This is a genomic window from Flavobacterium granuli, from assembly GCF_900129705.1.
Lineage (GTDB): Bacteria > Bacteroidota > Bacteroidia > Flavobacteriales > Flavobacteriaceae > Flavobacterium > Flavobacterium granuli.
On sequence record NZ_FQWO01000001.1, the window covers coordinates 461,372 to 519,042 of the forward strand.

General features: G+C 36.1%; 35 protein-coding genes and 3 tRNA genes (2 of these 38 running past the window's edge). 9 read left to right on the forward strand and 29 right to left on the reverse strand.

Annotation, left to right across the window (positions count from 1 at the left end; translation table 11 throughout):
* From BUB25_RS01995 to BUB25_RS02010, 4 genes are all read right to left on the reverse strand, one after another.
* Nucleotides 1-550, reverse strand: the beginning of a protein-coding gene (locus BUB25_RS01995) for an APC family permease (RefSeq protein WP_072939039.1). It extends 857 nt beyond the left edge of the window; 550 of the gene's 1,407 nt are visible here — the first part of the coding sequence; its start codon is at nt 548-550; the stop codon falls past the left edge of the window.
* Between the two features lie 242 nt (nt 551-792).
* Nucleotides 793-1,020 carry a CDGSH iron-sulfur domain-containing protein gene (locus BUB25_RS02000; RefSeq protein WP_072939042.1) on the reverse strand — a complete coding sequence of 76 codons (228 nt, stop codon included), beginning with the start codon at nt 1,018-1,020 and terminating at the stop codon, nt 793-795.
* A 140-nt stretch (nt 1,021-1,160) separates the two neighbouring features.
* Nucleotides 1,161-1,574, reverse strand: a complete 414-nt coding sequence (locus tag BUB25_RS02005) for a hypothetical protein (RefSeq protein WP_072939044.1) — start codon at nt 1,572-1,574, stop codon at nt 1,161-1,163.
* Nucleotides 1,555-2,145 carry an RNA polymerase sigma factor gene (locus BUB25_RS02010; RefSeq protein ID WP_072939047.1) on the reverse strand — a complete coding sequence of 197 codons (591 nt, stop codon included), beginning with the start codon at nt 2,143-2,145 and terminating at the stop codon, nt 1,555-1,557. Before BUB25_RS02010 ends, BUB25_RS02005 begins: the two co-directional genes overlap by 20 nt.
* Nucleotides 2,146-2,289: 144 nt before the next feature.
* Here BUB25_RS02010 and BUB25_RS02015 point away from each other — a divergent pair, with 144 nt between their 5' ends.
* From BUB25_RS02015 to BUB25_RS02030, 3 genes are all read left to right on the forward strand, one after another.
* The gene (locus tag BUB25_RS02015; RefSeq protein ID WP_072939050.1) at nt 2,290-2,637 is read left to right on the forward strand and encodes a DUF6249 domain-containing protein; all 348 of its coding nucleotides are present in this window, start codon (nt 2,290-2,292) and stop codon (nt 2,635-2,637) included.
* 525 nt (nt 2,638-3,162) lie between these two features.
* Nucleotides 3,163-3,540, forward strand: a complete 378-nt coding sequence (locus BUB25_RS02025) for a GreA/GreB family elongation factor (RefSeq protein ID WP_072939057.1) — start codon at nt 3,163-3,165, stop codon at nt 3,538-3,540.
* A gap of 352 nt (nt 3,541-3,892) precedes the next feature.
* The gene (locus tag BUB25_RS02030; RefSeq protein ID WP_072939771.1) at nt 3,893-4,339 is read left to right on the forward strand and encodes a hypothetical protein; all 447 of its coding nucleotides are present in this window, start codon (nt 3,893-3,895) and stop codon (nt 4,337-4,339) included.
* An 80-nt stretch (nt 4,340-4,419) separates the two neighbouring features.
* Here the strand turns inward: BUB25_RS02030 and BUB25_RS02035 are convergent, their stop codons facing one another.
* From BUB25_RS02035 to BUB25_RS02060, 6 genes are all read right to left on the reverse strand, one after another.
* Entirely contained in the window at nt 4,420-5,922 is a 1,503-nt protein-coding gene (locus tag BUB25_RS02035; RefSeq protein ID WP_072939060.1) for a peptidoglycan endopeptidase, read from the reverse strand.
* 259 nt (nt 5,923-6,181) lie between these two features.
* On the reverse strand, nt 6,182-8,446 hold the full coding sequence (locus BUB25_RS02040) for an aconitate hydratase (protein WP_072939063.1): 2,265 nt from the start codon (nt 8,444-8,446) through the stop codon (nt 6,182-6,184).
* Between the two features lie 123 nt (nt 8,447-8,569).
* The gene (locus BUB25_RS02045; protein ID WP_072939066.1) at nt 8,570-11,341 is read right to left on the reverse strand and encodes a bifunctional aconitate hydratase 2/2-methylisocitrate dehydratase; all 2,772 of its coding nucleotides are present in this window, start codon (nt 11,339-11,341) and stop codon (nt 8,570-8,572) included.
* Between the two features lie 413 nt (nt 11,342-11,754).
* Complete coding sequence (locus BUB25_RS02050; RefSeq protein ID WP_072939068.1) at nt 11,755-12,384, reverse strand: PAS domain-containing protein; 630 nt, start codon at nt 12,382-12,384, stop codon at nt 11,755-11,757.
* Between the two features lie 252 nt (nt 12,385-12,636).
* Nucleotides 12,637-13,590, reverse strand: coding sequence for an AAA family ATPase (locus BUB25_RS02055; protein WP_072939071.1), 954 nt, complete (start codon nt 13,588-13,590; stop codon nt 12,637-12,639).
* An 80-nt stretch (nt 13,591-13,670) separates the two neighbouring features.
* On the reverse strand, nt 13,671-15,101 hold the full coding sequence (locus BUB25_RS02060; protein ID WP_072939074.1) for a peptidylprolyl isomerase: 1,431 nt from the start codon (nt 15,099-15,101) through the stop codon (nt 13,671-13,673).
* Nucleotides 15,102-15,573: 472 nt separating this feature from the next.
* Between BUB25_RS02060 and BUB25_RS02065 the strand changes: the two genes are divergently transcribed.
* Nucleotides 15,574-17,163, forward strand: coding sequence for a peptide chain release factor 3 (locus BUB25_RS02065; protein ID WP_072939077.1), 1,590 nt, complete (start codon nt 15,574-15,576; stop codon nt 17,161-17,163).
* A gap of 105 nt (nt 17,164-17,268) precedes the next feature.
* Here the strand turns inward: BUB25_RS02065 and BUB25_RS02070 are convergent, their stop codons facing one another.
* Nucleotides 17,269-18,267 carry a BamM family beta-barrel-assembly machinery protein gene (locus tag BUB25_RS02070; protein ID WP_072939080.1) on the reverse strand — a complete coding sequence of 333 codons (999 nt, stop codon included), beginning with the start codon at nt 18,265-18,267 and terminating at the stop codon, nt 17,269-17,271.
* 78 nt (nt 18,268-18,345) lie between these two features.
* Between BUB25_RS02070 and BUB25_RS02075 the strand changes: the two genes are divergently transcribed.
* On the forward strand, nt 18,346-18,732 hold the full coding sequence (locus BUB25_RS02075; protein ID WP_072939083.1) for an RNA-binding S4 domain-containing protein: 387 nt from the start codon (nt 18,346-18,348) through the stop codon (nt 18,730-18,732).
* A 36-nt stretch (nt 18,733-18,768) separates the two neighbouring features.
* Nucleotides 18,769-19,269: a phosphoribosyltransferase family protein gene (locus BUB25_RS02080; protein WP_072939087.1), complete on the forward strand. Its 501-nt coding sequence runs from the start codon at nt 18,769-18,771 to the stop codon at nt 19,267-19,269.
* On the opposite strand, the gene BUB25_RS02085 is transcribed toward BUB25_RS02080, so the two are convergent.
* Nucleotides 19,261-19,779, reverse strand: coding sequence for a shikimate kinase (locus tag BUB25_RS02085; protein WP_072939090.1), 519 nt, complete (start codon nt 19,777-19,779; stop codon nt 19,261-19,263). The genes BUB25_RS02080 and BUB25_RS02085 overlap by 9 nt on opposite strands.
* A 128-nt stretch (nt 19,780-19,907) precedes the next feature.
* On the opposite strand from BUB25_RS02085, the gene BUB25_RS02090 reads away from it, so the two are divergent.
* The 3 genes from BUB25_RS02090 (at nt 19,908) to BUB25_RS02100 (ending at nt 20,214) form a co-directional block, all read left to right on the forward strand.
* A tRNA-Lys gene (locus BUB25_RS02090) sits at nt 19,908-19,980 on the forward strand.
* 37 nt (nt 19,981-20,017) lie between these two features.
* Nucleotides 20,018-20,090: transfer RNA gene (locus BUB25_RS02095), tRNA-Lys, on the forward strand.
* A gap of 41 nt (nt 20,091-20,131) precedes the next feature.
* Nucleotides 20,132-20,214: transfer RNA gene (locus tag BUB25_RS02100), tRNA-Leu, on the forward strand.
* Nucleotides 20,215-22,564: 2,350 nt separating this feature from the next.
* On the opposite strand, the gene BUB25_RS02115 is transcribed toward BUB25_RS02100, so the two are convergent.
* The 17 genes from BUB25_RS02115 to BUB25_RS02195 all read right to left on the reverse strand — a co-directional run.
* Nucleotides 22,565-24,538, reverse strand: coding sequence for a glycoside hydrolase family 20 protein (locus tag BUB25_RS02115; RefSeq protein WP_072939100.1), 1,974 nt, complete (start codon nt 24,536-24,538; stop codon nt 22,565-22,567).
* Nucleotides 24,539-24,755: 217 nt separating this feature from the next.
* Complete coding sequence (locus BUB25_RS02120; protein ID WP_244533800.1) at nt 24,756-26,318, reverse strand: sulfatase; 1,563 nt, start codon at nt 26,316-26,318, stop codon at nt 24,756-24,758.
* Nucleotides 26,319-26,784: 466 nt separating this feature from the next.
* Nucleotides 26,785-28,860, reverse strand: coding sequence for a sulfatase-like hydrolase/transferase (locus BUB25_RS02125; protein ID WP_072939106.1), 2,076 nt, complete (start codon nt 28,858-28,860; stop codon nt 26,785-26,787).
* A 311-nt stretch (nt 28,861-29,171) separates the two neighbouring features.
* Nucleotides 29,172-30,593, reverse strand: a complete 1,422-nt coding sequence (locus BUB25_RS02130) for an alpha-L-fucosidase (protein ID WP_072939774.1) — start codon at nt 30,591-30,593, stop codon at nt 29,172-29,174.
* 438 nt (nt 30,594-31,031) lie between these two features.
* The gene (locus BUB25_RS02135) at nt 31,032-32,576 is read right to left on the reverse strand and encodes a sulfatase family protein (RefSeq protein WP_084089379.1); all 1,545 of its coding nucleotides are present in this window, start codon (nt 32,574-32,576) and stop codon (nt 31,032-31,034) included.
* Between the two features lie 4 nt (nt 32,577-32,580).
* The gene (gene galA, locus BUB25_RS02140; RefSeq protein WP_084089381.1) at nt 32,581-35,028 is read right to left on the reverse strand and encodes a beta-galactosidase GalA; all 2,448 of its coding nucleotides are present in this window, start codon (nt 35,026-35,028) and stop codon (nt 32,581-32,583) included.
* A 45-nt stretch (nt 35,029-35,073) separates the two neighbouring features.
* Nucleotides 35,074-36,843, reverse strand: a complete 1,770-nt coding sequence (locus tag BUB25_RS02145; RefSeq protein WP_072939110.1) for a beta-N-acetylhexosaminidase — start codon at nt 36,841-36,843, stop codon at nt 35,074-35,076.
* Nucleotides 36,844-37,257: 414 nt separating this feature from the next.
* Nucleotides 37,258-39,021, reverse strand: a complete 1,764-nt coding sequence (locus BUB25_RS02150) for a RagB/SusD family nutrient uptake outer membrane protein (RefSeq protein WP_072939113.1) — start codon at nt 39,019-39,021, stop codon at nt 37,258-37,260.
* Between the two features lie 30 nt (nt 39,022-39,051).
* The gene (locus tag BUB25_RS02155; RefSeq protein WP_072939116.1) at nt 39,052-42,285 is read right to left on the reverse strand and encodes a SusC/RagA family TonB-linked outer membrane protein; all 3,234 of its coding nucleotides are present in this window, start codon (nt 42,283-42,285) and stop codon (nt 39,052-39,054) included.
* Between the two features lie 756 nt (nt 42,286-43,041).
* Nucleotides 43,042-44,808: a RagB/SusD family nutrient uptake outer membrane protein gene (locus BUB25_RS02160; protein WP_072939118.1), complete on the reverse strand. Its 1,767-nt coding sequence runs from the start codon at nt 44,806-44,808 to the stop codon at nt 43,042-43,044.
* Nucleotides 44,809-44,819: 11 nt separating this feature from the next.
* Nucleotides 44,820-48,341: a TonB-dependent receptor gene (locus BUB25_RS02165; protein ID WP_072939122.1), complete on the reverse strand. Its 3,522-nt coding sequence runs from the start codon at nt 48,339-48,341 to the stop codon at nt 44,820-44,822.
* Nucleotides 48,342-48,523: 182 nt separating this feature from the next.
* On the reverse strand, nt 48,524-49,606 hold the full coding sequence (locus BUB25_RS02170; protein WP_072939125.1) for a FecR family protein: 1,083 nt from the start codon (nt 49,604-49,606) through the stop codon (nt 48,524-48,526).
* Between the two features lie 218 nt (nt 49,607-49,824).
* Nucleotides 49,825-50,400 carry an RNA polymerase sigma factor gene (locus tag BUB25_RS02175; protein WP_211297008.1) on the reverse strand — a complete coding sequence of 192 codons (576 nt, stop codon included), beginning with the start codon at nt 50,398-50,400 and terminating at the stop codon, nt 49,825-49,827.
* Between the two features lie 432 nt (nt 50,401-50,832).
* Nucleotides 50,833-52,905 (reverse strand): protein-disulfide reductase DsbD family protein, encoded by a 2,073-nt coding sequence (locus BUB25_RS02180; RefSeq protein WP_072939128.1) that lies wholly within the window; start codon nt 52,903-52,905, stop codon nt 50,833-50,835.
* Nucleotides 52,906-53,039: 134 nt separating this feature from the next.
* The gene (locus tag BUB25_RS02185; RefSeq protein ID WP_072939131.1) at nt 53,040-55,847 is read right to left on the reverse strand and encodes a M16 family metallopeptidase; all 2,808 of its coding nucleotides are present in this window, start codon (nt 55,845-55,847) and stop codon (nt 53,040-53,042) included.
* A 386-nt stretch (nt 55,848-56,233) separates the two neighbouring features.
* Nucleotides 56,234-57,265 (reverse strand): TlpA family protein disulfide reductase, encoded by a 1,032-nt coding sequence (locus tag BUB25_RS02190; protein WP_072939136.1) that lies wholly within the window; start codon nt 57,263-57,265, stop codon nt 56,234-56,236.
* Between the two features lie 102 nt (nt 57,266-57,367).
* On the reverse strand, nt 57,368-57,671 hold the 3' end of the coding sequence (locus tag BUB25_RS02195; RefSeq protein WP_072939139.1) for a RagB/SusD family nutrient uptake outer membrane protein. It continues 1,115 nt past the right edge of the window; only the last 304 of its 1,419 coding nucleotides appear in the window; the start codon falls outside the window, past its right edge — the gene reads right to left on this strand; it ends in the stop codon at nt 57,368-57,370.

The window sequence follows — 57,671 nt, forward strand, 5'->3', positions numbered from 1 at the left end:
TTAAACCCAATAAAGACAAAATCTTGATAACCGTAAGTACCGTTTGGAGAATTTTAGAATTTTTCACTCCCCTGCTGTTAATATAACTCAAAAAAACAATGGTAACAATCGAAACAATTTGGGCGGCATTGAGTTTAAAACCATTAAATTCATATAAAATATTAGTATCACTAAAAGCAGGAAAAATATAAGCGGTAAACTTGGCAAAAGCAACTCCCACAGCTGCAATTGTTCCGGTTTGTATCACCGCAAAGAAACTCCAGCCGTACAAGAAACCAATGAGTTTGCCGTAAGCTTCTTTGATATATACATATTGCCCGCCGGCTTTGGGAAACATTGAGCTCAACTCGCCATAACTCACAGCAGCAATTACAGTAATGACTCCCGTAAGTACCCACATAGCTATAAGCCAGCCGGCAGAACCAAGCTGACGCACCATATCCGAGCTTACAATAAATATTCCCGAACCGATCATCGAACCCACCACAAGCATGGTAGCATCAAGAAGGCCGAGCTCTCTTTTAAAATTTTCTGGTTTGTTGTCTTGCATATAAAATTTGGTTTGATTTTGGTTTGGCTAAAGATATACTTTTTTTGGAAAAAGAATAAATCTCAATAAAAATTGCTCTTAGTCTGTTTAATTAATCCTTTTGGGAGCATAATTTCAACAACAAGGTTAGGCTAACTAAACACTCCTTACACGCTAAGAAAAAAAGTACTGTTTGCATTAAAAACAAAAAAGCTAAACTTGTCAAAGTCTAGCTTTTTTTATGCGATAAAGAAAGGGTGTTTTTATTTTGCTTTTAAGGGCGGTAAGTCAAATGCCTTAGACTCGTGTTCAAAACCATTGCGGTGCGAACCGTCACAAAAAGGTTTATTGGCTGACAAACCACAACGACAAAGACCTAAAGCCGTTCTTCCTTCTAATCCGTATGTATTCCCTTCGCAGTCTGTTATTTCGAATTCTCCTTCTATTTTTATAGACCCATTGCGATTGATTGTCAATTTAGTTTTACTCATAATACTGTTTACTTTTATTAAAGTTCAAAGATTGCAAAATATATTTTGAAGGATTTGCATCGCCTTGCTTTTTTAACACTCAAAACCCTAATTTACATTAATTCTATTTTAGCCAAAAACCAAGCATTAGTAATATCGCATCAATGCTCATATCTCTTATTAAAATAAGCCTTCAAAAATGATACCTGTACAAGTACCATTACAGATAAGAGAGTCAAAGCATACAATACAATTTTAGAGAAAGTAAATTGAAACAGCGAAGCCGTAATTTTATGCTCTAAAAGAACATTTAAATTTGAAAAATCAAAATAACTAGGCGGTTGCGGCTGTGCCCCAATAATTGCGTAACCCACCAAAATAACAAAACCTATGAAAATAACAAACCAAGCTGTTTTTGAAATCAAAGGTTTATAAATTGTTGCCTCACTCTGTTTCAATTCATTAAGTTGTGTCATTATTTGAGCCGTAAAATCAAATGAAGGCGACTCTAAAGTGGCTTTCTTAATCACTTTTTTGGCAAAGTCATCTATTTGTTTATTTTCGTTCGCGTTCATAATGCTCTATTATTTCAGGTTCCAATTTTTCTTTTAACAACGAAGCTAATTTTTTTCTGCCTCTAAAGAGTTTTACCTTAACATTATTAGCTGTCAAACCTACAATTTTAGAAATATCTTCTAAAGATTGCTCTTCAAAATAATACAATATTAATAAAAAACTATCTTCTTTAGGTAACCTATCCAAACAATCATCTATTGCTTGCCGTTGTTCTTTTTCGACCAAAGCATCAAAAGCATTATCTAATGTTGCTATTTGACGCTCCGTAAATTCGTTTAGGCCAACTGCAGGATATTCCTGTTTGTACTTCTTTAAGACATCCAAGCAACTATTATAAATTATCCTATAAATCCAAGTCGAAAATTTAGAATCTCCTTTAAACTTGTTCAAAGACTTAAAAACTTTAATAAAAGTATCCTGTGCAACTTCCTCTGCTTCTTCTCTATTTTTAAGCATCCGCAAAGCCAAGGTAAAAACCAAATCTTTATAGCGATCGACCAAAACAGCAAATGCTTTGGTATCCCCTGCTACTACTTTTGAAATGTAATATTGATCGTCGGTTTTGGTCATATAACAATAAGACTGCTACAATTGCTTTTTGGTTACACTAAAATTAAAAAAAGTTTTTTTTGATAAAAGTTGTAACCAAAATTAGACTTCCATCGTCCTAAGCTAGGAACACATTAAAAATAATCAATTAAAAAACAATTTATCATGGGACCAGACATTCTCGCCTTACCTGTAATTTTCGGAGCAATCTTCGGAGTATTTTACTTATTTTTTTCCACTCGAAATAAAGAGCGCCTCGCCCTTATTGAAAAAGGAGCCGATGCCAGTATTTTTATGAGCAAAAGACAAGATGCAGCGCCAATCTGGAAAGTATTTATCCTAAATCTTGCGGTGCTGTTAATGGGAATTGGAGCAGGCATCTTACTCGCTTTAATCATTCAGGATCTTTTTGGAGTCACTAGTGAAGCGCTATTTCCTGGAGTTATCTTTTTGACAGCCGGAACAGGTTTACTTGTTGGATTTAAAATGACCAAAGATTTAGAAAAAAAATAATTCGAGTTTCAACAATCAATCAAATCAAACTGCTACTTCATCAATAGCAGTTTTTTTTATGTCAAAACTATTTTGATTTAAAACAACAAGAATAAACTTTTTTCTATCCTATAAAAAAGTTTGTTTGCTATTTTATAGGATCAAAAGAAAGAACAGTCTTAATGTTTAGCCAAATCTTTTTTTAAGCTCATTTAATTTCGTATATTGCACAGTCAGTTTAAAAACAATGAACAAACTACTTTTTTTTCATATAAACGCTTGCGCATTAGGACTTTTATTTTCATTGTCCTATCTGCACGACGACTCTTTTCTAAAAAGTTCCAAGGACTTTATATAATACGCCCTGCCAAAACCCAAGGCAGGGAAATCTTCAGATATCCTTTACATATATAATTTAAAACCGTCAATAGCGTATTGATGGCATTTTTGTCATTAAATCCAATCTCCTCCAAAGGACAATTGGCTTTTAATGTTTGGGTCGTTAACAAAAATGCGTCAAAATATTGATACAAAGAGAATAGAGAAATGTCACAAAACATCATTTTAACCACAGGAATTTACGATTTAATTAAAGACCATATTAGAAGAAAAAAAGTAACCCCTACAGAAGAAGAAGCTTTAAAATTACAGCTTAAAAACGCAACACAGGTAACTCGAAAAAATTTACCCGAAGACATCGTTACAATCGATGCACGTATAACTGTCAAGAATCTTGATTCTGATCAAGAAGAAACCTATACTTTTGTTGCGCCGGATAAAGCAAAAAAAAGAAACAACACCGAGTCCATATTAACTAAAATGGGATTAGCTCTGGTAGGATGCAAAGTAGGCGATGTGATCAATTGGGATTTTGAAGAAGGAGAAAAACAACTCGAAATCATAAAAGTTGAGAGACTGGACTAAAACAAAAAATCAGAAATGCTGATTTTTAAATTAAAATAGAATATCATGATACCGATGCAACAGTCATAAGTTTTTTTGCCGGATCTAAAAAATTCACACCAAAAAACTACAACGCCATTACAAAAGCGTTGTAGTTTTTTTTTGTTCCTCAAACAAAAAATAGAACTGCTGAAAATCAGTATTCTACATTTTTTTTCGTAAATTTAATATCCTTTTTAAAGAAACAAGCTGTGCTTAAAAAAACGAATTTTGAACACATAAAAACATATTAACAACCTAAGACAACTAATAGTATAACCAGCAAAACTACACTTAAAAATTGAAATGAATATTTAACCAATAAATAATGATCATGGAAAATTTAAGACAAAGGCCAAAAGGCGATTTTACTTGGCAAGCACAGTGGCAACAATTATATATACTAACGGAACACTGGCAATCAGACCTGCAATTCTACAAAGACGACATACGCTTTTTAGACCATCTTATTGATAAATATTTCATCTTTTTAACCCAAAAAGACAACTTGGACGAAATGAGAGAATTAACCAAACGATTAACCGACGAAAGCAAAGAATGTGATTCATTAATTGAAAAAACGACAACCCATTTGTCACATCTAGGCCAACTTATTGACGACCCTTATAAATATGATTCCCATCAATTTAGAGGAGAACACGAAAAACTTGAGGATGCGATTGCTGCTTTTATAAAAAAATTTAGAAAAAACAAAAAAGAAACTTTTGCTATTACCGAAAAAGTTATCGGAAAGGAAATTAAAAAAAGACTGATGCCTTAAAATGTAAAAAGTTTAATTTCACAAAAAACGCCCAAGGATGCTTGGGCGTTTTTTTATAAAGTTATTTCAAACCGCTTCGCTTATAAAACGCGATTAACCTGAGTAAATCTTTTGCTATAATACTTTTCTTTTACCGAAGAAATAATCACGCCACCGCCCACTGAAGCATGTATGAATTTAATATCACCATCATTAGCCTCGACAACCATCCCAACATGATTGATTTGCTTTCTTCCGTTTGTTTTAAAGAAAATCAAATCTCCTTTTCTAGCTTCCTCTGTGCTAATTTTGGTTCCAAATCTAGACTGCTCCACAGAAGTTCTAGGCAACTGAATATCAAAAGTACTAAAAGTAGTACACATCAAGCCAGAACAATCAAAACCATCTTTAGAAGTTCCGCCGATACGGTATCTGGTCCCAATATTCTCTGAAGCTTTAGTCACAAGTTGATCCAGGAAATCAGTACTGTGAAATGATTTAATATTATACTCTGAGTTTTGTTCAGCAATCCTATCTTTAAAGGCATTTTCTGCTTTTTCGACTGCTTTCTCAACTGCTTTTAAGCTTTTGATATTTAATTTATAACCCACAGGCAGACTTTTAACAATCTGAGGATTTTGTCTTTCTAATTCTTTAACTGTAATGCCAAATTCTTTAGCAATTCCGTATTTGGTCTCACGAGCTAACACCTCACGTACCACTTCAGTTTCCAAAACATTATTATCAACTATCGCCTCAGAAGAAACCGGTGTTTCCTTTTTTGTTATTTCTTTAGAAACATCAACTGCTTTCACTTCTGCCACAGCCACTTTCTTTTCAATAACTTTCTCTTCTTCTTTGGCAAGTTCTTCCTTTACTACTGATACTGTTACAACATCATCTGCTTTTACAGGAATGTTAATTTTTTGTCCAATTTTCAAGGCTTCAGATTCTAAAATTGGGTTGGCTCTATCCAAGTCAGCTATTGTGATTCCATGTTCTTTAGCTATAGCATATTTAGTTTCTTTAGGCAAAACCTCATGAACAATAGCTTTGGCTGGAGTCGCTGTCTCCGCTAAAGACTGAGCTTTAACAGCCACTTCCGTCTTAGGGAATATCTTCTCCGAAGTCGTTGTTGTTTTAATGCTGTTTTCTGTTTCGGCTTTAGCCAATGCTTGGATTGGATTGGATGCCGTCCCTGGTATTTTTATTAGTTGACCTTTTTTTAATCCTGATTTTTCAAGAGTAGGATTGATCTTATACAAATCATGAACGGTTAGTCCATATTGTTTAGCGATACCGTAAATGGTTTCTTTAGGAAGTACCTGATGTTCTTTTTCAGGATAATTTGAGGAAGTCTCAATTGTAGTAAGCTTAGTATTCTTTTCTGCTTTTGCAGGAATCAATAAAACCGATTTAAATTTTATTCCCTTACGTGCATCTGGATTAAGTTCATAAATCGCACTGGACTTAATATTATATTGTTGGGCAATTTTAGAAATTGTTTCTCCTTTTAAAACAGTGTGATTGGTGTATTTTTCCTGGGAAAAAACACTAAAACCACTAAAAAAAACAAAAATTAAGATCCAACTATACCGCCTCATAAATTAAATTTTACCAAATTATATTATATCGTATTGATTTACAAATAAATAAACTACTATTTTACATTTGAAAAACTAAAAAAAGATGCTTTTTCATGCAAAAACACACAAACAAAGCATTCAATACGGCTAATATAGATTATTAATAGAAATATCGCAATTTTTTAACCACTCTTTATATTGATTTTAACAAATATGCAAAGAAAAAGCGCCCTGTTCCCACAGAGCGCTTTCTATATAAGATACGTATAAATTAAAATTAAGCTTTACCAGCTGCTAATAAATTTAACGCTGATCCAGCAACGAACCAACCAATTTGCCCTTCATTATAAGTATGATTTGCCAAGATAACATCTTTACTTCCATCAGCATGAACAAATTCGATCGTTAATGGTTTTCCTGGAGCAAAATCAACTAAGTCTGTAAAGTTGATCGTATCATCTTCCTGGATTTTATCATAATCTGCTTCGTTAGCAAAAGTCAATGCCAACATACCTTGCTTTTTCAAGTTAGTTTCATGGATACGAGCAAATGATTTTACCAATACCGCTTTCACACCTAAGAAACGAGGCTCCATAGCAGCGTGCTCACGAGAAGAACCTTCGCCATAATTGTGATCTCCTACCACAATAGATGGTACTCCAGCTGCTTTGTATGTACGAGCCACTGCAGGAACTGCATCATAGCTTCCAGTTAGCTGATTTTTAACCGAATTGGTTTTATTTGTAAAAGCATTAACTGCTCCAATTAACATATTGTTTGAAATATTATCCAAGTGACCACGGAAACGCAACCATGGACCGGCCATCGAAATATGATCTGTAGTACATTTTCCGAATGCTTTAATCAATAATTTAGCTCCTGAAATATTTTTACCGTCCCAAGCTGGGAATGGCGCCAATAATTGCAAACGATCTGAAGTATCACTAACTAAGATTTTAACTCCTGATCCATCAGCAGCTGGTGCTTGAAAACCGGCATCTTCTACAGCAAAACCTCTTTTGGGTAATTCATCGCCAAAAGGCGCAGTCAATTTAACTTCCTCTCCATTATCGTTAAGCAAGGTATCTGTCAAAGGATTAAAATCCAAACGACCTGCAATTGCTAATGCAGCAACCATTTCAGGAGATGTTACAAAAGCGTGCGTATTTGGGTTACCATCGGCACGTTTAGAGAAGTTACGGTTAAAAGAGTGAACAATGGTGTTTTTCTCTTCTTTATCAGCTCCTGCTCTGTCCCATTGTCCGATACACGGCCCACAAGCATTGGTAAATACTTTAGTTCCCATTTTTTCAAAATCCGCAATAATTCCATCTCTTTCAATAGTGTAACGAATTTGCTCTGAACCTGGATTAATACCGAATTCCGCTTTAGGAGTAATTCCATGTTTAACCGCTTGTCTGACAATAGAAGCAGCACGAGACATATCTTCGTAAGAAGAATTGGTACAAGAACCAATCAATCCCCACTCCACTTTTATTGGCCAGCCGTTAGCCGCTGCTTCAGCTTTCATTTTAGAAACCGGAGTCCCTCTGTCTGGAGTAAAAGGACCATTAATGTGTGGCTCTAACTCAGATAAATTAATTTCAATTACTTGGTCAAAATAGTGTTCTGGATTAGCATACACTTCAGCATCACCTGTTAGATAATCAGCCACTTTATCGGCAGCATCAACCACATCCTGACGACCTGTAGCTGCTAAATATCTTCTCATAGAATCATCGTATCCAAAAGTAGAAGTGGTAGCACCAATTTCAGCACCCATATTACAAATGGTACCTTTACCAGTACAGGACATATTAGTAGCTCCTTCCCCAAAATATTCAACAATAGCGCCGGTTCCTCCTTTTACAGTAAGGATATCAGCCACTTTTAAGATAACATCTTTTGGTGCTGTCCAACCCGATAATTTTCCGGTCAATTTTACACCAATTAATTTAGGAAATTTCAATTCCCATCCCATTCCAGACATTACATCGACAGCATCAGCTCCACCAACACCAATTGCCAGCATCCCTAATCCGCCCGCATTTACAGTATGTGAATCGGTACCAATCATCATTCCTCCAGGAAAAGCATAGTTCTCCAAAACGATTTGGTGAATAATTCCTGAACCCGGTTTCCAGAAACCAATTCCATATTTATTAGAAACGGAAGAAAGAAAATCAAAAACTTCTTTTGATTGTTTATTTGCAGCAGCTAAATCAAATTCAGCTCCATTTTTAGCCAAAATCAAGTGATCACAATGAACCGTTGTTGGAACGGCAACTGTTTTCTTTCCAGCATGCATAAATTGCAGCAAAGCCATTTGCGCCGTTGCATCTTGACAAGCAACTCTATCCGGAGCAAAATCTACATAATCAACTCCTCTTCCAAAAGCAGTTGACGGCATTCCATCCCAAAGGTGATTGTACAAAATTTTCTCCGTTAAAGTAAGTGGACGGCCAACTATTTCACGTGCCTTGTCAACACGAGCTGTCATATTTGCGTACACTTTTTTAATCATTTCAATATCAAAAGCCATAAGATTTTATATTTGTTTTATTATTCAATTTTAATCCCACAAGATACAAAAAAATGGGTAACAATAAAAAAAGCCTGAGTTAATAACTCAGGCTTTTTGATATATTTAACAGATAATTTATAATTATCTAACTAACAACTTATGTGAAGGCGCAAACTTAGTTAGGTTAATACCATCAACCGCCGTTTTATATTCTTCAATTGTCGGAGTTCTACCAAGGATTGTTGACAAAACCACAACTGGTGTAGAAGAAAGTAAAGACTCTCCTTTTTTACCTTCAGCATCCTCAACAACTCTTCCTTGGAAAAGACGCGTAGATGTTGCCATTACCGTATCTCCTTTAGCCGCTTTCTCTTGATTACCCATACAAAGGTTACAACCTGGACGCTCTAAGTATAACATGTTTTCGTATGATGTACGTGCTGCTGCTTTAGGAGCATTGTCATCAAATTCGAAACCAGAGTATTTTTGTAAAATTTCCCAATCCCCCTCTGCTTTTAATTCATCAACAATATTATAAGTAGGAGGAGCTACAACTAGTGGTGCTTTGAACTCTACTTTACCTTCTTGCTCATCAATATTCTTAAGCATATGGGCTAGAATTTTCATATCTCCCTTGTGAACCATACAAGAACCGATAAACCCAAGATCTACTTTTTTAACTCCACCATAGAAAGATAATGGTCTGATGGTATCATGCGTGTATCTTTTAGAAACATCAGCATTATTAACATCCGGATCCGCAATCATTGGCTCAGCAATCTGATCCAAATCTACCACAACTTCAGCATAATACTTAGCGTTTGCATCTGGTCTTAAAGCTGGTTTCTCACCTGAAATAATCTCGGCTATTCTCTTATCAGCAATAGCAATCAATCCTTTCAGCACTTGATTTTTATTATCCATCCCTTTGTCGATCATGATCTGGATTCTACCCTTCGCCATCTCCAGCGATTCAATCAAAGTATAATCTTCAGAAATACAGATAGACGCTTTCGCTTTCATTTCTGCAGTCCAGTCCGTAAACGTAAAGGCTTGATCTGCATTAAGAGTTCCTAAATGAACCTCAATAATTCTTCCTTGGAATACATTTTCTCCACCAAATGTTTTAAGCATTTGAGCTTGTGTAGCGTGAACCACATCACGGAAATCCATATACCCTTTCATATCTCCTTTGAAAGTCACTTTCACAGATTCCGGAATTGGCATCGAAGCCTCACCAGTAGCCAAAGCAAGTGCAACAGTTCCTGAGTCAGCACCAAAAGCAACCCCTTTAGACATTCTGGTATGAGAATCACCACCAATGATGATAGCCCATTCGTTTACAGTAATATCGTTAAGTACTTTGTGAATTACATCCGTCATTGCATGATAAACGCCTTTTGGGTCACGAGCCGTGATCAAACCGAAATCGTTCATAAATTTCATCAATCTAGGAATATTTGCCTTAGATTTATTATCCCAAACTGAAGCCGTGTGACAACCTGATTGGTAAGCACCGTCAACGATTGGAGAAATCACGGTAGCAGCCATAGACTCTAATTCCTGAGAAGTCATCAAACCAGTTGTATCTTGCGAACCAACAATATTTACGGTAACACGAACATCTGAACCAGCGTGCAACACTTTACCCGGAGTTGTTCCAACCGCATTAGCATTGAATATTTTTTCTACAGCAGTAAGACCTTGTCCTTCAATAGAAACCTCTTTTGAAGGTGCATATACAAGTGGAGCAGTAATCCCTAATGTCTTAGCTGCAAATGTTTGCAATTTCTTTCCAAATACAATTGCATATGAACCACCCGCTTTAATGAATTCCATTTTCTGCGGTGTGAATGCTTTAGAGATATCTATTAATTCTTTATCTCCGTTGTAAAGTTTTTTTGTTTTAGTATTAATCGTAAGAACCGTTCCTGTTGCCACAGAATATACTTCTTCTAAAACTGGATCACCACTTTCATTGCGAACTACTTCACCATTAGCGTCAGTCTTTTTTACCCAGTTTTTAAGATCTAAACCAATACCACCAGTTACATCAACTGTTGTAAGGAAAATTGGAGAAATACCGTTTGTTCCTGCAACAATTGGCGCAAAGTTTACAAACGGAACATAAGGACTTGCTTGTTTACCTGTCCAAAGTGCCACGTTATTTACACCTGACATTCTTGAAGAACCAACTCCCATTGTCCCTTTTTCAGCAATTAACATTACCGATTTGTCTGGATGTTGTGCCTGTAATGCTTTAATTTCGGCTTGTGCTTCAGGTGTAATCATACATTTACCGTGCAATTCACGATCTGAACGCGAGTGTGCTTGGTTTCCTGGAGAAAGTAAATCTGTAGAAATATCTCCTTCACCTGCAATAAAAGTAACAACTTTAATTTCTTCTTTTACCTCTGGAAGTTTCGTGAAGAACTCTGCTTTAGCATAACTCTCTAAAATTTCTTTTGCTATTTCGTTACCACTTTTGAAGGCATTAACTAAACGATCTGTATCTGCCTCATAAAGATACACTTGTGTTTTAAGAACTTTTGCTGCTTCTTTTGCAATTGCAACATCATTTCCTAATGCCAAATCAAGAAGTACTTCAATTGAAGATCCCCCTTTCATGTGAGATAATAATTCTAAAGCAAAAGCAGGCGTGATTTCAGCAACTACTGATTGGCCCAGAACGATTTCTTTTAAAAATTTAGCCTTAACATTAGCCGCAGGAGTAGTTCCGGGAACAACATTATAAATAAAGAAGTTAAGGAAATCTGCTCTGTACTCGTTATTCAAATCTTTAATTTGCGTAATGATTTCGCTTAATAATTCAGCGCCATCAATCGGTTTCGGGTGAAGTCCCTGGCCTTTTCGTTCTTCGATCTCCTTAATGTAGTCGTTATAAGTGTTCATATTATCTTTTCAGTGTTAATGGCATATTTCCTTGATTATCTCAAAACAAAATGCCATAATAAATTAGTTTATTTTTTTTGCCCAGCAAATTTAAGTATTAAAGATGAGAATTAAAAAAAATTTAATCGAAGTCCCTTTTTGAAAAATTATTATTGTAAAATAACAAAATCTATTGCGTAAAAATGAGAAAACATTAATTTTAGAACTTTAAATTACATAATCGGCAATCTTTTAATCAAACTCCTTTTTAATTACTTATTATGACATACCAGTTTGTCTATTCTCTTTTACTACAACGAATCCCATAGATCCCCTTCACCGACAAAAACCTCAACTCGAAGAAAAACCCTGAATTCAAAAGACTATAACTTACAACTTAAGCCCAACAACCTATAAACTCTAAACAAACAAGGTTATCTTCCGAAAAATCGAGAAAAGAACCCTCGACTCTCCTCTTCTTCCTCTTCTTTTAATTCCATTCTTTTTTGCGCATTCTGAGACTGTTCATAATCTAAAATACATTCTTTAACAAACTCAACATAGGTCCTGTTTTTTTCTTCCAAAAAGCCTATCAAATACTTTTCGCTCGCTTCCATTCCGCTTACTGATTCAATTTGAAGCAATCTTTTATACAATGGTTCGATATGTTTTGTAATCACATCTTGAGGCACAGCCTTTCTTCTGCCAAAATAATGGGTAGTTTCACCATTTTTATCTTTTGAAATTTCAAAATCAGTAACAACCCAATAGTACCTTCCTGATTTCGCAAGATTTTTAACCACCGCATAGAAATTATTTCCGCTTTTTAGATTCTCCCAAAGTACTTTAAAAATAACCTTAGGCATATCAGGATGCCTGATAATACTGTGAGGTTGAGACATAAGCTCATAATCTTCATACCCGCAAACATCAATAAAAACCTCATTGGCATATTCAATAATACCTTTTGAATTGGTTTTACTCATAATTACTTGGGTTTTATCCCAGGAAACTTCCTTATCAATTGGAGTTGGTCTTTTAAAAACCTCATTATTCTCGCTCATACTGCTTCTTTTTTGTAAAATAAATAATCCGCCAAAAATAAAATTTGAAGCCTAAATCCTATATGATTTTTGTCATGTTTTTCCCAAATAAAAAATCGTTATGGAGAAAATATCTCATCCATAACGATTTTTGAGTTTGATTTGCAAAAAGCAATTAATTTTAAAATTAACCCTTCAAAACAACATATTTTTTTTTGTCTTACAAAGAATAGCAACTAAGAGTATAAAACAAAAACATTCCTAATTTCACCATTAAATCAACTTGGCAATTATCATTTCTTCTGTGATTCCTTCGGCATCTGCTTTATAATTTTTAATAATCCTATGACGCAATATTCCCACCGCAACCGCTTTTACATCTTCAATATCCGGTGAAAATTTCCCATTAAAAGCAGCATGAGCTTTAGCGCCCAAAATCAAATTCTGTGAAGCTCTTGGCCCCGCTCCCCAATCCAGATAATTCTTCACAAACTCGTTAGCCAAGTGGTTGTCAGGACGTGTTTTACTGACCAAAGTCACGGCATACTCCACCACATTATCTGCCACAGGAATTCTACGGATCAAATGTTGAAAATCGACAATCTCCTGAGCGGTAAATAACGGCTCAACAATCGCTTTTATATCAGAAGTGGTGCGTTTTACCACTTCGACTTCCTCCTCAAAAGAAGGATATTCTAATTTTATAGCAAACATAAAACGATCTAATTGCGCTTCAGGCAACGGATATGTTCCTTCTTGCTCAATTGGATTTTGGGTTGCCAGAACAAAATAAGGCAATGCTAATTTGTAATTTTCTCCTGCAATAGTAACCGAACGCTCCTGCATAGCTTCAAGCAAAGCGGCCTGAGTTTTTGGAGGTGTTCTATTGATTTCATCAGCCAGAACGATATTCGAAAAAACAGGCCCTTTTATAAACTTAAATTGGCGGTTTTCATCTAATATTTCGCTTCCCAAAATATCCGAAGGCATTAAATCCGGTGTAAACTGAATTCTTTTGAAATCCAACCCTAAAGCTTTCGCCAATGTATTCACCATTAAAGTTTTGGCCAAACCAGGAACTCCTACTAACAATGCATGACCTCCTGAAAAAATACAAAGCAAAATTTGATCTACCACTGCATCCTGTCCAACGATTATTTTTGCGATTTCGCTTTTTAGCTCGTTTCGCTTTTGAACCAAATTATGTATTGCTGCTACGTCAGACATTTTTTGAAAGTATTTTAAATTAAAAAAGAGTTAGCTTTATGAACTCATAAAACTAACTCTTTTTATTTATTTTATAAAAATTATTTTTTCAACCAATTGTTTGTAAAGTCACAATCTCTATATTCTCCAAGAATCTTAACATAAGTATCTTTGATTGTCGTGTCAAACCATTTTCCAATAGCTTTAATTTGTTTTTCTTTTAAAGCCAATTCCTTAATTTTAATATAATCAGTAGCATAATCAGCCGTGTGCTCATTTATTCTATTGGTCACCGTGATGATCTTATAATACTTTCTTCCGTTTTCATCCGTATCCAATATCGGTTGAGAAACTTCATCGTCTTTTAAATTAGAAACCTGACTGTAAAGAGACGGATCCATTTTAGTCAATTCAAAACGAGTATCGCGAGTATTTGGATTAATCAAGGCTCCACCATTTGCTCTTGTCTCTTTTTGATCTGATTCCGTTCTCGCCGCATCAGCAAAAGTTAATTTTTTATCAATAATTTTCTCTCTGATCAATGTGATTTTTTCCTTAGCCGCCTTAATTTCATCTTCCGATACCGAAGGAGTCAATAAAATATGACGCAATTCTATTTCCTGTCCTTTAACTTTTTCTACATAAATAATATGAAAACCAAAAGTAGTTTCAAAAGGAGCCGAAATTTCTCCTTGCTGAAGACTAAAAGCAACATCTTTAAATTCTTTAACAAATGGAGTTTTTCTATTCATTTTATAGTAACCGCCATTTGAACTGGAGCCCGGATCTTTAGAATACAAAACCGCTTTGGTAGCAAAACTAGCCCCTTCTTCAACTTCTTTTTTGAAACTATTCAGTTTATCAATTACTTTTTGCTTTTCTGCATCAGACACTTTAGGAGTCACAACGATTTGTGCCACTTCCATTTCTGCACCAAAAAGAGGCAATTCATTTTTAGGTATTTTTTTGAAAAAATTTCGAACCTCTTCTGGGGTAATCTCCACTCCATCAACAATTTTATTGGTCATTTCAGAAGCTAATTTTTGTTCTTTCAAAATGTCAAAAAAACTGGTTCTTAGTTCTTCCTCAGAACTCTTCTTATACATACTCAAAACCTTGTCCATAGAACCCACCTTATCCAATATATAAGTCAATCGCTCTTCCATCATGCCTTTAATTTCAGAATCAGTCACTTTAATACTATCCTGAATAGCTTGATGCGCATACAATTTATCTTCGAGTAATTTTCCCAGCATTTGACATCTCGTAATGTCTTTTACAGATCCGCCTTGGGACGAAATCTCAAGAAATGACTTATCGATATCTGAATCCAAAACGATATAATCTCCCACAGTTGCAATAACACCATCAATTTTTTGTCTTTGCCCCGTTTGAATCTTCTTCACAGAAGGTACAACACTGTCTTTAATAATTTCTTGGGCGCTAATAAGTGTGCTTGAAAATAGTAACAGAAAAAAAAGAAAAGCACTTTTATTATTTATGGAATTCATTTGCATTGTTTTTAATGGCATTATTTTGAAATTTATAGTATGATAAATATTGTTATTTCTTGTCTTTTACTTAATCCGCATAAAAGGATCTTTAATTTTGTCCAAATATACACTTTAAGAGTCAAAAAAACGAACTGATTTTTCAATACAATTACTTACAATTCTCTCAACTTAAGGCAAACAAAAATAACAATTCAATTACATAATCCAACTTTACACTCTACTATTAACAAAAAATTATACACAGCTACCATCATCATCACAATTCCGCCACAGGATGACTGTCAATCAATCGCAGTTTTAATTCAATTCAATAGCTGGATCCAAGCTTCATTTCTAAAGTCGCTTTTCAGTATTCAAAGTCTTTCATTATACAAGTAGGAGTTCAACTTTTGACAAAAAAGCCAATGAATTTGAAGATCTCCAAAAAGACATCCGCTTTTTTTTTATTCGCATTTATAAATAGTACTTTTGCAAACTATTTACATTATACATGAGCTTTTTAAAAGAAATACAAAGAAGAAGAACGTTCGGAATTATATCACATCCCGATGCCGGTAAAACTACACTTACAGAAAAACTCCTCCTTTTTGGTGGTGCTATCCAAGAAGCGGGTGCCGTAAAGAACAATAAGATCAAAAAAGGAGCCACGAGTGACTTTATGGAAATTGAGCGCCAGAGAGGGATCTCGGTTTCCACATCGGTTTTGGCCTTTAATTATAAGGAGAAAAAAATAAACATTCTGGACACCCCGGGACACAAGGATTTTGCCGAAGACACCTTTAGGACTTTGACTGCCGTTGATAGCGTTATCGTGGTAATTGACGTTGCAAAAGGGGTCGAAGAACAAACGGAAAAATTAGTCGCCGTATGTAGAATGCGAAAAATTCCTATCATTGTTTTCATCAACAAGCTGGATCGTGAAGGAAAAGACGCTTTTGACTTGATGGATGAAGTAGAACAAAAACTGGGATTAACCGTAACTCCATTGAGTTTTCCAATAGGAATGGGTTATGATTTCCAGGGAATATACAATTTATGGGAGAAAAACATCAATCTTTTTAGCGGTGACAGCCGTAAAAACATTGAGGAAACAATTGCTTTTTCGGATGTACAAAACCCCGAATTGGAAAAAATAATCGGAGAAAAACCTGCTGACAGACTCCGTGAAGAATTAGAATTGATCGACGAAGTTTACCCAAAATTCAACCAACAAGATTACTTGGACGGAAAACTACAGCCGGTATTTTTTGGTTCGGCATTGAATAACTTCGGGGTTCGTGAGCTTTTGGATTGTTTTATCCAAATCGCTCCCTCACCAAGACCAAAAGATTCTGAAACGAGATTAGTTGACCCAACAGAAGAAAAAATGACCGGTTTTGTTTTTAAAATCCACGCCAATATGGATCCAAAACACAGAGACCGATTGGCTTTTATCAAAATCGTATCCGGAACTTTTGAAAGAAACAAACCTTATTATCACGTTCGTCAAAAAAAGAACCTGAAATTCTCCAGTCCTAATGCTTTTTTTGCTGAGAAAAAGGAAATTGTAGATATTTCCTATCCCGGCGATATCGTGGGACTTCATGATACAGGGAATTTTAAAATTGGAGATACCTTAACCGAAGGTGAAATCATGAGCTTTAAAGGGATTCCGAGTTTCTCTCCGGAACATTTCAGATACATCAATAATGCTGATCCTATGAAAGCCAAACAGCTTGACAAAGGAGTAGATCAATTGATGGACGAAGGTGTTGCTCAATTATTCACCCTTGAAATGAATAACCGTAAAATCATTGGAACCGTAGGAGCACTTCAATATGAGGTGATCCAATACCGTTTGGAACACGAATACGGCGCCAAATGTACCTATGAGAATTTCCCGGTACACAAAGCCTGCTGGGTAAAACCGGATGACGCAAAGAACGATGAGTTTAAAGAATTCAAACGCATCAAACAAAAATTCCTTGCCAAAGATAAATACGGTCAATTGGTTTTCCTTGCTGATTCTGATTTTACAATCCAAATGACACAAAACAAATATCCGAGCGTAAAATTATTCTTTACATCAGAATTCGAATAATTCAACCAATCTATTTCTAACCAGATTCAGAAATAAGAAATAGATTTCCATAAAAAAATCCCATTCGCAGCGAATGGGATTTTTTATTTTATAACACTTTAGGTACTAGTGACAGTTCTTATCCAAATGTCTTTTGATTCTTGCCGGATCAGTAGTATTACCATCACAACTTGGAATTGCTAAAAAAGGATAAGCCAATCCAGTATCAGGATTCTTAATTTCTAATTTTGTAGTATAGCCATCACCATCATCATCCACATCCAAAAAGTTTGGAATACCATCTCCATCCGTATCATCAGGATTTACTGTAGGTGGCGTTGGATAATCTCCTGAATTTCTATAGTCATAAACATAGCCATCTCCATCTAAATCCTCCAAATAAGACGGAATTCCGTCTCCATCCTGATCCAATCTTTGGATTTCAAACAATTTAAAGCTAAACACTAAAGGCGCATAGGCCGGAATAGCAGCACTTCCCGATGAATAATAGCCCAATCCTGAAGGAATAAACATAACACCAGCACCAAAGTCAGAATAACTAACCGTTCCATCAGCATTCGAAACATAAGTTCCGGTTTTAAACTGTGGGAAAATCTCACTCCATCCTTTTATTACAGATTGCAAACTAAGCATTTGCTGCGGATTTTTAGTTTCCTCAAAAAATGTTGAACTAATCGTAGTTACTCCTTCTACCGTTTTACTTGCTAAATATTGTCCTTTATAAGCTGCCAATACCGCATCCATATTAGTAGGCGAAGGATTCCCTGCTTTACCTTCACTTAATACCAAATAATACAAGGTATAGCTAATGTCATGCAGCTTCACAACACGACTTAGAAGTTTTGGAAACGATGCATTGTCTTTATAAGACCAAATTGAAGCTTGGGTTCCTCCAGCCGGAATCTTAGTAATAGTCACATCTTTATCAGCAGTAACCTCTATATAATTTTCTTTCAAATAGGTCTCGATATCAGCTATATCAGCATCATATTGTATCTTGTAATCACGTGGTGGGGTAATTTCTGGAATATCATTATTTTTCGAACATGAAAATAAAGACAGTGTTGTAATTGATAAAATAAAATAAAACTTAAATTTGTTCATTATAGCTGATTTTTAAGTGTGCAATATACAATATTGATTTATTTTTGTAAACTATTTAACTCCGATTTTAGAATTTTTATGAGAATAGATAAATATTTATGGTGCGTAAGATATTACAAGACCAGAAACATGGTAACCGAGGCTTGCAAAAAAAACCAGATTACCGTAAACGGCCTGGTTGCAAAACCCTCCAAGGAGGTTTTCCCTACTGATAAAATCACTTTTCGAAAAGATCAAATCACCCAAATCATTACCGTACTGGACATCCCGGAGAGCCGTGTAGGAGCCAAACTGGTTGACATCTACAGACGCAACGATACGCCGCCCGAAGTCTACCAACATCTAGAACTATTAAAGCTTTCAAAAGAGCATTACCGAAAGACCGGAACCGGAAGACCTACCAAAAAAGACCGAAGAGACATCGACGAATTTGGCAATGCTATTGAAGACGACGACGAGGAATAGCATTGACATTTTAAAAACAAAATTAAAACTAAAAAAATGAGCAAAAATATCATCCTAACAAATCAAGAAATTGAACATAAAATAAAAAGAATAGCCTATCAAATCTACGAAACATTTGTAGACGAAAACGAGGTGGTTCTTGCCGGAATAGCAAGCAATGGCTTCGTTTTTGCCGAAAAGATCGCTCAGGAGCTAAAAAACATCTCCCCGCTAAAAATTACCTTGTGCGAGGTTCAAATCAATAAATTAAATCCTGAACTACCTATTCATACTTCGATACCAAAAGAACAATACGCCAACAAAGGTTTAATCCTGGTTGACGACGTATTGAATTCAGGCACTACTTTAATCTATGCTATAAGACACTTTCTGGACGTCCCTTTGAAAAAATTCAAAACTGCAGTACTTGTAGACAGAAATCACAAAAAATACCCTGTGAAAGCCGATTTCAAAGGAATCTCCCTTTCTACCTCCTTATTAGAACATGTTCAGGTTGTTTTTGACGAAAACAAAAACAGCTATGCTTATTTAAGCTAGAATTGCTACAATATCCAAAACGACCTGATCAATCGTTTTATCATCTACAATAACGGCATACTGCGCCTTATTATAATAAAAGCTTCTTTCAAAAAGATGCATTGCAATAAACTCCTTCATCTCCACATCACTTTTGTTGGCGATAAGGGGTCTTTTGCTTTTATTAGCAGACAATCTGTCAAATAAGGTCTCAATAGACGCTTTCAGATAAACTGACAACACATCCTCCCCTATTAATAACTCATGGTTATTAGCATAACAAGGAGTCCCTCCACCCAGTCCTATAATAAAACGATCAGCAGAACTCAATAATTCTTTAAAAGATTCGTGTTCTAACTTTCGAAAATAAACTTCTCCGTGTTTGTCAAATATGGCATTTATGGACAAATTGGTTTTTTTTTCGATATATTCATCCAAATCGACAAAAGGAATTCCAATATTTTTCGACAATGTTTTGGCAATGGTTGACTTTCCGCACCCCATGTAACCTAATAATATAATTTTCTTCATAGAATAAAACCCTATAAATTAAGGTGTTAAAATTTATTGTTAAAAAAAGTCAAATTTATGACAAATTTCTTTGGAAAACTCCAAATAAAGTCCTTATATTTGCACCCGCATTCAAGCAAAGAAATTATGACTCGATAGCTCAGTTGGTAGAGCACATCACTTTTAATGATGGGGTCCTGGGTTCGAGCCCCAGTCGGGTCACAAATAGTGATCAACACATAATTTACTTGAAAGCATTGACTCGATAGCTCAGTTGGTAGAGCACATCACTTTTAATGATGGGGTCCTGGGTTCGAGCCCCAGTCGGGTCACAAAAGGTCGAGTAATTTATTACTTGACCTTTTTTATTTTAGGCCACGTGGAGAAACGGTAGACTTGCCATCTTGAGGGGGTGGTGCTCGTAAGGGCGTGTGGGTTCAAATCCCACCGTGGTCACTTTTTAAATTAAAAAACCTTGTAAGTATTGCTCTTACAAGGTTTTTTTAATTATGTTTCCACAGCTGTACCCCACATTTTTTACAAATACATATTTCAGATTAAGCCCACTTTAGGTCCTGTTCCAGTTATAAAGGGTCAAAAACTAAGCATGCACCATCCATGCACTATCTATACGTAATGAAAAGTGACTCGCAGAGGTGGTCATTTTGAATTGGAATCAGACGCACCTTTAAATTGGGATTGGGTGGTCAATACCACCGGAATTTGCCGTAAATAAACCAAGAAGCAGACTTCAGTTTATAAATATCCTCCAATGCTTAGTATGGCTAGTAGAATTATAAAAATCGGTATGATGATAAATAAAAGCATTACGTATCCAACAAAAATTGATTGAAGACTACTTGGTAGTTTTCTAAAACTAGCAACCATTAATTCTAGGTCATTATTTCTATTCTTTGTATAATAATGCATTAAAGGACCAAAGCAAATCACAATAGGACATATAACTACTATGAAAAGCTTGTTAATGTAACGATTAAACAGTTCCATCATAAAAATAGTCAATATGGCCATTGTAACGCGTAATACTCTTGATCCCCAAATTTCACGAGCAAACCGTCCATAAATCCTTTGCTGAACAATAAAACTTGCAACATAAATATGGTCAAAAATACAATACATTCTCATTAATAATATTTGTTAACTAAAATAAATATCTGTTCAGCAAGAAAATCATCTGCAGCAAAAGCAACATAAATAATTGTAAACAGAACTCTGGCAAGCTGATTGGTCAAAAATGTTACCACCACTAGCCATAATTTATCAACCGGCCGGTATACTACTTAAATATCCGCTATTTAATGCGTTAAAATGATCCAACTAATATTCTGTAACACTCTTTCCATCATGAGTTTTTTTTTTTTTTAATACTCTCTATAATTAATTAGCCAGCCACCTGAAACAGCTAAGCTTAGCCCATTTGATTTTATGAAAGTGTCATCCAATGACCGGATACAACTCTATAACTAACTACTCCCAAAATAAATGGAAAAACTATAATTAAAATAACAGTACAAAAGCCTAGAAATTTTGCAATCTTACTATTTAGAAAAACATTTTCTTTATACTTTTCATATATTCTTTGATATCTTTTATTATGATAGAAAAGGAAATAAACAAGGATTCCATATACAATCATTTCCAACATCACAGTGGGACTACTAGTTTTAGTATGATGATACGGTGGATTGACCAACTCCATTATAGCCAAAACCGAAAGTCTAATACAAAAAAAACAAATTAAAAAAATTCCCCCAACCGTCAGCGATGGGATATCGTTTTTATATTCCCCATTTTTATAATAAGAGTTATAGATAATGTAAAATAGCCTATTCATTACAATTTTTATTTATTATTCCCAAATTCTTCTTTAATTATTAACCAGCTACCTGATCAATCTAGATAGCTATTCTACTTTCCGGATAAGGTTTACAGAACCATATTATTCGCAAAGAAAGCGATTTATTTAATACCATAGTTAGATATTGAGTGTACCAAATTTTTGTCTTATGGCGGCAAGAGTTATTAATAAAATTGTAGGAGCAATAACGTAGAGTATAAATCTTAAAGATGTTTTATTTTCGTCTCCATTATAACAATCCTGATATTCTTTCAATAATCTATCAGTTCGATTTCGATTATAAAACAACCATATAGTAATTATAAAAGGAATACAAATCAATAAATTAAAATTCTTACTCTGACTATATGTAGCCCCATCGTGATAAGGGAATAAAGCTATTTTATGCCCTGTTAAATCAAAAGAATGTGCATCAGTAAAGCAAAAAAAAACTATTCCAGTGGCACTTAATCTGCCATCACTGCCCCTTTTTTCCGCTAATTCGTAAAAAAAAACAATATATTAAATTATAAATTTTCATTTTTATTAAGTTTAATCTAAATAACATTCTATAATACGCTTAGTATTATGAATGGTTTTTAAAATACTCTCTTTAATTAATTAGCGTGCCAAACAACTAAGCTTAGCCTATTTGATTTTATGAAATTTCCATCTAATGACTAGAAAAAATTCTATAATGAACTAATGCCAGAATAAACGGCAAAGTTACAATTAAAATAACAAGGAAAAAACCAAGGAATTTTGCAATCTTACTATCCAGAAAAACATTTTCTTTATACTTTTCATATATTCTTTAGTATCTTTTGTTATTATAGAAAAAAAAAAACAAGTATTCACCACTCCCTTCTCTCAACTCATAACAGATATCAGCGGGACTGGCTTTCCCGAATTGATTTTGTTTGTGGCCCTTTAGATTGGCCTAATGAATTATTCAATTTTTATTTCTTTAATAACCGGCCAACAACTATGCTGCTTGGTAGCCTCTATACGAATCGCACGAATGGTTTTTCCTTGCAATGCTGCCGTAGCCGTTCCATCGTCTTTGAAAGCGGCAATTTTTTCGAATGTCTCCCCATCCTCCGAAATCAGTAAATCGGCAAATTGAATATAATCTTTTGAATCGCCCGTAAGCACCGAAATCTTAGTTGCCTTTACCGGCTCGCCTAGTTTAATTTGATACCAATCACCAACGCCAATACTTCTGCTTCCCCAATAAAAAGTATTCGATTTACCGTCAAATATGTATTCGAGATGGTAATTACCATGGTTGGGAAGATTAGTTGTTAGCCAAGCATGTCTGACCAATGCCGGTTTTTCGTTTTTGGGTTTAAACTCTGTTTCATTAATGGCATCGTCAATATAATAATCGATACCCAAAGCCTTCATGGAATCATAACTTTGATCTAATCGCTTCAGATAACTGTCCCAATTTCTGTTTTCTTTAGGGGACCAAAGCACTTCTGCCAAAGCCGTAATTCTTGGATACAGCATCTCCTCTATCCTGTTTTGAGTGCTGACACGCTCTGTCCATAAACAAGCCTGGCCACCCAGCACCAAGTTGTTTTTATTTAAAGCTTCCATTTCTGCAGAAATGGGATCCCATTCGTATACTTTTCGGGTTGCATTTCCGGCATAGCCCCAATCATAATAACATCCATGTTGTGGTGCCATTATTACAGGAACATTGCGTTGCAAAGCTTCCAGCCCTTGCTTGAACCCATAGTCACGCCAAACCATGACAATATCATCAGCAGAAGCAGCATGTCGCTCATTAATCTCATCCCAGCCCACCATGGTTTTTCCTAATTTCTGAACTACATTCGACATTCTTTTAGTGAAATAATCCTGTAGTTCTCCCCATTCCTTTAAATGCTCCTGCTGGTGCAGTTTTTGGCATTTCGTACATTTTTCCCAAATAGTGGTAGGCACCTCATCACCTCCCAAATGTATTTTTTGCGAAGGAAAAATAGAGACTATTTCCTGAATCACCTTTTCCGAAAAAGCATACACCTCGGGATTCCCAAGGCAAAGCATGTTTACATTAGTTCTTTTACGGTCTTTCAACGGCATTTCTTCCGGATAGACTTCAAACTCACCGCCTGTACAAGACAAATCTGGGTAGGCAGCCAGAATACCGGTAGCATGACCCGGAATGTCAATTTCCGGAATCACTTCAATATTATGCAGTCCCGCAAAAGCGACCACTTCTTTTAAATCCTCTTGGGTATAAAACTTGTCCGATAACTCCGGATAATCCTTATAATAAGTACCGGCAGTAGTAAGTTTGGGATAGGCTTTAATCTCTATTCTCCAGGCATTATTATCGGTAAGGTGCAAATGCAATTTGTTCAGCTTAAAAAAAGCCATTTGCGTAATGGTTTCTTTTAATTCGTTAACAGTCCAAAAATGGCGACTACAGTCTAACATCAGTCCGCGATAATTAAAACGGGGCTGATCTTCTATTTTTACTTGCATTACAATCCCATTTTCAGCATGCAACACCAATTGTTTCCATGTTTGTAATGCATTAAAAGCACCTCCATAATCTGAAGCTTCTATCAGGACTCCCTTCTTATCTATTAATAATTTGTATGATTCAAGACTTAAATTTTGGACTTTTTTTATACGAATGGCAGTAGCGTTTGCCTTTTCAACAATCCTGAGAGGCTGCAGCTTATTCTTTTGGTTAAACTCCGCAAACTGCCCCCCTAAATCCCGCCAGAGCTCAGGCAATTCTAATTCAGAGAGCGATTTTATATCAAGTCCTTTTTTTGAGGTCTCTATTAATTTTGGCTGCGGAATAATTGCTAATGTAGTTTTAGTTGAAACTACTACATTTTGACTCTTACAACCCAATAGGAGAATCCCCAAAAACAGACTAAGTATTAGTGCTTTTTTCATATCTGTAAAATTTATTGCTAGCGGTACTATATGGCCTGCTTTGCCAGTGCAGATCGCCTTTTTATTTATTGGTGCTTAATCGCACCCTTTTTTATTTTGAGCGCTGTTTGATGATTATTCAATTGCTTGCACAAACATGTTGTTAGCGATGATTTCATAAAAACAGAACCTAATTTAAGGTTTTAGAAACAATCCTTTTTATACTGAATTATCACTTCTATTCACTCTCATCAGGCATCTGTACGGGCTGATTCGTTTTCTTATCTATTGGCATAGTTGCCTTCCATTGTCTTAATTGCTCCGACAATGTTTTGGACAATGTTTTTACCACCTCAGGATGTTTGTCCACAAGATCTATATGCTCTCCGATATCCGTTTTTAAATTATAAAGTTGCTTGCTTTGGTCGCGCATATCGTATATCAGTTTCCAATCTCCTTTTCTGATGGCGCTCTGATAGTTGATACCCGGCCCCTCATTTGCTATCCATTTATTGGGAATATGCCATATCAAAGCCCTATTGTCGTCCTTAAAATCAGGATTTTTCAAGATAGGAACAAAACTTTTTCCATCTATATCCTGTACTTTTTTATCATCGCTAACCTTAGCCATTTCCAACAGGCTTGGAAAAAAATCTTCAATAATTACATACTGATCTGCCACCGAAGCCGGCTTAGTCACACCAGGCCATTTTACAATCATGGGCACTCTAATCCCGCCTTCGTTTACAGAACCCTTGCCCGCTTTCAAAGGCAAATTTTGCGTATGGGCTTGTCCTCCTCTGGGCGGTGCAAGACTCAAACCGCCATTATCACTCATAAAAACAATAATCGTATTTTTATCGGCTTGCTTGGATTTTAGATAATCCATTACATCGCCGAGACTCTGATCCATTCCTTCTACCAGACTGGCATATTTTGCTTCGACCTGATCCAGTCCTGCATCAATGTATTTTTGATAATAACGAGGATCGGCCATTATCGGGTCATGCACCGCATAATGTGCCATGTTCAAATAAAAAGGCTGTTTGTTTTTTATCGGATTTTCAAGTGTTTTTATTGCTTCTTTGGTGAGCGCATCGGTCAAAAAAGTACCCGTTCCATAATATTCTCCCAAATCAGGAACCGCCTGCCAGCTTGCTTTACCGGCTTTGTTTCCGTAATTATCCTCACCCAAATAACTTTGTGGATGTCCCGCTGCATGACCGGCAATATTTGTAATAAAACCCATACTCAAAGGATTGGCCCCGGGAGTTCCTGCTGATCCCCAATGTGCCTTACCCACGTGTACCGTAAAATAACCCGCATCTTTCAATAATTGAGGAAAAGGAGTTGCGTATTGCGTATGTGGAATTCCTGCCACGGGACTCATGCCATTGTAATTCCATTCTGGGGCACTAAACTGCTCGTCCGCATTATCGGTAGGATTATTATTTGCTGGGGAAGTCCAGTTTGTGATTCGGGCATGAGCCGCATTCATACCGCTGAGCATACTGGCTCTGGTTGGCGTACATACCGGTTGCGCATAGGCGTTGGTAAACTTCATGCCTTCTTTGGACAATCGTTCCATATTCGGAGTATGATAACGTTTATTCAATGGCATAACGCTATCGCCAAAAGGTACTGAGGTATCCATCCACCCCATATCATCCACTAAAAAAACTATGATATTGGGTCTTGATTTTTTATCTTTTTTTGAAAACTGAGCCTTCGCGCTTCCCATAAATAAAATCAGCAACATCATACTGACACAAAAACGAAACTTATTTAACGACACATTCATCATATACTATTTTTACAATTATTACATTCTAATTCTCTACTTATTATAAAGCCAACTCATGGGCTGCAACTAGTTTTTAATGATAATTTTTCGTCAGTTCGAGGCATAATTTTTATTCTAAAAAAGGCAATATAAAATGACGTTACAACTATCTCGTCAGTTCGAGTGAATTTTCAGAAAATGCGAACAGTTTTATCAGAAAATTTGTATCGAGAACCATTTTTAACAAAAACGTCATGATAGTCTTTTTCAATAGAAAATCGTATCGAGAATAGAAAAATTGTTATTAAAAACGGTTCTAGCTAAAGCTCTTTTTCTCCCGACAGATCGGGACTCGGATCGATAGATTTTTTGTTCCGTTTTACTCCGTAAAGAACACTCAAACTAACGCTTTAAATAATTACATCCAACCAGTTTAAACCTACTATTTGACCTTAACTTAAAAAAAATCATTTAGTTTTTCCTGCTATTTTTTGGAATAATATAAATCATTTGCTTCTAAAACTTTCCAGTCCTCTGCCGATGCCGCTTTCCATTTTATGGTAGTGCTGTTAGTTACATCGGAATTTTGTAGCAAATAAATCGAAACCGGATGGTAGCCTGCTTTTAAAGAAACCTCCTTCGTTAATTCCTTAGTCGGCTGATAGCCAAAATCAGCATCAAATAAACTGGCTTCGTGCAAACGCATATAAGCTTTTCCGGATGTTTGAAATGAAAAATTATATTTGCCATCGCTTGGAATTTTTATAAAACCGGTATAAAGAACCATGCCATTCTTATTGGCCTCTAAAGCGGTATTTATTGATTTACCTAGCGCCTGTTTTTTTGCTTTCAATCCTTTTTCCGAAACCACCCAAGGAAAATCCCCTTCAAAAAATTGCTGGATCAATCCTGAAGAAAGTTTGGTTGAAACAGTCGCAGCTGGAATAAAAGCATTGTCATAAGGACGAGGCGCTTCCGCATCCGCCTGTCTTAGTTGCAAAACGGAGGCCTTCATTTGTTTTTGCATTTTTTCAAAACCGGCCTTTAGCGCCAGATTATTTATCTCCTGTGGATCTTTCACCACATCATAAATTTCAAAATCATCTTCAGCAGATTTAATATCGTAACGAACTCCTTTATAATCGCCCATTCGTATCAGCTGCATCTGTCCGCGTTTTTTATCCCTATGTGCAGGATTGAACTCTTTAAAATTTGGCGTTTTGCCCTCACCTTGATATTCTACATAAACTAAGCTTTTTTGCTGTTTGCCTTTAGCCGTCAATGATGGTAATAAGGACACTCCATCAGTTCTTGCGGGTGCGGGAATCCCGGCCATTTCAGCAAATGTAGCCATCCAATCAGATAACATCGAAGGAGTGGTGATCACTTTTCCGGCTGCAATATGTTTGGGCCAATTGGCCAGAACAGGCATGCGAACTCCACCTTCTAAAACATCTCTTTTAATACCTTCAAAAGTGGCATTACTGGCAAAAAATGTAGGTTGGAATCCAACAAATGCTGCCGGAAGATAAGACTCTATAGAAGCTCCATTATCCGATGAAAAAACAACCAAGGTATTTTCATCAATTTTTAAGTCTTTCAGCAATTGAAGTATATCGCCCACTCCATCATCTATACGACGATTTGCAGTAGCATAACGCTTGTAAGTGTCTGGCCATGCTACTTCCTTTGTAGCTGGGTTATTATCATCATCATAGGTTGCATCTGCGTATTCAGGATAAACAAAGCTATCCGGAACGCCCGAAGCAGTATTGATCATTTGCCCTGATTTCCCTGTCCATTGCAAACCTCCATTTAATCCCTTTCCTTTGGGATAATCCTGAGTAGGCAGTTCTAATACGGCATGAGGCGCGTCATAAGCGAGGTACATAAAGAAAGGCTTGGAAGCCTCTTTCCCTTTTACGTGATCAATAATTTGTTTTTTGGCGACAGCCGTCCACAAATCAGTAGTATAGCATTTAGCCAGTCCTTCTGCCACATTTTTATAATTGTCATAAACTTCTTTTTTACCGCGATACAAACCTTCAAAAGGATAATGTTCATGCCCATCCATATGACGCATATATCCGTAATAAGAATCAAAACCTCTCTTTAAAGGATGCGAAGGCCAATCAGGGCCGGTTTCCTCTACTCCTTGTAATCCCCATTTTCCAATGGCCATCGTCTGATAAGACGCCTGTTTCAAAACCGTCGCAAGAGTGTGATTGTCCTCCAACGCTTTATCAAACTGGTTGTCTCTAACATGTGCATTACCCTGATTGACCCCTGTTAACAAAGAGCCTCTTGAAGGCGCACAAACCGGCGCATTACAATATTGCTGGGTAAAAATTGCTCCCGAAGCAGCCATCTGGTCCAGATAAGGCGTAATCTGGTATGGTTTGGAACGGTCATTTGTTTTCATACGCTGATTTTGAAAAAAAACGCCTATATCTCCATATCCCATGTCATCCACTAAAATATAAATGATGTTGGGCTTTTCTTGGGAAATCCCTTTTAATGCAAAACAAGTGATCAGTATAACCGAAAATATTTTTCTCATATTTATTTTTAATTATTTAAGTTGTTCTTTATTTATTCTTTTTTATTTAATCAAAAACCTTTTTCTGACTACAGACATAGGACGAAAAAAATCGGACACAATGATACAGCTAGTAAATTTTTCATATTTCTTTCGCCGATAGAAATTATGCCTCTCATCTGGATCTTTTTGAACATAAAGACTGACATCCTATAGTTGTATCGCAACCAAAAAAAGAACATGCAAATCCATTTGTTTTCTTTCCGTTATCAAGTATTCATTTTGTGTTTTTAAATACCATAGAGTAATTATTTCTATTTATTTAAAACGAATCATTTGTTAATTTCTTCGACATGATATGCTGCAAAATTTGTTATATCCGGCCCCGCTACTGATTGATCAATCACCAATCGTAGTTTTTTTGTAAGAACCGGTTTATCAGATAGAAATATATATTTATTACCTATAGCCGTTCCTTTGTTGATTGTTTGCCATTTCCCTTTCTGATAGGCTTGTATGCTGAACGCCCTTACGCGATGTCCTGTAGCAATATTTTCCTGTACCACAAACTGATTGACTGCCGTTTCCTGAGCCAACTTCAGTTCAATTATTTTCCCTTTTCCTCTTGTAGCAGCAAGAGGAAAATCAAAGCGTCTTTTTATCTCATCGCCCCATTCCTTTAGTCTTTGAACATCTTCTTTTGGCATAAGCCCTGTATTATCAGGTGTTAACCCCATAATCAGAGTTGCATTTCGTCCAACTGATTTGTAATAAATGCTCATCAGTTCTTTCAAAGGATAAATACTCTTTTCATCACCAGGTTCCCAAAACCATTCATGTCTTCCGTTAAAACCGCGCAAAGGCGCATCGGCCATCGCTGGTACCCAATATTTTCCATTTACATCTCCCTCTTTCAATAATTGAAATCCGTTTTTAGAGATTCCGGGAATAGCACTTTCTCCTGAACCTGTAAAATTGTATGGAAATGTAGACCAGCAAGGATAATTAACCATCCCACTTTCAGAGCCGCCCCAACGTGCTTCGGCCAACTGGTCATTGTGATAAAACAAACAATCAGGCTGGTACTTTTTCACTATTGGCAATACATCTGGCGCTCCTTTTTGTGGGGCACTGGCGCCACCATCAAACCATATTTCGAACAAAGGGCCATAATTAGTACAAATTTCTTTTACCATTCCTTCCACCATTGTATTGTAATAGGCTTGTCTTTTTTTCTGCATTGCACTATTGGGTTCACCATCTACGATGAAATCATGGACACCAAAAAATGAATTCCAACGAATACCCAAATAAACACCTGGTTTGATATCATGTTTGCGGCACGCATCTGTAAAATCCTTAAAAAGATCCCCCTTTCCATCTTTCCATTTCAAACTCTTCATCGAATACGGATTGACATCCGATTGAAACAAAGCGAAACCGGTTTCATGGCTAACGGTAAGTATAGCAAATTTTGCACCCGCTGCTTTGGCAGAAATGACCCATTGTTCGACATCCAATTGTTTCGGATTAAAAATATTATAATCGACAACTGGCGTAATCCTGTTGGTGCCTTGGTTGTATTTTGATTCATCAAATACATGTAAATCATAATGAAAAACCACCCCAAATTCGGCTTTCTGCCAGGCCAATTGCTGTTTGTTTGGCAAAGCCAAGGACTTTAATTGTGCGTTTACCGAAAAAAAACACATTAAAAAAATACTTAATGGTAGCTTTACATATTTTGAACTCATTTCTATTCTTATTTTTAAATACCCTTTATTTTTAGCTAAACCGGATTTAGGTTTCACAATTAATTCTTTTTAAAATCTTAGTTAAAATGCGGTCGTTTTTTACCTCACTAAAAAGACATCCCTAAAAGAGATTAGGCTGAACTATAAAGAACATTACTTAAAACTGCGAATTAAGGGTTGAATTTATATGCCGTCCCTCTGGGACTTTTTCTCAAATCTTAAATACTTTTCTATAAGCATTTCGCTCCTCTGGAGCTTATAATGAATAAAGGTTATATAATAAAGTTCCGTTAGGAGCGAAATAGCTATAGAGAGTATAATTCAATAGATTCAAAGCTCCAGAGGAGCGACATATTTATGACAAATTAATGATCATAAACAATCATAACTTTCAACCCTTGATTAGCATTAAAAACAATTTAACTTCTAAAATCGAACTTAATCCTCCGCCAAGATCTTTTTGGCATCCTGATCGTCATATTGGTCAGTCAGTTTGTTGAGTTCCAGTTTCATCTGGGCGGTGATTTTTTCATATTTCTTTTGCCCGTACAGATTATGCATTTCGTTGGGATCTTTTTGCAAATCATACAATTCCCAAGAACGTACTCTTTTGTAAAAACGAACCAGCTTGTATCGTTTGGTTCTTACGCCAAAATGCGGTGATACGGCATGTTCTCCATTTTCGTAATAATGGTAATAGATGGCGTCACGTCCTTTGGCTTTTTTATCTTTAAGCAACGGCAAGAACGACTGTCCCTGTTCGTCTTTCGGGATGGCCACTCCGGCTGCATCGAGCATCGTTGGTGCAATATCCAGGTTCATCACCAAATCATTGGATACCGTTCCGGGCTTTACCACTCCCGGATAACGCATCACCATTGGAGTTCTGAACGATTCTTCATAGATAAAACGTTTGTCAAACCAGCCGTGTTCGCCCAAATAAAACCCTTGATCCGACATATAAATCACGATGGTATTCTCTGTCAAATTATTTTTGTCCAAATAATCCAAGGTACGGCCAATATTTCTATCCAATGAAACTGCGGTACTCAAATAATCGCGCATATAGCGCTGGAATTTCCATTCGGTCAATTCTTTTCCCTTTAAATTACGAGCTTTGAAGTCGGCTGCTATGGGTAAATAATAGTCGTCAAACTTTTTTCGCTGTTCGGCGTTCATTCTGGAAATGGTCCCTTCCTTATTTGCGGCGGCTTCATCCTTAAAAACTTTAAGGTCATATCCCATCACCATGGTTTCGGAAATAGACATATCCTGCACTTTGGCCGCTTCCCGATTTTTGTAAGCGTCATAGAAATTATGAGGCAAAGGAAAAGTAACATCGTCAAATTTCCCCATGTCCTGAGTATCCGGTATCCAAGTACGATGGGTGGCTTTATGTCCTATGACCAAGCAAAAAGGTTTTTCTTTGTCGCGATTGTCCAACCAGTTTTCGGAAACATCTTCGACTATATCAGAAACATAGCCTTCGGTGCGTTTCTTTGTGCCGTCCATCATTTGAAAATCCGGATTGTAATAATGCCCTTGGCCCGGCAGAATTTGCCAATAATCAAAACCCTGAGGTTGGGATTCTAAATGCCATTTTCCAATCCATGCCGTTGAATAACCCGAAACTTTTAGTTGTTTTATAAAACTGTCCTGACTTCCGTCAAAGTGAGAGTTCTCATTGTCCTTAAATCCGTTTTTATGGCTGTATTTGCCCGTTAAAATCACGGCGCGGCTCGGACCGCAAATAGAATTGGTCACATAGCCTTTATTAAACAAAACCCCTTCTTTGGCAATACGGTCGATGTTTGGGGTTGGTTTCATTGTATTGCCATAGGCGCCAATAGCCTGAAAAGCATGGTCATCCGAAATGATGATAACAATGTTAGGTCTTTTTGCTGCTTTGTTTTGGGCCCATACATTCGATGTTACACCACAAGATAAGGCAACTAAGAGTACTGAAATTTTGAAGATTTTCATTCGATTATTTTTTCATGATTATTGAAACGGCTGCCGCTTGCACTCCTTCAGCTGTGGCGGTAAGGGTAAATTCACCGGCTTGCTCCATAGACTGCAGAATGATTTGGCATTTCCCGTTAAATAGTGATCGTTTCCAGTTGCCGTCCATGCATTTATCGGCCTCGTGCGAACTTGGGTCACCATTACCCACTCCTAAAATAGTGGCATTGCCTTTTAACTGGAATTGGATCAAATTCATCGCATCGGGAATTTCCCTGCCTTGTTTGTCAAGAACTGTAACATTGATGACTGACACATCATTTCCGTCGGCGTTTATTGCTTGGCGGTCCGGTGTCAGGACAAGCTGGTAAGGCGCTGAAGTCGTTTCGACAGCCGTGCGAATTGTTTTTCCGTTCTTCAAGCCTACCGCTTCTAATTTTCCAGGCTCATAAATCACATCCCATTCTAAATGGCTGTTGCGTGGCATGGTTTTCTTTCCTAAGCTTTTACCATTTAAAAACAGTTCGACTTCATCGGCATTAGTGTTGCACCATACATTTACCTTGTCACCCGCTTTGTGGCCGTTCCAATGCGGGTAAATTTTGATAACGTCTTTGTCTGTCCACCAGCTTTGGTAGTAATAGTAGGTGTTTTTTGGAAAACCACACACATCCATTATTCCAAAATGCGAGTTCACATTTGGCCAGGTAAACGGAGTGGGTTCTCCACGATAATCAAAACCAGTCCAAACAAAACCGCCCATTAACCACGGTCTGTCAACGGTAAATTTCCACCATTCTTCTGCTCTTTGTCCCCAACCCGGTTTGTTCAAATCATAATCCGGCAGATAGCCTTTTATCGAATCTTTGGCATACATTCCTCTGGAGCTTACCATAGAGGACACCTCGCTAAAAACAATCGGCTGAGTTGGATGTTCTTTGTGATAATCATCTAATTCTTTGATGTGGTAATTGAATCCTCTGACATCCATTTCCTGGTTGATTCCCTTGAAATTGATACCATTATTCCCACCATAAGTACTCAGTCTCGAAGGATCTAACTCTTTTTGGCGTTGTACCAAAGTATGCGCCATGCGTCTGCCTAAATCGGTGTTTTGAACTCCTGTTTCCTCGTTTCCAAGACTCCAAAGCATGATGCTGGCGTGGTTGCGGTCTCTTTTTACCAATCGCTCAAATTGGTCCAGATTTTCTTTACCCGTTCCAATTACGCGAATCTCATCCATCACCATCATACCCAGCTTGTCACAGGCTTCCAAAACTGATTTTGAAGGCGGATTATGGCTGCAACGGTACGCATTGACTCCCATTTCCTTCAACAATTTAATTCTATAATACACCAAAGCATCCGGCACTGCCGATCCAACACCCGCATGATCCTGATGCACGCACATGCCTTTTATTTTCATCGATTCTCCGTTTAGAGAAAATCCTGTCGTAGCGTTATAATCAAAAGTTCGAACTCCAAATTCTGTTTCAATATTGTCAATTATCTTCCCGTCTTTTTTCACGATCGATACTAATCGATATAAATTAGGCGTGTTAAGACCCCACAACAGCGGATTTTTGATAGAAAAATTCTGTTCAACTTGTTGTGTTTCGTTGTTTTTTATCTTTAATTTCTCTGTTCTAGTTGGGGTAACTTGTGTTCCTTTGGCATCCATCACATAAGAAGATACCGTACATTCTGCGATTTTACCTTCCTGGTTTTTTACCGTGGTTTGAGCAACTACTTTCGCTTGTGATTTCTCGACTTTCGCATACACATAAACGCCGTATTCCGGTATGTGAACGGGAGTAAAAGTTTCTAAAGCTACATTTCTATAGATACCCGCTCCTTCATAAAACCAACCTTCATATTGAGTCGCATCAACGCGAAGAACGATTAAGTTTTCTTTGTCAAATTCGATGAAATCAGTGATATCAAAAGAGCTTTCGGTGTAACCTCCAAAATTGCCTCCAATGTAATTGTTATTTACCCATAATTTAAAATCACGGTACACTCCTTCAAATCGAAGCACAAAACGCTGGCCTTCCTTTTCTTTCTCTACTGAAAATTTTTTACGATACCAACCCACGCTGTTCTCCGGGTAAAATCCGCCAACGGGTCTGTAACCATGACTTTGAACGTCAAAATGTTTGTGGTATTCAAAAGGAAGTTCTACCGCCCAATCGTGAGGCACATTTACCGTGCGCCATTTACTATCGTCAAATTTTGGTGTTACAGCGCCGCCACCGCCACCAGCAATTGTAAAATTACGAACAATGCCGTAACTGAAATCTTTTTCAGGATTATTAGCACTGCCTAAATGGAATTTCCAGTTTTTATTAAGGGATTCGGTTTGTCTGGCTGTTGTTATTGCACCATTTTTCTGTGCCTCGGTATTTTGAAAGGAGAGCAACAAAATTGAAATGAAAAACAATAATCCGTAGCCTTTTTTGAAAGAAATCATCATGTTTTAATTTAGTATATAGTTTTAATTGTTTTTTTCAAATGCTATCTAAGGATGCAAATCTGAAGTAAATACGACAACCCCCAGATCTCCTAGTCTTTTTGAGTGGGAATAAGCCTTGCTTTTGAATCTATCCCAGTTCTTGTTTTCTAGAGGCGACCACAAAACTTCTGATAAGGCCAGCATACGCGGCATAGTCATTTGTTCTAAATGAGGCACTGAAGAAATAAATTCGGTCCAAATACAGCCTTGGGATCCCAGCACAAAACGGGACTCGGCAGCTGTTAATTCCTTTGGTATGGGTTCGTAATCATATACTTTCTGTAGCGTGTTAATCGTAAATTTTGCGGCAAGTGGTTGGGGAACAGCAAGGGTATCGGCCTGATATCTGTTAAAATAAAGCACCTTAGACGGACTCATTATTACATCGTGCTGCAGTTTTACCGCTTCAATTCCGCCTTTCTCCCCACGCCAGCTCATCACTGTCGCATTGGGAGCCAATCCGCCTTCGAGTATTTCATCCCAACCAATAATTTTCCTGCCTTTGGCCGTGATGAATTTGCCCATTCTTTTTATGAAATAACTCTGTAATTCCTTTACATTTTTCAGCCCTTCTGTTTTCATCCTTTGTTGGCATAAAGCACAGTTCTCCCAACATTTTTTATCGACTTCGTCTCCCCCAATATGAATATAAGTGGATGGAAAAAGTTGCATCACTTCTTGCAATACGTCCTGCAGGAACGCAAAAGTTTGTTCCTTTCCTGCACAAAAATTAGCTTCGGCTCCCGGAAGCGGACCTTGGGATCTTCTCACCTCTTGCGGATTTCCGGTACAGCCCAATTCCGGATAAGCAGCCAGAGCAGCATCTGAATGTCCAGGCATCTCAATTTCCGGAACCACTGTCACATTTCTTGCTGCGGCATAGGCTACAATTTCCTTAACCTGGTCTTGGGTATAATAACCCCCATAGGAAAAGGGTTCTCCTGTCAGACTCTGATCGACTTTATAAAAAATACTTCCCGGAATCTCTTTTCTCCAAGCTCCAACCGATGTCAGTTTAGGATATTTTTTTATTTCCAATCTCCAACCCTCGGCATCAGCCAAGTGCCAGTGAAAAACATTCATTTTGTAAGTCGCCAGCAAATCAATGTAATTCTTTACTGCCTCTGCCGAGAAAAAATGACGGCTTACATCCAGCATCATCCCGCGCCATTGAAAACGGGGATAATCGGTAATTTTAAGACAAGAAACTTTTAAGGCTTCATTGGTTCGAATGGCCGGCATAGTCTGCAGCAAAGTTTGAATCCCATAAAAAATTCCCTTGTCGGTATTGGCCGAAATCACAATTCCCTTTTCGGTAACGATTAGATTATAGCCTTCCTTTCCGGTTTCTTGCGATTTTGAAATTAATAATTGAATCGAAGTCTTTGCCGGACTATTGGTTATTTTTAATTTGTTCCCCGATAAAGACTCGATAGCAGTTGAAAGAAATTTTGCCTGCTTTGACAGCTCCGGATGTTTCGAACTGAAATAAATCTGAACTGAAGGAGCTATAGAAAAATTTCCTTCCAAAAGCTGCATTTGTACCGGCTCAGGGATTATGTTTATTGTACGTTTACTATCATTTCTAAAACGCTTAACAAGCGTATCTCCAATAGTTTGCCCATTAATGTAACTACTTAGTTTTATGCCGCTTGAAGTAAGTGGAGTAGCATTTTTTTTATGAGAAACAATCAAAGTTCCATTTTTAGAATATCCATTGAAGCTTATTCCAACTGTGCAAATTAATACTATTATTTTTGTAAAACTTAATTTCATCGATGCATTTTTATAATGGACTAGCTCCTCTAATTTAGGAGGCGTAATAATTAAAATTCAGCTTAAAAGATATTCTCAAAAATAGAACAGATTCCTTACTAAATACACCAGTACCTACCAGTTTTTTTTATTATATCTATAAAAAAAACCAACAAATTCAATATTATTAGGATTTATTTTTGAGTGCAAGCGTTTCAAAATTGCATCTTGTTTAAAAAAAAATTACAAAAGATTAAAAATGAGCGCTAATCAATATTGTATTGAGAAGGGCAAGCTCTTTTTAATCGTTTTGTTGCCAGCTGTATAACTACTTTTACTGTTGCTATTTAAAGAATAGGCTATGTATAAAAAAAAAGTTTTGCCTAAGATATTCAACATACCTTAGACAAAACCTTTTAAAGAATAAAAATTATATTACCAGTTTGGATTTTGTGTATATCCAGCTAGAGTAATTTGATTTAGAGGGATAGGTAATAAATAATCTCTATCTGCTCTAAATTTGTATCCCGTTGCCATGGCTGCAACATTTTTGTAAGGCTCTACATAGCCATCAGCATTTGTTTTGTAGATGTCTATATTTGTTACACCTGTCCATTGTGCTTTTTTAGCCCCTAATGGTTTTTTACCGATGATCAACTCATCTGCTGCTGCCCATCTCCAAATGTCATCATGACGGAAACCTTCAACAGCCAACTCGATGCGTCTTTCTCTTCTTATCTCATTAATAAGCGGCGATAAGGCAGGGAATGCCCAGTTTGGATCGGTAACAATGCTACCAATTATCAGATTTGGCATTTGAACTCTAGCTCTTAATTTATTAATTGTTAGATCTAAATCCCCCTGAGTTATGGTTCCCAATTCCGCTTTTGCTTCAGCGTGAATTAATAACACTTCAGCGTATCTAAAGAAAATTAGCCCTTGATCACCCATTCCGTTGAATTGTTTCACATAATTTGGATCAGTTCCTTTGTATCTCATAAAACCAGTGGAACAATTATCTTCGGTTGCCTGATCTACAATTGGGTTTGTAAATTCATCATTTGGCGCTCCCCCTGGTTTATTATTAGTGCGAGGATGTAAATTATCATTCACATAAATCGATTGGTTCAATCTAGGATCTCTGTTTTTAACGATATCAATTAATGTGGCGTCACCTTGATAAAGTGAACTAGCACTAATTGGTTTACCATCAGTACATAAATAATCATCAACCAAACTTTTTGTCAATCCTTTACCAGTACCTAAAGCTGAGTATTGAGCCCAACGAGTCGTAAAGTTTGAAGCTACATCATATCTTCTCCAAAACATTACTTCTTTACTGCTATCATAGTTGGACTGGTTGAAAAGGGACCAATATCCTCTATTGTTTCCTGTCGTTTTATTGTCTAAATCAAAGTATCCCGAATCCATAATCGCTTTGGATACAGTAGCTGCTTTAGTTAGGTATTTGTCTCCATTGGATCCCGTTACTCCAAAGGCAGTTCCTGCGTGGTATTTTTCCCAAGTACCTTCGTATAATGCAATTCTAGCTTGCAATGCCATGGCTACTTCTCTGTAAACACGGTTGCTTGATGCTCCACTTTTGGTAGGTAAATAAAGAACTGCTTTGTCAAGGTCAGCCAATATATTATCGGCAATGATTGATCTTGATACTCTTGGCGCTTTCAAAAACTCAATATCACTAGGAGTTAGCGCTTTGTCAATCCAAGGCAGATCCCCAAATTTTTTCATTAAATCAAAATACAATAGCGCTCTAAAATAATGAGCTTCTCCTACGTGTTCTTTAATTACTTCAAAATTCTCTGTGCTCTTAGTATAATTTTGCAGAAAATAATTCACGTTTCTTATTCTTCCCCATTCGCTTATGCTCCAACCTCCACCAGAAGATGGCACAATGCGTTCTCCGTTCAGGATTTGTCCGTTGAAGTTAAGGTGAACCATGTTATCCGTTCCTTCATCAGCATCTAAACCGTAAATTCCTTGAGTCATAAACCCTTGATAGGATGGTAGGAAATTGTTGTAAAAATTATTAGCGTATAATTTTAAATCGTTTTTAGTTTTCCAAAATTCACCATCACTAATATTCACCTCTGGAGAACGCTCCAAGAAGTCTTGTTCGCAGGAAGTAAGTGCTAAAAGGCAAACTAATCCTGCACCGACATATTTTATAAATTTCATAGTATTGTATTTTTAGAGTTATGATTTTCTTTACAAAGTGATGTTAGCACCTACCGAAATGCTTCTTTGCAAAGGATAATTTTTAGCATCAGAGAATGTGTTCTCAGGATCCAATACGGAGTGATCATTCATTTTAGTGAAAGTTCCTAAATTATCAGCACTGATGTAAAAACGTAGTTTCTGAATTTTTACTTGGTTCGAAATAGCAGCAGGAAGCGTGTATCCAATTTGTACATTTTTGATACGCAAGTAAGCCGCGTTTATTAAATATTTCGTTTGAGCTTCCGTATTCTTCCACCAGTTACCACCACCTATATATGCTTTTGGGAAAAATCCATTAGGATTCTCAGGTGTCCATCTGTCAAGATGTTCAGTAAACAATGAGCTTTGCCACTCACTTCCAACAATTCCGAAATACATATTACTTGTGGTATAATAGTCTCTTTTACCAACTCCTTGGATGAAGATGCTGTAGTCAAACCCTTTGTAGCTTCCGTCTGTAAAGAAACTATAACTGTATCTTGGAGTTGAGTTACCGATCACTTTTCTATCACCAGGATTAGCTACAGTAGAATTACCCCATGTTATATCTCCATCACCATTCAAATCTTTATACTTGATATCTCCAGCAGACCAGTTTGATAATGCCATTTGTTTTACATTGGCTAAATCATCTTCTGCGGTAAAGTAACGGTCAGTTACAAATCCCCAAATTTCACCCATTTGCTGTCCTTCATACCAAGTGTTCAACAATTTGTTAGGATTAGGGTATTTAGTAACTCGTCCCTTGTAATCACTTAGAACTCCTCTTACACCATATTTAAAATCACCTATGTTGTCATGCCAAGCTAAGGTCAATTCAAATCCTTTAGTTTCCAATGCAGTACTATTTGTTCTAGGTGCAGAAATTCCCAATATTCCAGGTAATTCTTGCGCAGGACCGATGTAATCATCCATTTTTCTAGTGTACATATCAAAAACGGCCGTCAATCTTCTGTTCAAGAAGGAAGCATCAACCCCAAAGTTTCTAGTAGTAGTCGTAACCCATGTTAAGGTAGGATCTACCAGTCCCGGAGTGTTTACATAAGGTTGTCTCGTTGGCCCAAAAAACCAGTTACTGGAAGTAGGAGAAACCGTTCCTAAACTTGGGTAAAAAGGGTAATTACCCAAAAGATCCGGGTCTTGAGCCCCTAATGAACCATATGAAGCTCTGAATTTAAGCGTATTCACCACATTCTCAATATTTTCTGACCAGAAACTTTCCTTGTTTACGTTCCAACCCACAGAAACTCCTGGGTAGGCTTTCCAACGTACGTCTTTTAAGAAACGGGAACTACCATCATAACGACCGGTAACCTCTACTAAATACTTATCATCATAAGAGTAGTTAATTCTTCCAAAGTATCCTTGAATAGCCAACTTGTAGGCATTGTCAGAAACAGAAGGAGTAGCTCCGTATGAAGTAGAAATAGATGGAATTTTATCTGAATACAAATTGTTATTAGAACCACTTAAAGCAGAAAATGTAGTTAATTCCTGCACATAACCTCCTAAGAATTTAAACTGATGTTTGTTAAGATCTAAGTCATAGCTAGTAAAAGCATTGATGATATTTTTTTGATATTTCGAAAAATATCTGGCAAAACCATTAGGTGCAGTACCTCCCACTTCTCTTAAGGTACCGCTAGGCAATGCTGTATAAAGTGTTTTTACATGATTAGTCTGATTGTTAAATGCACCATCAAAAGTATAGTTTACCGTTCCTGTCCAGTTTTTAGTAAATTTAGATACAAACTCTCCTGTAAATATTGGTTTATCGTTTGTCACAATGTTTCTGCCACCATCTTTCAATAATAAGATATCACTTTCGTCTGATATACCTCCATCAGGATTGTATAAGGCTAAATTGGGATGTTTTCTACCTATTTGATGCATATAATTCCCTCCGGTTTTACCAGCATAGGTGTTTGGAGTGTCATATATATCTTGTGAGAAAGCGCCTCTGAAATTAAAAGTAAGCCATTCCGTAAGATTGCTGGAAAGGTTTGCACGAAGATTATAACGCTTGTAGTTATCATCACCATAGCGGTACATTCCTTCTTTTTTATTATAGCCTAAACCAACATAATAATTGGAATTATCAGTGGCTCCACTTACGCCAATATTGTGTTGCTGGCTCAATGAAATATCTTTAAAATATATTTTAAACCAATCATTATTAGCGTTTGCTCCTCCCCAAGCTTTATAGGAATCACCCGTAGTGTTTGCTACTGTTTCTGTAGTAAGGGTTCCATTTTGATAGGCAGTCATTCTATCAATTGCATCTTGATTGAAAAAAGGAGCCCCTCCACCATTTGCAAGGGATTGATTATAAATTTTTGCAAAATCTAATGAATTCAACATTTTAGGAAGACCTATTGGTGCATCAAAAGTAAAATTGTTGTTGTATGTTATAGAAACAGGCTGCCCTTTTTTACCTTGTTTTGTTTTAATCAAAATCACCCCATAAGGTGCACTTGAACCGTAAACAGCTGAGGCAGCAGCATCTTTTATAACAGATACACTCTCCACATCATTCGCATTGATAGAGTTGATGTCACCACCTTGAATTCCATCAATAACAACTAATGGTGATCCTGAAGTGCCTAATCCTGTAAAACCACGAATGTTGATAGACTGTGTAGCATTTGGAGCTCCACCATTACTGATAATGTTCAATCCACCAACAGCACCTTGTAAACCTTGAGACAATCTTGTGATTGGTCGGTCTTGCAATACCTTTGAATCAATTTGAGTCACTGATCCCGTCAAGTTCGTTTTTTTCTGTGAACCATAACCTACTACTACCACTTCGTTCATCTGCTGAGCTTCAGACTTCAAGACAATCTTTAAAATCTTATTATCTCTTATTTGTATTTCCTGGTTAAGAAACCCTAAATAAGAAAAAACCAAAACCTCTCCTTTATTTGCGTCAATCGTAAAATTACCATCTAAATCAGTAGAAACTCCTGTTTTAGTCCCTTTTTTATACACATTAACCCCTGGAAGAGAAACTCCTTGCTCATCAACTACCTGACCAGTAATTTTTTCTACCGCTACACCGGTTTTGTTTTCAATTTTAAATTCCTCAGCAGTGTTAATACTATTAGATACCGTTGTATTTTTAGCATAAACTGCACTGACCATAAAGGTCCCCAGAATAAGCTGTAGAAATGCGACTTTTTTTATCTTAAAAATCGCATTAGTGTTGTAATTTTTAATCATACTTTAATTTTTTTGTTAGTTTGTTACTAAATAAAATTTAGCAACTACTATTAGATAATTACTTTTTTTAAAGGGCTATTAGCATAAAACAGTTTCCCTTTTTCCGTGCGCTGCTTTTTAAAACGTTTTTCCTTTCTTCATAAATTCTGGTTATGTTAATGTTCAGTTAGTGTTGTAAATTGATTTGGTTTATATCAAAATCGAATACCAGTATCATTTTTTTAAAAAAATCATAGATTACAGCTGCTTAATTGCAAATAAAATGGACAATGTTTTTTGTAATAACATATGATAATCCTAAACTTATTCAATGATCATTGCTGTTATTCACAAAACACTAAATCGATTTAGCTGTCCGATTAAATGTTTTCAAATGATTTAGATTTAAACCTTCCAATTTATTTGGTTTAGTTATTTAATGTTTAATATTTTGTTAAAAAATCATTTTCAAAAATAGAACAGTTCATATAAAAAATAAACCAGTACCTACCAGTTTTTTTACGACTTATATAAAAAAAAATGAATTCCTTTTAATTACTCATAATTGAAGTAAACTGTAAAAGACAGAACAAAGCTGGATCAAAATTAAAAATCAGTATAAAAATAAAACGCTTGAAACAGATATAAAAATCATGTTACAAGCGTTTTTTTTTAGGTCTAAAAATCACTCTATTTAAAGTGGCTTTTTCAGTGTCCTTACTAATATAGAAGTACTTTTCAACTAAAAGCGCCTCTTTATAAATTCAATTCTTCTATTTATTTCCAACCGGGATTTTGAACCAGATTAGGATTCAAAACAATTTCGTTAGAAGGAATTGGATATAAATAATAATATTCCGGGAAATTTCCTGGAGGAGGTCCGTATATGGTAACATAACCTTCAGCTGCTCCATTTTGAATTGTTAATTTATTTCCATAATCAGCATTTTTAACCCATCGTCCTAATTGCTCAACATCGGTATAATTCATTTTTTTCCATCTTCTCAGGTCATTAAATCGGTAGCCTTCACCCATAAGCTCTATTGCTCTTTCTCTTCTAATTTCCCAAAGTGTAGGCGTAACTGATGGATCACGGCTTATATCTATAGGTTCAGATCCCACAACTAAATTAGCAACTCCTCCACGAGCCCTAAGCTTATTAATTGTTGCATTAGCAATTGCTTGATTGAACTCTCCCAGTTCATATTTTGCTTCTGCATAATTGACCATTACTTCTGCAATTCTAAAAATAGGAGCATCAGCAATATCTACGTTTTGAATGTTTAACAAATTATTATAATACTTAAATAACTGATATCCTGTATAACCTGCAATAAAACCTTGTCCATTATTAAAATCTCTAAAATGCGGAGTCTGTTTCAATACCAGTCCCTGCCAGTTTCTAGCTGGGTCTCCTTTGTGCTTCACATCAGAAAGGGATGCTAGAACATCTAGATATTCTCTATGCTTAGGATTTGCATCATAGGTCCAAGTTAGATTATTAGCATTAACTTTAAATGGAGGAATTATCGTGTATAACATTCTCTTGTCACGATTTCTAAACTCATCATAAGGATCTTTATCTCCAATAAACATTGGACTACTCCAACGGGTTTGTCCATCAGTAAGCAAATACATATCTGCCGCTTTTTTTGTCAAGTCCCAATTCCCGGATGAATTTCTATGGGCCGAAGTCAATGTATGAGTAAATTGACCGTCTGTATATTGCTTATACAATATAATCCCTGGAACTCCTGCCAATGACTCACTATTGAATTCTAAATCATAATTAGGATTCAAATTTGGGAAGCTTTGCATTAATTTTTCAGATGCATCAGTACATGCTCTCAAATATTTATCAGCATCTCCCAGTGAATGGTATTTGCGCCAAGTTCCTTCAAAAAGACCAAATCTTGAAATTAATGCACGTACGGCATGAATCCCTATAGAATTAGGACCATCACCTGCGGGTTTAATATTCGCTTCCGCAAAAAGCAGGTTGTCTAACATTTTTTGTGTAACCTCATTTCTAGGAGTACGAGGGGCATACAGCTCTGGAGAAGCATCATTAAGCGCATGTTCCAACCAAATTACATCACCATATTTACTCACCAAATTGTAGTATTCATAAGCTCTAAAAAAGTATCCTACACTTCTCCAGTGGTCTTTTTCTGCTTGGCTAATAACAGTAGATTTATCAATATTATCCAACATAATATTAACTCTTCTAATGTTAGCATACGGCCCAGAATAGAAGCCGCTCGAAGCAGGAATAGTTTGCAATTGTTTTATCCAATCTGACATGGAAATCTTTGAATTACTATTCAAAAACAAATCCGCATTAAATTCTTCATCAACCACACCGCGATTATAACCTGGAAAAGTGTTGTAAAATCCCCAAGCATACGCTTTTATATTGTTATAGCTCGTAAAAGTTGTTTCCGTTACAAGTTGGTCCTCTGGAATTTGAGACAAATAATCTGTTTCACAACTGCTTATCAGAAGTGAAGAAATAGCGATAAGGGTTAAATATATTTTTTTCATGTTTTTAATTTTTAGAATGACACATTAACTCCAAATGAATACTGCTTCAAGAAAGGATAGTTAGCTCCGCTTCCCAAATCTGTAAGTTCCGTATTAATTCCATCAGGCAAATGATCGTAAGTGAATAGATTCTCACCCGAAAAATATAATTTTACACTTTTGATTAATGATTTTTTAAGTATCTCCTTAGGAAGGCTGTATCCTAGCGTAATATTCTTTAAACGAACATAAGATCCATCTGCCAGATATTTAGTTTGAACCCTTCTACTGTATCCATAATTCCCTCCACCTCTTGCATAATTTCTAGGATAATAGGCATCTGTATTTTCCGGAGTCCAATAATCCAATTGATGTGCATACATGATAGAGAATTCTCCCGGATAAGGAAATACAACATCATTACTCAACCAAACGTCTCTTTTTCCAACCCCTTGAATAAATACGGACAAATCAAATCCCTTATAAGAAGCCCCGGTATTAAGACCATACTGATAACGTCTGGTATTGTTCCCAATTACCTTACGATCACCAAGACCGGTATTAGGAATCACTGCTCCTGTTACCTTATCATATTGTGTATATAAAGTATTGTTTCCGGAATTAATGATACCATCACCATTTAAATCTTTGTATTTAATATCTCCCGGATTAGGATTCACTCCTTGTACGGTCACAACTCCAGGTTTCAAGGTTCCGTTTTGAAGACTTGAATTTAATGTTCCTGTAACAAAATCATCATTTGTATAATAACCATCGGTTACATAGCCATAAATTTCTCCTATTTTTTGCCCAACATAATAGTCCCCTAATAATCCCGCTGCATTATTGTATCGGGTTATTTTGGCTTGACTGTCCGAAAGATTGAAGCCCACATAATAAGATACCGCATTGATTTTACTTCTCCACTTCATTTCTAATTCCCATCCATTTACCTCAAGATCAGCTGCGTTTTGCAATGGTGGAGTGGCTCCCAAAATAGTTGGCAAACTGGCTCCTGGACCAAGCATATTAAGCGTTTGTCTTTTAAACAAATCGAAAGATCCTGTTAGTCGATTGCTAAAAGCTCCCAGATCGATACCATAATTAAGCGTTCTTACTGTTTCCCATGTAAAATTATTACGTACTAATGCAGGAGTAGAAAGTGAAGTGTATTTAATTCCAGTAGAAGGATCTATCCATCCGGACTGCACACCTGAAAGTCCCTCAAAAAAACCATAATATTCAGGAGTCACACCATCCGATTTTCTAATATCCTGATTCCCTATCTCACCCAAAGAAGCCCTCAATTTAAATAAAGAAAGTGCTGTAACATTTTCCATAAAAGACTCATTCGTTACATTCCATGCCACTGATGCCGATGGAAAAAATCCCCAACGTTGGCTTTCAGGAAATCTGGAAGAACCATCACGACGACCATTTGCTTCTAAGAAATATCTTTCCTTGTAATTGTAGCCAAATCGTCCAAAAAAGCCCATCACCGACCAATTATTATAGGAATCATTCGCATATTCTGTCCCGGTTGCTAAATCAATAGACGGTAAAGTTGGATCAATTAAACTGATAACCCCTCCATCTAAAGAAGAACTTTTACTCATTTCATTATTGAAACCTGTCAAGATTTCAAAATTATGGTCAGCTACTTTTTGTTTAAACTTAGCATAGAAATTTGCAGCATTATAGCGCGTCTGTCCATTAGATAAATTAACACCGGTTTTTGTTGGGTCACCTAACAAAGGCGTATATCTCAAAGCGTCTATAAATGTAGCTTGATTATTAACTCCCTTATAATTTGAAGTAGCATAACCATAAGTATACTCGCCCACCAGAGAAACTGATTTTAACGGCTTGTATTCTATTTTAGAAAAAAAGCGTAAATTATCTCTTTGTGTTTGAGGAGCCACGCCAAATCTTTCCATATTCCCCGGAGTGTTATAAGGTATTAAAGAACCATCCGCTTGGGTTTGAAAACCTGTTGGCGCATAGGCTGGAAAAGTAATGTAATTGTAATAATTCCCTATAGGATTTTTTGTTAATGAACTAAGATAATTGGCGTTCATATCAAAAGTTAATTTTTCTGATATATAGGTTCTATAATCCGTGTTCAATGTAAATCTCTTGAAACTGTCATTTTCAGTAACAATGATACCGTCTTGTTTTGTATACCCTGCAGACATTCTAAAGTCAGATTTTTCGCTTCCTCCAGAAATACTCAAATTATGAATGGTGGTTGTTCCTAAATCACTATAAAAGTCTTTACCAGCCTCATCGTTTCCAGCAAGCGGATAGGTAACATTATTTATCACTGTACTGCCACTCGGATAGTCTTTTGGATTCAATTTATAAGCATCCAAAGCCCCTTTCCAAGTAGGAATATCTTGATTCGTCCAAAAACCCGTTGTTCCCCAAGTGTTAAGTGCATTTACGAAATCATAAACTGATGCTTTCTTAGGCAAATTTGTTGCATAATCAATACTGGAAGATGTCGAATAATCTACTTGAATCTCTTGGTTCTTTTTTCCTGTTTTAGTAGTAATCAAAATAACTCCAAAAGCTGCTCTCGCCCCATAAATAGAAGTCGCTGCGGCATCTTTTAATACCGTTACCGATTCAATATCTTTTGGATTAATATTATCCATACTCATTGGTACGTTGTTTACAAGAACCAATGGAGCTCCTCCATTAATAGACTGAAAACCGCGAATTTGCAAATCAAATCCTTGACCTGGCCTACCGCTTCCTGAAACAACCTGTAACCCTGGAAGCGCACCTTGAATAGCTGAAGCAGCACCTGTAATGGGTCTATCACCCAATACCTCGCTCATTTTTACCGAAGCTACAGAACCAGACACATTCGCTCTTTTTTGAGCACCGAAACCTACTATAACTACATCATTCAAAGCAGCAGCTTCAGATTTTAAAACTACTTTTAAATTTGTATTGTCTTTAATCTGTATTTCTTGATTAACGAATCCCAAGTAAGTAAAAATCAAGACATCTCCTTTATTGACTGTTATAGAAAAACCACCATCAATATCAGTAACTGTGCCCGCCTTACCTCCTTTTTTAAATACATTAACTCCTGGCATAGGAATTCCGGTTTCATCTACAACCTTACCAGTGACAGTCTGTTGGTAATCTATTGCTCCTGTAGCAGTTGTATTCTCCAAATTATTGCTCTTATTCAATACAATTTGATTATTACGCAACACTTGAAACTTAATATCCTGCGAGCTCAATACTTTATTAAGGACTTCCTCCAGAGTTTCATTTTTAAACTCTGCATTTATTTTAGCCTTAGAAGAAATCACTTGGGCTTGATAAGAAAAAGTGACATTAGCTTGACTCTCTATTAATTGAAGTAAATTTTTAATACTTCCATTTTTAACAGACAATGATACGCGTTCTGCTAAAGGGCCTTGCCCATAACTAGTATTAGAATAGCACATGTTGATTGTAATAGTCAACAATACCAGCTGAATAAACGAGAATTTCATAATCTTAAAAATCGTTTTGTTACTAAAATTTTTAGACATACTTTTGTTTTTTTGTTAGTTCATGACAAAATAAATTCCGCCCATTGCTTCTAAGCAATAGGAAATGTTTAAAAGGGAAAGATGTTGCCGCATCTTTCTCTTTTTTTAAAAAAACTTGTTTATAATGTATTTTTTCTTCTCATAGTTTTTTGGTTTGGTTAGTTAGTATTTATATAGTTTAGTTATTTACAGCCCTGAGATTCAATTACTATTTGTGAATCGACTTCTTTATATGTTCCCCCTATAATTTCACAAATTAAATCAAGCTGGTCATAAAGGGATTTATCTATTAATTTTGTCGTGATAGTACAACTTGCCAAAACTTCTTCATTATAAATAATTTTAATTCCATAACGATTTTCAATTGCATCAAAAACTTTATTTATAGGAGCTTCATTAAACTGTATCGGGCTTTCTTTTGCAATTACCACAGGAGACTCTACTAGTCTTTTACTTAAATTTTCATCTGAACGGCTATAAATAGCTTGTTGATTGGGTACAACTACTAATCCATTGGTCTCAGGATCCGATAAATTGATTCTTCGTTGATTAAAAACCGAAACTCTACCTGTACTCACTTTTACAAATAGTTTTTTATCATTATCAAACGCTCTAATTCTAAAACTGGTACCCAAAACTTTGGTTACAATTTCATTGGCATACACATAAAAAGGCTTATTGGGATCCTTCGCAATTTTAAAAAATGCATCACCGCTCAATATGACAGTCCTGCTGTTTTTATCAAAATGAACAGGATAACTCAACTTACTATTTTTCTCCAATGTAATAACACTACCATCCTCAAGCTGAACTTTCAACGGGCTGTCACTTGTATTGATCTTTTCTACAAGAGGTATTTGCGCATCAAAAGAAGTCAGCAAATCGTTATAAGAAACTTGTCCACGAGGATTTGACATCCATACCAAAGAACCAATACCAAATAAAACAATTATACAAGCTGCCCACTTAATAAATGGTTGCTGCCATGATCGCAATAGAACAGGCTCTTGAGAAACCTCTTCCACTTTAAGAGTCTGATTGATTCTACTCCATATTTTTTGCTGATCAAACTCAGCCAATTGTTCTAGCTGAATTTCATTTAATTCCAAAATAAACTGGCTGGCTTCATTCATTAAACTGGCTTTCAATGGATATTCAATTAAAAATTGTACCCATTTATCCTTGTCTTGCCCAAAGAGTGTCCAGCGAACAAACGAATCATCGTCTAAAAAATCCTGTATCTGATTGTAATTGTATTCCATCATGGTAAATGACTAATAAAGCCCTATAGTAATACAAGTACCACTTTGACAAAAAAGTAACCATTTTATTTCATCTTTTTTTAAACAAAAAAAAATCTCTTAAAAATAGAGGATTGGCTCGATCAAAATAGAGATAAAAAAAGAATTAAATTCTAGAACACAGATAACTTATAAACACAGAAAAACAAGCCTGCTGATTACAATCGAAAATTAAAAATGGCTTAAACCGTTTTACGAAGTGAGACTCTTAGAATTGCATAAGACTTAGATAACAAGTTTTTTACCACCTGCTTAGGGATTTCCATTATTTGAGAAGTTTGATCTAAACTTAATCCCTGATAAAAACGCAAATGAACAGCCTCAGTCTGGCGTTTACTTAGTTTTTCTAACGACTTTTTTACTAATTGAGTCTTTATTTGAACCGACTCTTTTTCTATTGATTCTTGCTCAATAGACAAGGTCGAAAGAAAATCTAAAAAATGATCTACATTTTCTGATCCCTCAAAAATATCTTTTTGGATATTACGGCTAAACTGATTTCGAATAGCTCTAAACAAGTAGAATTTAACATTATCAACTTCACTTAAAAACTCTTTCCTCCTCCAAAGATCCACAAACAAATCATGTATCGCATCCTCGACCAAGGACTGGTCTGAATTCAGTTGAAACCCATAAGTTACTAAAATTTTAAAATACTTTTTATACAAAAGTTCAAAAGCCTCGTAGTCTCCATTCTTAAACGATTTCCATAGAAGGGAATCCTGTGACACATCCGTTTGTTTAGTAATATTGCTCAATGGTTTGGTTTTTTTGGTTGTTATGGTTTATCATCCTTTTTTATCTTCAACACATTTGCACAAATCAAAAAGAGATAATCTCAAAAATATAACAGTTTACAAATAAAAAATAACAGTACCTACCAGTTTATTTTGTGATATGCATAAAAAAAAGCAACTTATCTCAATGAATACGCATACAGCTCTTATTTTTAAAAATAAAAAACATAATCCTTCTTAAGCATTTTAACCAAAGCTAATTTGGAATTTGATATAAAAAAAGAGTCGGAAGTATGTTTCCGACTCTTAATTCAATTTTAATGTACTCTTTTTATTTAGTAGCTGTCTTTACTTTTGAGTTGGCATACTCTTTAGACAAGTTCAACATTAATTCTATATTTCCATTTTGAAAAGGAATCAAATAGTAAAAATACTAATTGACTTTTTATCTTATTACTTTTTACTAAAGTTAGCCAGTCCGGTTTTTAACCAAGTGTGGTATTCCTCGACATCCGGAGTATAACCCACAGGATCAATTAGGTTTTCTCCTTCGTGATCCGTTAACACATAAAAAGGTTGTGCATTTGCCTTGTATTTTATCGTTTGAAATTCACTCCATTTTTGTCCAACGTATTTTAATTTTTTCCCAGGTCTTAGTTTAGACTCGATTTCTTCGCCAGCGGGAAGCGGTCTTTTATCATCGACATACAAGGAAATAAGCACTACGTCATTATTAAGGATAGCTAAAATTTGTTCCTTTGGCCAAACTTGTTGTTCCATTTTACGGCAGTTGACACAGGCATAGCCGGTGAAATCCAACATAACGGGCTTGTTTACTTTTTTGGCGTAAGCCATTCCCAAATCATAATCCGTAAAAGCTACAATATTATGCGGCGCCATCAAATGGGCTCCTTCGGGAATTGCTGTTGCTGTTGTAACAGTACCTGCTTGAGAAGATCCAACACCATAAGGCGATTCGCTATAATGTTGTGCCGGTGGAAAAGCACTGATCAAATTTAAAGGCGCTCCCCATAATCCGGGAATCATATAAATGGTAAAACTCAACGAAAGTAGCCCTAAACTGAGTCTCCCTACAGAAATATGAGTTAGAGGAGAATCGTGTGGCAATTGTATTTTTCCAAAAAGGTAAAAGGCCAAAACACCAAAGATGGCAATCCAAATCGCCAAGAACACTTCGCGCTCTAATAAATGCAATTGCAAAACCAAATCAGCATTGGACAAGAATTTAAAAGCCAAAGCCAATTCTAAGAAACCCAACACCACTTTTACGGTATTTAACCAGCCACCAGATTTTGGCAATGAATTTAACCAACCCGGAAATGCCGCAAATAAAGTAAATGGTATGGCTAAGGCCAAAGAAAACCCTAACATCCCCACTATAGGGCCTATTTGATTTCCGCCTGCGGCCGCCTGAACCAAAAGCGTTCCTACGATAGGGCCGGTGCAGGAAAATGAGACAATTGCCAAGGCCAAAGCCATGAAGAAAATCCCGATAAGTCCGCCTTTATCTGCTTTGCTGTCCACTTTATTGGCCCAAGAATTGGGAAGCATGATTTCAAAAGCGCCTAAAAAGGAAACTGCAAAAACCACTAAAAGCACAAAGAAAATAATGTTGAACCAAACATTAGTAGAAAGCGCATTTAAAGCATCGGCTCCAAAAATGGCACTGACCAAGGAACCTAAAAGTACGTAGATGATTACGATTGACAATCCGTAAATGATGGCGTTTTTAATTCCTACAGCCCTATTTTTACTTTGTTTGGTAAAGAAGCTCACCGTCATCGGGATCATTGGAAACACGCAAGGAGTCAATAAAGCAGCAAAACCGGAGAAGAAAGCGATGATAAATATGGCTAGCATACTCTTATCAGAGGACTTTTCTTTTTGAGCAACGGTGGTTTTTTCAACATCGACTGTTTTAATTTCCTCTTTTAGTATCGAATCTGCGGGGATTTCTTCTTTTACTGTGGAATCGATTGCGGTTTCTTTCCCTGCTACAGCAACCAAATCGGCTGTTTTTTCAATTTCTTTTGCCTTAACAGCTCCAGCCATTGCGGTTTCGGGGATTTGAAAATTCAAATCAACATAAGAGGGCGGCAAACAATTTGCATCATCGCAAACCATAAACTCCACTTCTCCCGAGATTTTAAAAGCTTTTTTCGAAAGTACATTGATACGCTGTTTAAAAACGGCTTTGTTTTCGAAAAACTTAATCTTCATGTTAAATATAGGATCATTAACCGTATGACCGCTTTCTTCGGATGGTTTTCCTATTAGCTCATAATTGGGATTTTTGCCGAAGCTAAAAGCCGTGGGAACGGGGCCGTTTTCAGGAACACTTTGGGAATACAAATGCCATCCTTCGCCAATGGTGGCTTGGATAACTAAATCATATTTAGTGTCAGAAACGGCAACTACCGAAGCAGACCATTTTACCGGATTGTGTATTTGGGAGAAAACATTAGCACTTATAATAAAGGCTAAGAGTAGTATTATTTTCTTCATTGGATTATGATTTATATGGTGCATAAATTAAATAGGGCCACTGTGTCAATGACCCTATAAATCCTCTCGTTGTTTGTGTACTAATTCAAAATACTTATAAAAAAACTAAGTAATAACGAAAGATGCTTTTACCATTATTTTGCGGGTTTAAATACGATTTCGAAACTTTGAGAATTATTCATCATCAACTGAACAAACTTTTGAATATCCTGCGGTTTAATGGCATTAATGAGATCCACATTGTTTTTTGCCTCATCCCTGTTATAGCCTTCAATGAAGTAGTCATAAAGCAAATTCATCTGATAACCGGTATACTCTTTTTGTTCTTTTACATCCTTCAAATAACTGATTAATGCCTTATCTAAATCCTCTTTATCAATCGTGCCGTTTTTAATTTTGTCTATTTCTTGATGAACAATCGAGACTAATTTATCCACCTTATCAGGATTACAATCAAAATAAACATAGAAACTGGCTGACTCCTTGGGTCTTTTGGACAAAGAACTGTACACGCTGGCTCCATAGGTACCGCCTTCCTGTTCTCTTAATGTTTCCATTAATCTCAATTCAAGGATATCCTGGAAAGCTTTTAACAGGTAGGTATTTTTCAGACTGTATTTAAACTTGTTTTTAAAGGCAATACGTACGGTCGCTTTTGGATCTTCCATTGGTAAAAAAACATCTTTTTTATTTGTGTCATTCAACCAAGTAACCGAATTATCCTGCCATTTTTCTTTTTTCTTAGTGGTAGGCAAACTAGCTAAATATTTTTCCAATAAAGGCTTTAAAACCTCTTTTGAAACATCTCCTGTAATAAAAAACACAAAATCAGCAGCATTGTTAAAACGATCCTGATAAATCGATTTTATCTTTTCGAATGAAATATCTTTTAAATATTTCTCGTCAAACAATCGCTTTTTAGGATTATCAAATCCATATAAAATAGTGCTAACGCTATCTTCCATTTTATAAGCAATATCGCCCTTTCTTCTGATTAGACTGTTTTCTAAATTATTCTGTAAAACTTTGAAACTATCTTCATCAAATCGTGGTTTTACAAATTGCAAATGAAGCATTTGCAACATGGTTTCAACATCTTTTGTTGTTGACATACCCGAGATCGTTTCTTCTAACTCAGAAATACTTATTCTTGATTTTGCGCTTTTTCCTGCTAAAACCTTGGCTAAATCAGTTGAATTATAATCTCCCAAACCGGACATACCAACTAAATTACTCACCATAGCAGCCGATGGAAGATCAGCATCTTTCAACAAAGAATTCCCTCCAAAACTAGCAGCTTCAAATAGCACATTGTTTTTCTCTATATCGGTAAACTTATAATTTACTACCATTCCGTTACTTAAAACAAAGGTTGTAGCGTTGATTTCCTTATTATTTTTCTCAGAAACAATCTTACCTTCTTTTATTTCTATGCCCGAAGTCAATGTTTCCCCAACAAATGCATCAGTATAAGCGGTTAAAGCGGTGTCTTTCTCCACGTTATTTATTATCGTCAAAGCCTCTTCACGAGAAAGATTGTTATCCCCTTCCACTCCCGTAACATCTAAAACCCGATTTTCGGCCGTATATAATTTTTTTAGAAAATCATGCAAATCTTTGGGAGCCAACTGAGCAAAAATATTTTTGACCAGCTCATATTCTTTAGCAAGATCAGTCATTGTTTCATTTTCTAAATAATTTTTCTGAATGCTATTAATTATTTCAAAATGGGGCGTTTGATCAATCTTACTGATCTTAGTTTGATAATAATTCGAATAAACGGCTATTGTTCGATCAATTTCTGCTTGGGTAAAACCAAATTTCACGGCTCTGTTCAACTCTTCTAAAGCCGTTTTAAAAGCTTGCTGTTGCCTATTCGGTTTTGGATAAATCATTAAACCAAACGAATTTTTAGCTCTTGCCAAACTCTGATAACTACAACTGGCCGAAACAAATGATGCATCCGGTTTTTGTGCGATTTCTTTAAGTCTGGAACTCAACATAGAAGAAACCATTTTATTGAATAAGGCTTCTTTTAAATCGGCCACCGTTTCATCTTTCAATGATTTTGGCTGATTAATCGTAAAAGAAATATTAGACGTTGTTATTTCTTTATCCATCCCCAGATTATAAAGCATTGCTGCATTATCAGGTATGTTTACCACAACTCTCTCGATTGGGTTCTGTATAGCAGGTATTTTAGCAAACAATTTCTCGATTTTTTGCTCGATTTCTTCAACATCAATATCGCCTACGACTGCTATTGCCTGTAAGTCTGTTCTGTACCAATCGTGATAAAAATCTCTTAATGCCTTGTATTTAAAATTATCAATAACACTCATCAAACCAATAGGCATGCGCTCCGCATATTTGGTATTATTAAACATCGTTGGCAATGAATTCTTAAAAAGTCTCATGTCGCCATTTTGCCTGGACCTCCACTCTTCTTTGATCACGCCACGTTCAGCATCAATCTCAGCATCTGTAAGCAATAATCCATCTGCCCAATCATGTAAAATCAACAAAGAAGTATCGATCAATCCATCTACATTTGTAGGGATATTATCCATATTGTAAACCGTTTCATCAAATGCAGTGTAAGCATTGATATCTTTGGCAAAAACAGCACCGTGTTTTTGAAGTGTATTCAAAACGCCTTTTCCAGGAAAATTTTTAGTTCCGTTGAAAGCCATGTGTTCCAGGAAATGGGCAAGTCCTTGTTGGTCGTCATTCTCCAGAATCGAACCCACGTTTTGAATGATATAATAACTGGCTACATTTTTAATTACATCTGTTTTATAGATATAATAAGTCAGCCCGTTTTTGAGAACCCCTTTTTTGATCTTTTGATTTACCGGAAGCGGATCATTTAATTTCAATTCTTGTGCGCTGACCGTGTACGCAACCAAAAAAAGAGAAAATACAGTTAATAGATTTTTCATGTTTATTTATGGTAATTTTAGGTGTTTTAGTAAATTCTGATTCGCAAAACTCAAAGCTGATTCGATTAAAGAAGCAAAATTTGTTATATAGTATTGCTTTTCTGATTACTTCTAAATGGTCGTTTATATGTTATTTTTTTAATCCAAAACATTAAATAGAATCCCTGCCCTGTCTTAAAATGAATTTTAAAAAGGGAAGATAATTTGAAACAACTAATGGCTATAAATACAGTTGTTTTTTACAAAAAACTATAATTCATAAGCACTGTCGTTGCATAAATGGAACAAAAATGTTGGCTTTTTCGATTCAATTTAAACCAGAGAAACTAAATTCTCTGGTTGTGAAATCAAAATCTTATAAAAGAGGATTCCTCTTATTGGAATAATTATATATCCAATGATTTTAACAATTCTGTCAACTCAGGTTCAGAAGGTCTTGGCGTATCCGCATTGATGATCTTACCTTCCTTGTCTAATAAAATAAAACGAGGAATCCCTTGAATATAGTAAGAAGCGATAAATTTAGAATCGATTTCTTTGTCGGCCAAAAGTTGAATTCCAGATAATCCTTGGGCTTTGATCATGTCGCGCCATTTTTGTTCGTCTTTTAATCGATCAACAGATATACTTACAAATTTTATGTTTTTACCGTGAAATTCTTTCTCCACTTTCCCGATAAATGGCATTTCATATTTACATGGTCCGCACCATGTTGCCCATACATCAATAAAAACATAACTCCCTCTTAAATCTTTGAGCGATGTTTTACCTCCTTTATAATTGATATAGTTATTGAACTCAGGAGAAGGCATGCCGGCGCCTAATTCATTTTTGTTTCTTTGTGCTTCAGTATATTGCTGTACAATACCTTGTTTAAATTCTTCTATCTTTTTTAACTGAGAACTTACAAAAAAAGGATCTAAGCCTGATTGCTTCAGTTCCAACTCTGATTTAAAATCAGTGGTGAATTTATTAATCTTAGCTTCAAAAGCTTCCTTTTCTAAATTTAGAAAAACAGTGTAATCAGCTCCATACAATTCCCCTTCCAACTTAGATTTTAATCTTAAAAAAACATTTTCTTTTTCTCCTTTTCCTTTAATGCTGAGACTTTTGGAAACATTTTTAGCATCAAAATTAATCTCTAAACTCATATCATTAGTAAGATACAAACTAAAGAATTTATCATAAAAAGTATTAAAAAAAACCGGTTTATCTAATTTAATGCTATCTCTGTAGGTTCCGTCAGCGGCTACTTTAATGTTAACGGCTTTGGAGCTCACAGGATCAAAAAGTCTTATCCCAAGTCCTTCTATTGGGTTTTCAATTTTCCCGTATAAAACCACATAATCCTTTTGTGCCAAACCTTTTTGGCTAGAAAGCAAAACAAACAGTAACGCCAGTAGTGATAGATTTTTCATTTTTTATTTTTTTATAATGTTTGAAAAAATGAGAATGCACAATCGAAAGGAATAAATGATAATCCTTGACTCTTTACTGCATTCTCATTTAAAAGTTAGTTTTTAATAGCCTTTATTTTGAATTACTGTTTTATTCCCTATGATAACCTGCAATGGAATTGGCAAAACAAATTGGTTTGGAGATAGTAAAGAAGCTTTAACAGCTGCTGCCCTAAGATTTCCAAGATGGTCATAACGTACAATATCAAACCAGCTTTCTCCGTTTTCAAAGAAAAGTTCCAGTAATTTTTCTTTACGAATGTCTTCTAACAAAGTGGCCTTATCAGAAAGACTTTTTAGGTTTACACCCGCACGCTCTCTAATTGCGTTTAGACTTTCTAATGCAATCGTAAGATCTCCTCCTGTT

Coding starts and splice junctions, on each gene's coding strand:
- BUB25_RS02000 (WP_072939042.1), bottom strand. CDS start 1,020: ATGAGTAAAACTAAATTGACAATCAATCGCAATGGGTCTATAAAAATA.
- BUB25_RS02005 (WP_072939044.1), bottom strand. CDS start 1,574: ATGAACGCGAACGAAAATAAACAAATAGATGACTTTGCCAAAAAAGTG.
- BUB25_RS02010 (WP_072939047.1), bottom strand. CDS start 2,145: ATGACCAAAACCGACGATCAATATTACATTTCAAAAGTAGTAGCAGGG.
- BUB25_RS02015 (WP_072939050.1), top strand. CDS start 2,290: ATGGGACCAGACATTCTCGCCTTACCTGTAATTTTCGGAGCAATCTTC.
- BUB25_RS02025 (WP_072939057.1), top strand. CDS start 3,163: ATGTCACAAAACATCATTTTAACCACAGGAATTTACGATTTAATTAAA.
- BUB25_RS02030 (WP_072939771.1), top strand. CDS start 3,893: ATGGAAAATTTAAGACAAAGGCCAAAAGGCGATTTTACTTGGCAAGCA.
- BUB25_RS02035 (WP_072939060.1), bottom strand. CDS start 5,922: ATGAGGCGGTATAGTTGGATCTTAATTTTTGTTTTTTTTAGTGGTTTT.
- BUB25_RS02040 (WP_072939063.1), bottom strand. CDS start 8,446: ATGGCTTTTGATATTGAAATGATTAAAAAAGTGTACGCAAATATGACA.
- BUB25_RS02045 (WP_072939066.1), bottom strand. CDS start 11,341: ATGAACACTTATAACGACTACATTAAGGAGATCGAAGAACGAAAAGGC.
- BUB25_RS02050 (WP_072939068.1), bottom strand. CDS start 12,384: ATGAGCGAGAATAATGAGGTTTTTAAAAGACCAACTCCAATTGATAAG.
- BUB25_RS02055 (WP_072939071.1), bottom strand. CDS start 13,590: ATGTCTGACGTAGCAGCAATACATAATTTGGTTCAAAAGCGAAACGAG.
- BUB25_RS02060 (WP_072939074.1), bottom strand. CDS start 15,101: ATGCCATTAAAAACAATGCAAATGAATTCCATAAATAATAAAAGTGCT.
- BUB25_RS02065 (WP_072939077.1), top strand. CDS start 15,574: ATGAGCTTTTTAAAAGAAATACAAAGAAGAAGAACGTTCGGAATTATA.
- BUB25_RS02070 (WP_072939080.1), bottom strand. CDS start 18,267: ATGAACAAATTTAAGTTTTATTTTATTTTATCAATTACAACACTGTCT.
- BUB25_RS02075 (WP_072939083.1), top strand. CDS start 18,346: ATGAGAATAGATAAATATTTATGGTGCGTAAGATATTACAAGACCAGA.
- BUB25_RS02080 (WP_072939087.1), top strand. CDS start 18,769: ATGAGCAAAAATATCATCCTAACAAATCAAGAAATTGAACATAAAATA.
- BUB25_RS02085 (WP_072939090.1), bottom strand. CDS start 19,779: ATGAAGAAAATTATATTATTAGGTTACATGGGGTGCGGAAAGTCAACC.
- BUB25_RS02115 (WP_072939100.1), bottom strand. CDS start 24,538: ATGAAAAAAGCACTAATACTTAGTCTGTTTTTGGGGATTCTCCTATTG.
- BUB25_RS02120 (WP_244533800.1), bottom strand. CDS start 26,318: ATGAATGTGTCGTTAAATAAGTTTCGTTTTTGTGTCAGTATGATGTTG.
- BUB25_RS02125 (WP_072939106.1), bottom strand. CDS start 28,860: ATGAGAAAAATATTTTCGGTTATACTGATCACTTGTTTTGCATTAAAA.
- BUB25_RS02130 (WP_072939774.1), bottom strand. CDS start 30,593: ATGAGTTCAAAATATGTAAAGCTACCATTAAGTATTTTTTTAATGTGT.
- BUB25_RS02135 (WP_084089379.1), bottom strand. CDS start 32,576: ATGAAAATCTTCAAAATTTCAGTACTCTTAGTTGCCTTATCTTGTGGT.
- galA (WP_084089381.1), bottom strand. CDS start 35,028: ATGATGATTTCTTTCAAAAAAGGCTACGGATTATTGTTTTTCATTTCA.
- BUB25_RS02145 (WP_072939110.1), bottom strand. CDS start 36,843: ATGAAATTAAGTTTTACAAAAATAATAGTATTAATTTGCACAGTTGGA.
- BUB25_RS02150 (WP_072939113.1), bottom strand. CDS start 39,021: ATGAAATTTATAAAATATGTCGGTGCAGGATTAGTTTGCCTTTTAGCA.
- BUB25_RS02155 (WP_072939116.1), bottom strand. CDS start 42,285: ATGATTAAAAATTACAACACTAATGCGATTTTTAAGATAAAAAAAGTC.
- BUB25_RS02160 (WP_072939118.1), bottom strand. CDS start 44,808: ATGAAAAAAATATATTTAACCCTTATCGCTATTTCTTCACTTCTGATA.
- BUB25_RS02165 (WP_072939122.1), bottom strand. CDS start 48,341: ATGTCTAAAAATTTTAGTAACAAAACGATTTTTAAGATTATGAAATTC.
- BUB25_RS02170 (WP_072939125.1), bottom strand. CDS start 49,606: ATGATGGAATACAATTACAATCAGATACAGGATTTTTTAGACGATGAT.
- BUB25_RS02180 (WP_072939128.1), bottom strand. CDS start 52,905: ATGAAGAAAATAATACTACTCTTAGCCTTTATTATAAGTGCTAATGTT.
- BUB25_RS02185 (WP_072939131.1), bottom strand. CDS start 55,847: ATGAAAAATCTATTAACTGTATTTTCTCTTTTTTTGGTTGCGTACACG.
- BUB25_RS02190 (WP_072939136.1), bottom strand. CDS start 57,265: ATGAAAAATCTATCACTACTGGCGTTACTGTTTGTTTTGCTTTCTAGC.